The 57,671-nt window shown below is 34.8% G+C and carries 52 protein-coding genes and 4 pseudogenes (1 of these 56 running past the window's edge); 11 read left to right on the plus strand and 45 right to left on the minus strand.

Annotated elements, in window-relative coordinates; genetic code table 11:
- Window positions 1-274 precede the first annotated feature (274 nt).
- Window positions 275-1,081, minus strand: a complete 807-nt coding sequence (locus ACIQ7N_RS18060) for an aminoglycoside adenylyltransferase domain-containing protein (RefSeq protein ID WP_402934595.1) — start codon at window positions 1,079-1,081, stop codon at window positions 275-277.
- Between the two features lie 338 nt (window positions 1,082-1,419).
- Between ACIQ7N_RS18060 and ACIQ7N_RS18065 the strand changes: the two genes are divergently transcribed.
- From ACIQ7N_RS18065 to ACIQ7N_RS18075, 3 genes and pseudogenes are all read left to right on the plus strand, one after another.
- Window positions 1,420-2,106 (plus strand): YetF domain-containing protein, encoded by a 687-nt coding sequence (locus tag ACIQ7N_RS18065; protein WP_402934598.1) that lies wholly within the window; start codon window positions 1,420-1,422, stop codon window positions 2,104-2,106.
- Window positions 2,107-2,253: 147 nt separating this feature from the next.
- Window positions 2,254-3,168 (plus strand): class I SAM-dependent methyltransferase, encoded by a 915-nt coding sequence (locus ACIQ7N_RS18070; protein ID WP_402934601.1) that lies wholly within the window; start codon window positions 2,254-2,256, stop codon window positions 3,166-3,168.
- Window positions 3,169-3,189: 21 nt separating this feature from the next.
- A pseudogene (locus ACIQ7N_RS18075) lies at window positions 3,190-3,555 on the plus strand (cupin domain-containing protein).
- Between the two features lie 417 nt (window positions 3,556-3,972).
- Here ACIQ7N_RS18075 and ACIQ7N_RS18080 read toward each other — a convergent pair.
- The 5 genes from ACIQ7N_RS18080 to ACIQ7N_RS18100 form a co-directional block, all read right to left on the minus strand.
- Window positions 3,973-4,326, minus strand: coding sequence for a VOC family protein (locus ACIQ7N_RS18080; RefSeq protein WP_402934603.1), 354 nt, complete (start codon window positions 4,324-4,326; stop codon window positions 3,973-3,975).
- A gap of 144 nt (window positions 4,327-4,470) precedes the next feature.
- A complete protein-coding gene (locus ACIQ7N_RS18085; protein WP_402934606.1) occupies window positions 4,471-5,181 on the minus strand; it encodes an ABC transporter permease in 711 nt (236 codons plus the stop codon).
- An 11-nt stretch (window positions 5,182-5,192) separates the two neighbouring features.
- On the minus strand, window positions 5,193-5,888 hold the full coding sequence (locus ACIQ7N_RS18090; RefSeq protein WP_402934609.1) for an ABC transporter ATP-binding protein: 696 nt from the start codon (window positions 5,886-5,888) through the stop codon (window positions 5,193-5,195).
- A 54-nt stretch (window positions 5,889-5,942) separates the two neighbouring features.
- Window positions 5,943-6,500 (minus strand): PadR family transcriptional regulator, encoded by a 558-nt coding sequence (locus ACIQ7N_RS18095; protein ID WP_402934612.1) that lies wholly within the window; start codon window positions 6,498-6,500, stop codon window positions 5,943-5,945.
- A 429-nt stretch (window positions 6,501-6,929) separates the two neighbouring features.
- Window positions 6,930-7,775: an MBL fold metallo-hydrolase gene (locus ACIQ7N_RS18100; RefSeq protein ID WP_402934740.1), complete on the minus strand. Its 846-nt coding sequence runs from the start codon at window positions 7,773-7,775 to the stop codon at window positions 6,930-6,932.
- A 386-nt stretch (window positions 7,776-8,161) separates the two neighbouring features.
- On the opposite strand from ACIQ7N_RS18100, the gene ACIQ7N_RS18105 reads away from it, so the two are divergent.
- Window positions 8,162-8,935 (plus strand): DUF1266 domain-containing protein, encoded by a 774-nt coding sequence (locus ACIQ7N_RS18105; RefSeq protein ID WP_402934614.1) that lies wholly within the window; start codon window positions 8,162-8,164, stop codon window positions 8,933-8,935.
- Window positions 8,936-9,009: 74 nt separating this feature from the next.
- On the opposite strand, the gene ACIQ7N_RS18110 is transcribed toward ACIQ7N_RS18105, so the two are convergent.
- On the minus strand, window positions 9,010-9,768 hold the full coding sequence (locus ACIQ7N_RS18110) for a class I SAM-dependent methyltransferase (protein ID WP_402934617.1): 759 nt from the start codon (window positions 9,766-9,768) through the stop codon (window positions 9,010-9,012).
- A gap of 391 nt (window positions 9,769-10,159) precedes the next feature.
- Here ACIQ7N_RS18110 and ACIQ7N_RS18115 point away from each other — a divergent pair, with 391 nt between their 5' ends.
- Both ACIQ7N_RS18115 and ACIQ7N_RS18120 read left to right on the plus strand, forming a co-directional pair.
- Window positions 10,160-10,732 carry a GNAT family N-acetyltransferase gene (locus ACIQ7N_RS18115; RefSeq protein WP_402934620.1) on the plus strand — a complete coding sequence of 191 codons (573 nt, stop codon included), beginning with the start codon at window positions 10,160-10,162 and terminating at the stop codon, window positions 10,730-10,732.
- A 78-nt stretch (window positions 10,733-10,810) separates the two neighbouring features.
- Window positions 10,811-11,245 carry a ribosomal maturation YjgA family protein gene (locus ACIQ7N_RS18120; RefSeq protein WP_402934623.1) on the plus strand — a complete coding sequence of 145 codons (435 nt, stop codon included), beginning with the start codon at window positions 10,811-10,813 and terminating at the stop codon, window positions 11,243-11,245.
- Window positions 11,246-11,395: 150 nt separating this feature from the next.
- Here the strand turns inward: ACIQ7N_RS18120 and ACIQ7N_RS18125 are convergent, their stop codons facing one another.
- Complete coding sequence (locus tag ACIQ7N_RS18125) at window positions 11,396-12,241, minus strand: alpha/beta fold hydrolase (protein WP_402934626.1); 846 nt, start codon at window positions 12,239-12,241, stop codon at window positions 11,396-11,398.
- A gap of 322 nt (window positions 12,242-12,563) precedes the next feature.
- Here ACIQ7N_RS18125 and ACIQ7N_RS18130 point away from each other — a divergent pair, with 322 nt between their 5' ends.
- Complete coding sequence (locus ACIQ7N_RS18130) at window positions 12,564-13,049, plus strand: tetratricopeptide repeat protein (RefSeq protein ID WP_402934629.1); 486 nt, start codon at window positions 12,564-12,566, stop codon at window positions 13,047-13,049.
- 669 nt (window positions 13,050-13,718) lie between these two features.
- Here ACIQ7N_RS18130 and ACIQ7N_RS18135 read toward each other — a convergent pair.
- From ACIQ7N_RS18135 to ACIQ7N_RS18175, 9 genes and pseudogenes are all read right to left on the minus strand, one after another.
- Window positions 13,719-14,738, minus strand: coding sequence for a DUF418 domain-containing protein (locus ACIQ7N_RS18135; protein WP_402934631.1), 1,020 nt, complete (start codon window positions 14,736-14,738; stop codon window positions 13,719-13,721).
- A 1,163-nt stretch (window positions 14,739-15,901) separates the two neighbouring features.
- Window positions 15,902-16,765, minus strand: a complete 864-nt coding sequence (locus ACIQ7N_RS18140) for a hypothetical protein (RefSeq protein WP_402934634.1) — start codon at window positions 16,763-16,765, stop codon at window positions 15,902-15,904.
- A gap of 197 nt (window positions 16,766-16,962) precedes the next feature.
- Complete coding sequence (locus ACIQ7N_RS18145) at window positions 16,963-18,000, minus strand: hypothetical protein (protein WP_402934637.1); 1,038 nt, start codon at window positions 17,998-18,000, stop codon at window positions 16,963-16,965.
- 180 nt (window positions 18,001-18,180) lie between these two features.
- Window positions 18,181-18,786, minus strand: coding sequence for a GNAT family N-acetyltransferase (locus tag ACIQ7N_RS18150; protein ID WP_402934640.1), 606 nt, complete (start codon window positions 18,784-18,786; stop codon window positions 18,181-18,183).
- 33 nt (window positions 18,787-18,819) lie between these two features.
- Window positions 18,820-19,404 carry a TetR/AcrR family transcriptional regulator gene (locus ACIQ7N_RS18155; protein ID WP_402934643.1) on the minus strand — a complete coding sequence of 195 codons (585 nt, stop codon included), beginning with the start codon at window positions 19,402-19,404 and terminating at the stop codon, window positions 18,820-18,822.
- Window positions 19,405-19,721: 317 nt separating this feature from the next.
- Window positions 19,722-21,095 carry an alpha/beta hydrolase family protein gene (locus ACIQ7N_RS18160; protein WP_402934645.1) on the minus strand — a complete coding sequence of 458 codons (1,374 nt, stop codon included), beginning with the start codon at window positions 21,093-21,095 and terminating at the stop codon, window positions 19,722-19,724.
- A 148-nt stretch (window positions 21,096-21,243) separates the two neighbouring features.
- Complete coding sequence (locus ACIQ7N_RS18165; protein ID WP_402934743.1) at window positions 21,244-22,473, minus strand: aminopeptidase; 1,230 nt, start codon at window positions 22,471-22,473, stop codon at window positions 21,244-21,246.
- Between the two features lie 588 nt (window positions 22,474-23,061).
- Window positions 23,062-23,204: pseudogene (locus ACIQ7N_RS18170) on the minus strand (aminopeptidase); the annotation flags it as partial.
- Between the two features lie 311 nt (window positions 23,205-23,515).
- A pseudogene (locus ACIQ7N_RS18175) lies at window positions 23,516-23,927 on the minus strand (transposase); the annotation flags it as partial.
- A 105-nt stretch (window positions 23,928-24,032) separates the two neighbouring features.
- On the opposite strand from ACIQ7N_RS18175, the gene ACIQ7N_RS18180 reads away from it, so the two are divergent.
- Window positions 24,033-24,272 carry a hypothetical protein gene (locus ACIQ7N_RS18180; RefSeq protein ID WP_402934648.1) on the plus strand — a complete coding sequence of 80 codons (240 nt, stop codon included), beginning with the start codon at window positions 24,033-24,035 and terminating at the stop codon, window positions 24,270-24,272.
- A 275-nt stretch (window positions 24,273-24,547) separates the two neighbouring features.
- Here the strand turns inward: ACIQ7N_RS18180 and ACIQ7N_RS18185 are convergent.
- The 13 genes and pseudogenes from ACIQ7N_RS18185 to ACIQ7N_RS18245 form a co-directional block, all read right to left on the minus strand.
- Window positions 24,548-24,704 (minus strand): annotated as a pseudogene (locus ACIQ7N_RS18185) (SGNH/GDSL hydrolase family protein); the annotation flags it as partial.
- Window positions 24,705-24,735: 31 nt separating this feature from the next.
- Complete coding sequence (locus tag ACIQ7N_RS18190; protein ID WP_402934651.1) at window positions 24,736-25,965, minus strand: aminopeptidase; 1,230 nt, start codon at window positions 25,963-25,965, stop codon at window positions 24,736-24,738.
- Between the two features lie 144 nt (window positions 25,966-26,109).
- Complete coding sequence (locus ACIQ7N_RS18195; protein WP_402934654.1) at window positions 26,110-26,232, minus strand: hypothetical protein; 123 nt, start codon at window positions 26,230-26,232, stop codon at window positions 26,110-26,112.
- A gap of 693 nt (window positions 26,233-26,925) precedes the next feature.
- Window positions 26,926-27,219: a hypothetical protein gene (locus tag ACIQ7N_RS18200; RefSeq protein WP_402934657.1), complete on the minus strand. Its 294-nt coding sequence runs from the start codon at window positions 27,217-27,219 to the stop codon at window positions 26,926-26,928.
- 516 nt (window positions 27,220-27,735) lie between these two features.
- A complete protein-coding gene (locus ACIQ7N_RS18205) occupies window positions 27,736-28,896 on the minus strand; it encodes a cytochrome P450 (protein WP_402934660.1) in 1,161 nt (386 codons plus the stop codon).
- A 1,688-nt stretch (window positions 28,897-30,584) separates the two neighbouring features.
- Window positions 30,585-30,842: a hypothetical protein gene (locus tag ACIQ7N_RS18210; RefSeq protein ID WP_402934663.1), complete on the minus strand. Its 258-nt coding sequence runs from the start codon at window positions 30,840-30,842 to the stop codon at window positions 30,585-30,587.
- A 396-nt stretch (window positions 30,843-31,238) separates the two neighbouring features.
- Window positions 31,239-32,474: a sensor histidine kinase gene (locus ACIQ7N_RS18215; protein WP_402934746.1), complete on the minus strand. Its 1,236-nt coding sequence runs from the start codon at window positions 32,472-32,474 to the stop codon at window positions 31,239-31,241.
- A 3-nt stretch (window positions 32,475-32,477) separates the two neighbouring features.
- Entirely contained in the window at window positions 32,478-33,176 is a 699-nt protein-coding gene (locus ACIQ7N_RS18220) for a response regulator transcription factor (RefSeq protein WP_132360948.1), read from the minus strand.
- 88 nt (window positions 33,177-33,264) lie between these two features.
- On the minus strand, window positions 33,265-35,244 hold the full coding sequence (locus ACIQ7N_RS18225; protein WP_402934666.1) for an ABC transporter permease: 1,980 nt from the start codon (window positions 35,242-35,244) through the stop codon (window positions 33,265-33,267).
- Window positions 35,234-35,953 carry an ABC transporter ATP-binding protein gene (locus ACIQ7N_RS18230; protein WP_402934669.1) on the minus strand — a complete coding sequence of 240 codons (720 nt, stop codon included), beginning with the start codon at window positions 35,951-35,953 and terminating at the stop codon, window positions 35,234-35,236. Before ACIQ7N_RS18230 ends, ACIQ7N_RS18225 begins: the two co-directional genes overlap by 11 nt.
- A 26-nt stretch (window positions 35,954-35,979) precedes the next feature.
- Complete coding sequence (locus ACIQ7N_RS18235) at window positions 35,980-36,648, minus strand: lipoprotein BA_5634 family protein (protein ID WP_402934672.1); 669 nt, start codon at window positions 36,646-36,648, stop codon at window positions 35,980-35,982.
- A gap of 590 nt (window positions 36,649-37,238) precedes the next feature.
- Window positions 37,239-37,835 carry a protein kinase gene (locus ACIQ7N_RS18240; RefSeq protein WP_402934675.1) on the minus strand — a complete coding sequence of 199 codons (597 nt, stop codon included), beginning with the start codon at window positions 37,833-37,835 and terminating at the stop codon, window positions 37,239-37,241.
- Window positions 37,836-38,106: 271 nt separating this feature from the next.
- A complete protein-coding gene (locus ACIQ7N_RS18245; protein ID WP_402934678.1) occupies window positions 38,107-38,541 on the minus strand; it encodes a MarR family winged helix-turn-helix transcriptional regulator in 435 nt (144 codons plus the stop codon).
- Between the two features lie 129 nt (window positions 38,542-38,670).
- On the opposite strand from ACIQ7N_RS18245, the gene ACIQ7N_RS18250 reads away from it, so the two are divergent.
- On the plus strand, window positions 38,671-39,147 hold the full coding sequence (locus ACIQ7N_RS18250; RefSeq protein WP_402934681.1) for a GNAT family N-acetyltransferase: 477 nt from the start codon (window positions 38,671-38,673) through the stop codon (window positions 39,145-39,147).
- A gap of 231 nt (window positions 39,148-39,378) precedes the next feature.
- On the opposite strand, the gene ACIQ7N_RS18255 is transcribed toward ACIQ7N_RS18250, so the two are convergent.
- The 7 genes from ACIQ7N_RS18255 to ACIQ7N_RS18285 all read right to left on the minus strand — a co-directional run bounded on the left by ACIQ7N_RS18255 (window position 39,379) and on the right by ACIQ7N_RS18285 (window position 45,660).
- The gene (locus ACIQ7N_RS18255; protein WP_132360962.1) at window positions 39,379-39,816 is read right to left on the minus strand and encodes a GNAT family N-acetyltransferase; all 438 of its coding nucleotides are present in this window, start codon (window positions 39,814-39,816) and stop codon (window positions 39,379-39,381) included.
- 206 nt (window positions 39,817-40,022) lie between these two features.
- Window positions 40,023-40,487: a GNAT family N-acetyltransferase gene (locus ACIQ7N_RS18260; RefSeq protein ID WP_402934685.1), complete on the minus strand. Its 465-nt coding sequence runs from the start codon at window positions 40,485-40,487 to the stop codon at window positions 40,023-40,025.
- 382 nt (window positions 40,488-40,869) lie between these two features.
- Window positions 40,870-41,913, minus strand: a complete 1,044-nt coding sequence (locus ACIQ7N_RS18265; protein ID WP_402934688.1) for a phosphotransferase family protein — start codon at window positions 41,911-41,913, stop codon at window positions 40,870-40,872.
- A 12-nt stretch (window positions 41,914-41,925) separates the two neighbouring features.
- Window positions 41,926-42,702: an SDR family oxidoreductase gene (locus ACIQ7N_RS18270; protein ID WP_402934691.1), complete on the minus strand. Its 777-nt coding sequence runs from the start codon at window positions 42,700-42,702 to the stop codon at window positions 41,926-41,928.
- The gene (locus ACIQ7N_RS18275) at window positions 42,699-43,934 is read right to left on the minus strand and encodes an acyl-CoA dehydrogenase family protein (protein ID WP_402934694.1); all 1,236 of its coding nucleotides are present in this window, start codon (window positions 43,932-43,934) and stop codon (window positions 42,699-42,701) included. The genes ACIQ7N_RS18270 and ACIQ7N_RS18275 overlap by 4 nt, the downstream gene beginning before the upstream one ends.
- Before the next feature lie 323 nt (window positions 43,935-44,257).
- Window positions 44,258-44,635 carry a hypothetical protein gene (locus tag ACIQ7N_RS18280; protein WP_402934697.1) on the minus strand — a complete coding sequence of 126 codons (378 nt, stop codon included), beginning with the start codon at window positions 44,633-44,635 and terminating at the stop codon, window positions 44,258-44,260.
- Window positions 44,636-44,772: 137 nt separating this feature from the next.
- Window positions 44,773-45,660: a LysR family transcriptional regulator gene (locus ACIQ7N_RS18285; protein ID WP_402934699.1), complete on the minus strand. Its 888-nt coding sequence runs from the start codon at window positions 45,658-45,660 to the stop codon at window positions 44,773-44,775.
- 140 nt (window positions 45,661-45,800) lie between these two features.
- Here ACIQ7N_RS18285 and hutG point away from each other — a divergent pair, with 140 nt between their 5' ends.
- Both hutG and gltS read left to right on the plus strand, forming a co-directional pair.
- Window positions 45,801-46,757 (plus strand): formimidoylglutamase, encoded by a 957-nt coding sequence (gene hutG, locus ACIQ7N_RS18290; protein ID WP_402934702.1) that lies wholly within the window; start codon window positions 45,801-45,803, stop codon window positions 46,755-46,757.
- 5 nt (window positions 46,758-46,762) lie between these two features.
- A complete protein-coding gene (gltS, locus tag ACIQ7N_RS18295) occupies window positions 46,763-47,947 on the plus strand; it encodes a sodium/glutamate symporter (protein WP_248716151.1) in 1,185 nt (394 codons plus the stop codon).
- 70 nt (window positions 47,948-48,017) lie between these two features.
- Here the strand turns inward: gltS and ACIQ7N_RS18300 are convergent, their stop codons facing one another.
- The 8 genes from ACIQ7N_RS18300 to ACIQ7N_RS18335 form a co-directional block, all read right to left on the minus strand.
- Window positions 48,018-48,530 (minus strand): GNAT family N-acetyltransferase, encoded by a 513-nt coding sequence (locus ACIQ7N_RS18300; RefSeq protein WP_402934705.1) that lies wholly within the window; start codon window positions 48,528-48,530, stop codon window positions 48,018-48,020.
- Window positions 48,531-48,866: 336 nt separating this feature from the next.
- Window positions 48,867-50,132, minus strand: coding sequence for a polysaccharide deacetylase family protein (locus ACIQ7N_RS18305; RefSeq protein ID WP_402934707.1), 1,266 nt, complete (start codon window positions 50,130-50,132; stop codon window positions 48,867-48,869).
- A gap of 790 nt (window positions 50,133-50,922) precedes the next feature.
- Window positions 50,923-51,762 (minus strand): D-alanyl-D-alanine carboxypeptidase family protein, encoded by an 840-nt coding sequence (locus tag ACIQ7N_RS18310; RefSeq protein ID WP_402934710.1) that lies wholly within the window; start codon window positions 51,760-51,762, stop codon window positions 50,923-50,925.
- 238 nt (window positions 51,763-52,000) lie between these two features.
- Window positions 52,001-52,612, minus strand: coding sequence for a histidine phosphatase family protein (locus ACIQ7N_RS18315; RefSeq protein WP_402934713.1), 612 nt, complete (start codon window positions 52,610-52,612; stop codon window positions 52,001-52,003).
- 25 nt (window positions 52,613-52,637) lie between these two features.
- Window positions 52,638-54,905, minus strand: coding sequence for a poly(ethylene terephthalate) hydrolase family protein (locus tag ACIQ7N_RS18320; RefSeq protein WP_402934716.1), 2,268 nt, complete (start codon window positions 54,903-54,905; stop codon window positions 52,638-52,640).
- Window positions 54,906-55,018: 113 nt separating this feature from the next.
- Window positions 55,019-56,185 carry a sensor histidine kinase gene (locus ACIQ7N_RS18325; protein ID WP_402934719.1) on the minus strand — a complete coding sequence of 389 codons (1,167 nt, stop codon included), beginning with the start codon at window positions 56,183-56,185 and terminating at the stop codon, window positions 55,019-55,021.
- Window positions 56,182-56,895 (minus strand): response regulator transcription factor, encoded by a 714-nt coding sequence (locus ACIQ7N_RS18330; RefSeq protein WP_402934722.1) that lies wholly within the window; start codon window positions 56,893-56,895, stop codon window positions 56,182-56,184. Before ACIQ7N_RS18330 ends, ACIQ7N_RS18325 begins: the two co-directional genes overlap by 4 nt.
- 275 nt (window positions 56,896-57,170) lie before the next feature.
- Window positions 57,171-57,671, minus strand: partial view of a response regulator transcription factor gene (locus ACIQ7N_RS18335; RefSeq protein ID WP_402934725.1) — the 3' portion only. It continues 105 nt past the right edge of the window; 501 of the gene's 606 nt are visible here — the last part of the coding sequence; the start codon falls outside the window, past its right edge — the gene reads right to left on this strand; its stop codon occupies window positions 57,171-57,173.

The raw sequence follows: 57,671 nt of genomic DNA on the forward strand, positions 1-57,671 counted from the left end.
TTTTGAGTATGCTTAAAAACAGTTTTTAGATGCTTAGTAGCTTAAGAATTTTCCAATTCTGATGTTTTTTATGGTTGACATATCACCACTGGGCTAAAGCCTAATTGTCATTTAAGACTAATTAATTTTATCATATTTTCCCACAAAAGGTATCATATAGGTAAAATTAACATTTCAAGCTCATCGCAATCATGGCTGATTTTCGTTTTGACTTATTGACATGACATACGTTTTTAAAAATGTCATCGCCAACTTTTGATGCATCCACATTTCATTAATTTTTGACACTATTACATTGCTTCAGTATATAATCCATACATTGAATAGTGTCATCAATGCGTTGTTTTTTCGAATGACAGTAACGAATAGTGGAACCTTCTCGAATACTAATAGCTTCGTTAATAATATTATGAAATTCTTTTGGTAAATGATGTATTGCATATTTACATGCATCTACTTTTGAAACAATATCTTGTTCTTGCAGTGTGTAAAATTGCCGTAAAACCCCTGTTATTGACCACTCTACTTCTAAATCAACTAATTTATTTGGTATTAAAAATGCTTTATATTTTTTAATTTTTTTTAATCTATTCGACCAATAGCTGTTCATATTTCCTAGTACATACTCACCAAGCACGCTCTCATCTACATTAAAGCTGTATGTAGTTACATCCGGTCCTAAAATTGTTATACCTTTATTTTTTAAAATCCACCAAGTAATTGGGTTAATATGATCATTTCCCCAATTTGTCTTGCCTTCGTTGACGTTTAAACAGCCTTTTACTTCACTCTGTTTCTTGCCAATATCCTCAACAAGTAAATAACATCCATCCATCCCTGTATCCTTGTATTGTCGATTTAATTCTTTGTGAAGATCGGCTATTACTTTCGCATCTTCTTCGGTTAAGGATCTATTGACAACTGCAATAAAGTCGATATCACTACAACCGTTTATGTAAGCGTCCAGAGCAATTGAACCGTGTAAATAGAAACCTTCAAGGATATTCGGTAGTTTATTTTGAAATAGGGTTATATATTCATTTAAAATTTTTCGAACTTGCATAGGAACTCTAGAATCCATAAAAACTCTCCTTTTAATCAGATAATACTTATATTACCAAAACAAAAGTATTTTTCCCATTATTGATAATAATAAGTTTATTGCTAAAGATAAGAAATACAATTTGTAGAAATGTATACCTTAATACGTTGATTGGAGACGTGGCGACTCCTTAGGGATTATCTATAGAGGAACGAAGCAAAACGGAAATCAACCTTACTTATGATGAAGATCCAATAATTTATTGATTCTGTTAGATTTTTAATAACTAGAAATTTGAATCCACCTGTGTTGTTGTATTGAGGTATCTTTTAAAATTTCATTGGGTATTCTAGGAATTAGATAAGGAGTGGGAGAATTTGTACACAGGTTATATACAAGTAGTTGTTCAAACAGTTATTACTTTTTTCGTTCTTCTGACACTTACGAGGTTTCTAGGTAAAAAACAACTAAGTCACTTAACCTTCTTTAACTACGTAACTGGTATTACAATTGGTTCCATTGCAGCCAACATGGTAATTTTAAAAACAATTGTATTCACAAAATTTTTAGTAAGCTTAATTGTTTGGTGTGCGCTTACTACTTTAATTAGTTATATCGCACTAAAATCCGGAAAAGCAAGAACATTCCTTGATGGACAACCGACAATCGTTATCAAAAAAGGGAAAATAGATAGAAAAGCTTTAGCAAACACTAAAATAAATATTGATGATCTTACGATGATGATTAGACAATATCAAATTTTTTCAATTACAGAAATTGACTATGCAATATTAGAACCAAATGGCATGCTTAGTATTTTGAAAAAGCCTGAATTTCAAGGCACGCAAAAGTTAGATTTAAAAATCTCTCCTTCACCTCCGATTTTTATCCCCATTGAAGTTATCACAGATGGGAAACTATTGACACAAAATCTACTGGAAGTTGGAAAAAGTAGAGAATGGTTAGACAACGAATTAAAAAAGGAGAATATACAATCAATCGAAGAAGTTTTCTATGCAGAAATTCAACCGAATGGGAAAATATTTATCCAAAAATTTGATTAAGGAAATTTCTAAATCTAATGGCTTCTCGGTACTGAAAACTTGACAAAAAAAGTTATTTATGCAATAATTTACTTTTAAATAATTTTTATGTACAATAGGATTCTCCTGGCCAGGGGAATCCTATTTTTTTTGAAGGAGTGTATTTGCATGAACAAAGGTGAATCTAGTTTAACTTCATTAATATCAGCTTTTAGTAGAGCGTATCATAGTCAATTCGATACCCCTAAAATTTTTGATGACTACCTAGCTCAAGAATTAATCACACAACAAGAGTTCCATGACATTCAAACAAATATGGTTCAAGGTATCCAGTTTTTTAACAAAGAAATCGCAGAAAAACTAAATGGACAAACGGAAGAGCTATTAAAATGGATTGTGCAAACTCAGCTCTCCCCTACACCCTTGGCACGTGCAGCATATTGTGAAAAAGTTTTACTGAATGAAGTTTTGCTAGGTTTACAGCAATACGTCATACTCGGAGCAGGGTTAGATACATTTAGCTTAAGACACCCGAAACTTGAAAACATTTTGGAAATCTTTGAAATTGATCACCCTGCAACACAGGAATTTAAAAAGAAAAGATTAGCTGAAGTTAATTTAAAGCTTCCAAGTAATGTACATTTCGTTTCCATGGATTTCTCAAAAAAGTTTGCATATCAAAATCTATTGGATAGCGGCTTCGGCAATAAAAAAACTTTCTTTAGTCTACTAGGTGTTTCCTATTATTTAACGAAAGATGAAATTTCAAGTTTAATTGATCATTTGTTTGCCAATGTACCAAAAGGAAGTTCGATAGTGTTGGACTATGCAGATGAAAAACTATTTAAAGAACAAGGAATATCAAACCGAGTAGATAACATGGTAAAAATGGCTGCAGCAAGTGGTGAACCGATGAAATCATGTTTTACTTATAAAGAAATGGAAAAAATGTTAGAAAACTCAGGTCTGCTTATTTACGAACATTTATCGCCAGAAACAATTAATGAGCTTTATTTTGACAATCGAAAAGATTATTTAACCGCCTTTGAAACTATTCACTACGTACATGCTGTGAAAAAATAATTTAAAGCTTGGAGGAATCAAATGAAATTTTATCAATTGTCCAAAGAGAATGGCAAAAATATAACAAAATTTAAGTCAAGTTTTATTATGTCTAGAATTATTGAAACTGAAGCATCAGCTAGTATTGGGTGTATGTATTTAGAAGAAAACGGTGTTATTGGCTATCATCAAGCTGTAGTTCCCCAGCTGCTCTTAATTATTGAAGGTGAAGGATTTGTAAGAAATGAACAGGCGCAATACTATCAAGTACAGCCTGGTGATGCAGTTTTTTGAGAAAAGGATGAATGGCATGAAACTAAAACGGATAAAGGATTAACTGGTATTGTGATAGAATCAGAACAATTAAATCCTTCAGCATTTATGCCTATAAAAATGATATTCGCCTGAGGCTTTAACTTCTTTCAGCGGGTATTAGAAACCATCTAATAGAAGTTTTCACTATTTCTCAGGCAATTAACTATGCAAAAATAACATCGTATCATATGTTAGTAATGTAAGATTGGTTTAGTCTTACACCTCCGAAGCTTTGTTACTAAGGGTCACTTATAATAGTAAGTGGCCCTCTATAAATCTTCTGTTCAGGAAATAATGTTTCTATATAGTTTATTGACAAACTCCTAGCGTATTTCTATCTCGATCGGGCAAGATAAAATTTTGTCTCTCCTTCTCGAAATTTCCCCACCTTCAAATAATTGTCTGGGAAATTTAGTGGAAACGGAATAACCTTTTCATATTGGTTTACTCATCGCCCTTGTATTTTTCTTTATAAGTAGGACTCAGCTCACTCCACACATCAAATTTATTTCAATCTAAATCGTAAAAAACAAAATTCCTTCCCGAATGCCCCCTATTTTCAATTTCTCCAACTCTAATTTCTTTATCTTTAAAAATTTTATGAATCATCTCTAATGCACTTAATCCGTCTACCTCAAAGGTAATCGAAAAATGCTCTTTCCAATAGCAATCAATGAAATTTGAGCTTTGGTTGTTCATTGATCTAACAAGAAAAAAGCTTTGATTAGCAAAATTAAGAATAGCCTTATCACTATCTCGGTAACTACATTCAGCTCCCAATTTACCTACATACCACTCACATGACAATTCAACATTGCAGACTGGAATATAAGTAGTTCCTATTCTAATTAACGTTTCACTCATTCCATCGCCCTCTCTAGCGTTTTTACTAAAATATTCTCTTTTGCGCTTTTATATCCTCCTATTCTACCCACAAATGTGGTAAAGGGCGAGGATTTGCAAGTTTATCTACAATCTGAAATGACCATTTGATTTGTACTATAATAATTATTGGTCGCTATATTTGAATGTTTTTACGGAAATGATAAGTGTCACAGCAAGGCATCCAAATAAAAGAAGTAAAGATCCTCCCCATGTACTAAAATTATTTAGAAAAGAGGCTTTAATTCCACTTACAAACCATTCAAATGGATTTATCACACTAATATATTGTATTAGATTTGGCGCTTTTTCCATTGTAAAAAATGCATTACTACAAAGGAGCAGTGGTATCATCAGTACATTTGCAGTCATACTTAATTGTCCCTCATTTTTCACGAGACTTGAAATAAAAAAGCTTAAAAAAACAAAACTTAACGAAGCTATTAGAATAATCGGTGTCATGTATAAGAGGCTATTAAAAGAAAAGTTTAGTTGATTGATAACGATAGCGAATAAAAGCACGATATAGGATAAAATAATCGCTATTATAGCCCAAGCACTAGAAATACTGACAATATATTTCCATAAAGGCATTGGTGTAGCATGAAGTAAATTATAAACGCCTCTTTTTCTTTGCGATAATGCTATAAAAGCAGTGGTCATAAATGAATAGAAAAATACACTAATGGCAATGATTCCTTCTACATAATTTCCCGCATAGCTCGGTAAAAATATCCTTAACGCAATAATTGCCGCAAATGGTATTATTATTGACCAAAAAAGTAAATACATATCCTTTATATTAGATTTCAAATTTAATACGAAAATAGCTCCCATCCTCTCGCTCCTCACTTCGTTAATTCAAAAAATAATTCTTCCAAATTTTGCGTTTGATAGTGCTCCATTAAACCACTTGGTGAGCCATTCGCCATTATTTTCCCACGATGCATAATTAACACTCTGTCAGCTACATTCATTACTTCCAACATATCGTGGGAAGAAAATAACACGGCAACCCTGCTATCTTTTAAGCGTTTAATGATCTGTTGAATTTCTCTTTGACCTCTAGGATCCAATCCAGCAGAAGGTTCATCCAAAATGACTAGTTTGGGATTATGCAAAGTTGTCACGATAATTGCTAGCCGTTTTTGCTGTCCTAATGACAATTTAATAGCAGGCGTTTTTTTAACATGTAATAAATCGAAAGTGGCGAGTTTTTCATCAATTTCATTTTTTGTCAGTGAAATTCCGTAGAATGCCCCAAATAATTTCACATTATCCTCTACAGAATAGCCTTCGAAAAAAGGGGTTGATTGAAGCTGCGTACCTATTTTCTTTTTGTAGTCGGATGTCCAGTATTCAATCGTTCCACTGTCTTGAGGAATAATGCCAAGAAGCATACCAATCGTAGTAGTTTTCCCAGCACCATTTGTACCCACTAAAGCTACTATCTCACCTTCGTTAATGTCAACGGTTATATGATCAACGACACAGTTAGCTTTATAATTTTTCGTTAATTGGCTAGCATGAATGAGCTTCTTCATATTCTCTCTCCTTAGTTAATATTGTATATTCAACGTTGAATATATGGTTATTTTTTAACTCCCTCTTTCGAGAGAGTCACTTTTATTCATAATTTCAATAGCTTGATGTACAAATTTTGATTGTACTTGAACAATTTCAAGCATATTATCAAATGCTAGTTGTGTTAATGCTGGTAGTTTCCCTTGCATAGCAATTAATTTTGCCTCATAACCAGCATTGATCGCCTTTTCTTCTTGTTCCAAAATTATTTTCTGCTTTTCTAATGCATCCACCGCTTTAGCTTTTGGCAGTTTAAATGCAAAGGACACACCAGAATATAAAGTTGTAGGATAAACTACAGAGGATTTTTCAAGAGCCTCGATAATTAATTCTTGCTCATGTGCCCTGCCCTTTTCAGTAATTTGATAAATTGCTTTTTGTCGATGACCTGTGGATTCAATACTAGCCACCTCTATATAACCATCTTTTTCAAGCTTCTTTAAAGCATTATAGATCGAGCCGATTAGCACACCACCCCATCGTTCCGCGTCACTTAATTCAAGCATTACTTTAATATCATAGCCAGTCATTGGTTTTAGCCCTAACATAGCAAGAACTAATAGCCTTGTCATAATAATCACCTTTTTATATTCAACGTTGAATAAATTGAATATAACGATTTTGCATTTTTTTGTCAATAGGCTTTTTATTTATTATTGAAATGTTGTAAAAAACAAAATATATTACAATAAAGTATCTTATGATAAAATATATGATATTGCGCCATCAAGGGGCATGAACCAATTTAGGCTGTAGCAAGTTTATTTGCTACAGCCTTTTCTATTTTAAATAATGATAGATATATCAAGCATGACTGATAAAGACTTATTATTCCTGAAAATAACATTGAGGTGAACAAGAAAAATACGACAATTTAATCAGAAATTTAGTATCAGCTTCACTTCAATTGTTAAACACAATGATCAATTGGAAGTGCCGCTTTTTTCTTATCTAGAACGTTATCTTCATTTTATTTCTACGTCCTACATAGTTTTAATATGTTAATTCAAAAATTTGCTGTGATTAGGTAAAGCAATCTGCTCAAATTCAGTCGTTAACTTATGCAAATTGCTAGCAAGCTCTTCCCCCTTCATCGGTAATCCATGTCCTGTAATAGCAACTGAAGGTTTTAATGCTTCTAATTTTTTAACGGAATCCCAAGCTGCCTGCCAATCCGTCGTGAAATATCGTGGCGGTCCGCTAATTTCCTTTTTTTGTAGCAACACTTTGTAGAGCGATTCTTGTTTAACCGTAACAAATGCATCTCCAGCAATTAACGCTCGATCCTCTTGACGAAATAAAGATATATGCCCTGGCGTATGACCCGGCGTATGAATCCAACGAAAACCATCCATATATGGAATACTTCCATCTGACGGAAGCGCCTCAACATTGTTTCCTAAGTTTATGGCTTCATTCGGGAAAATTGATGATACTTTCGCTATTAAGCCACCATTGACAACAGGATCAGCTTCAGGATAATTTTTCATACCAGTTAAATAAGGTAATTCTAATGTGTGAGCATAAACCGGCATACCCCAATAGTCAATTAGATCAATTATCGCCCCAACATGATCAAAATGTCCGTGCGTTAAAATTATTGCTTTAGGTCGACTATTTGATCCAAATCTCTCCTCGGCTATTGAAATAATTTCCTTTGCACTTTTTGGCATGCCTGCATCAACTAATACGAACTCTTTCTTATGAGGTTCACCGTAGAGTACGATATTAACGATTTGAATCGTATGCTGGTATAAATCAGGCAATACTTCTACACCATCTCCACTCCAAATCGATGTTGCTGGAATATATTTAAAGTCGCTACCATAATTCATATCTTTATGCATGGATAACCCTTCTTTCTTCATCGAAATATAAACAATCATATTTTTCCTTTTTACAGTAAAAATAAAGCAAGAAAAAAATGGATTATACTTATCATTTCCATCTTCACTTGTTAGTGATGTCATTATTTTCACCTCTTCATGAATCAAAATTTCAAATGAACAAACTTCAACATTATGAAACGTTCAGAGCCAACTTCCGCTCCATGTCTCCTTTCTTTAATTCCTTTCTATCACTCATACAAAAACTTACAATCGATGAATAGTAATTAAATAGTCTTATTGTATATCATTTACTTAAGATGTATAATTTTACTATAATTTATTGGAAGTGAGAGATTCTCATTTAAACTGTACAAAATTAAAAAAATGGAGAGGAACGTGATGGTTTGAAGATTTTTCTAATTATTGTAGGAATTATAGTTTTAATTTTCGTGGGTATGTCTATAGCGGTCAATGTATTTAATAAAAAGAATAAAAAACAACGAACAGAAATGGAGATGGCTAACCGTTTACCAAAGGAGAAAGAGCATTTGCTTGCCTACGGCGCCATCCTTGCTCTTTATCGACTTGAGTCGCCACGGACATTGCAGGTGATGGAAAATCCTGAAATTTTGAAAGATGGCCTTTCTGCTGCCTGGGAGGTTAATAATACAGAGGAGGCTGTACAAACCCTGGAATGGCTGCTATCGGAAGGACACCGTACGAAGTTTAATGAGCTGCTTCTGGCATTGAAAACGGGTCAGTCTTTTACAGAGGAAGAAGTGGGGAAATCGCAGGAATGCTATGAATCCGCCCAAGAAGGGATGATGAAAAGGCTTTCCTTTACGAAATCCGATTTTGACCAGGTAAACACTATTGCTGCATGGGATTTTGAACGAGCTATAAATATAGCAAGATGGAGCTACATAGTTGGTTATTTAACAGAAGACCAGGCATGGAACTATATAGAAAGAGCTGCTAACGCCGCCAGCCCTATCTTCCAATCCTGGAATGAATATTTTATTTCATTTGCATTTGGTCGAGCCATTGCTTACGAAGGTAAAATTAACGATATCATTTGGAAAGGAAAAGAACTGCTGGATGATAAAGACTCGATTTGGAATGAATTTAACTTTAAGCGATCAACGGTACAGGAATCTGTAGCATTGGACAAGGTATGAGAAAAAAGAATTGATTAAATCTAAAAACCTGCTAGATATTAGCTACTTTCTGAGCTAAAATCTAGCAGGTAAATTTATTTACGAACAGCTTCAAATGTAATTAATGAATGCTCTTTTGAAGGCTTCTTATTATAAACATATTCAGCCGAGCAAGTAATATTAGAAAAACCTATATTTGTTAATATAAGCTTGAATTCTTCTATTCCGTACCATCTTAATGGGAATCTTTGTAACTCTGAATCAATTAATTTACCATTTCGCCATTTTTCATATTTTAAAACGGTTAGCGTATATTGCTCGATCCAGTTCATTTCAACGGCTTTTCTTTCTATTGCAATTCCGTCCTCTTGCGAAATTTCATAGTAGGATGAAATAATTTCCCCTGTTCGCCAGTCTGTAGGTAAAAGCATGTCAACAATTAGGCGTCCTCCGGGGATCAAATGATTATACATACATAATAATGCATCCATCGCATCTTTGGAATTCTCGATTAAACAGAACGAACCTGTCGGCATAACAATCGCTTCATATTTTGAGTTTAATGAAAAATTGCTTAAGTTACCTTCATATAAATTTGTCTTGAACCCTCTTTCAATACAGTGTTTTCGGCATAAATCTAACATTTCAGGTGAGTAGTCAATTCCTTCAACATCGTATCCATTTTCAAGTAAAGGAATTAAGAAGCGTCCAGAGCCAGCTCCCGCTTCAAGTACTTTTCCTTCTGTTCCTTTTAAGCGTTCAAGATAATATTCAATATCCCCACCAATAGAATATCCAACTGGTTTTGTCAAATCATAAAGTTCTGTACATAAAGGTCCGTAATTACTATACATTTTAATTCCTCCGGTTTCGTGCAGAAGAATCTATTATTCGTACTTCTTCCACACCTTATATTGGTTTGTTGGAAAAATAGAGCTGACTTTCATCATAAATCACTCACTTTCTGTATAATATAGTAAAATTATACAGAACTAAGGGATACCTTTCAATATGTTTTTATTTCAATAATCACCATAATTTGTTGCTGTCGCTTCCCCCATGCTCATCTGTGACGCGAATTCTCAAGGTGTCGCCCAGTCTCCAATCAACTTTACATAAGTCATACATCCCACCATTTAGATGCTTAGATTGATTTATTTAAAGCTCCTTCTAAAAAGAGATTGGTTTCCAATCATTTCTACAATATAATGTACGAAAAAACGTAAAAAATAAGGAGAGTACGCTATGAATATCGAAAAAGTGTTTGCAGAGTTCCCATTATTAAGCTCCGAAAATATTGTGCTAAAGAAAATTGAAGATGCTCATTTACCAGAATTATTTGCAATCTATGATAATGAAAAAGTCTTTGACTATTGTGGGATAATCCCGAAGCATAATATCCAAACAGTACGTAAAATGATTGGACACTTTGACAGGGATTATCAAAAGAAAACGAGAGTTAAATGGGGCATTTTTCAAAAGTCACATAGCGATCAATTAGTGGGCATTATAGAAGCAATGGATTTTAATCAAAAAGTGAATATGGTTACGATTGGTTACTTTTTAGCAGAGAACTATTGGGGTAAGGGCCTTGCGACAGATGCGGTTAAAATAATTGTCAATTTTTTATTTGAGGAAGTGAATATAAATCGCATACAGGCTGAGGTTATGCCATTAAATGAGGCATCTAAAAAGGTGCTCTTGAAAAATGGTTTTTCACAAGAAGGACTTATAAGACAAGCTACATTCTGGTCCGGTAAAGGAGTTGTAGATTTGGAAATATACGGTTTACTTAAAGAAGAATACACGGTGAACTAAATTATTTGTTAATAAAGTACACATCAATCTTTCGGACATTAAATATGCGATAATGAATGAATATCAACAACCGAAAGAGTGATTCTATTGACTAAAGAGCATAAATCTAACAACTTACACTTCCTTAAAATGCAAATAGGTTATTTGATAGCTATTGTGATCACCATCTTTTTAGGTTTAGCATCTAGAAAATGGAGTCTTCTACTTCCGTCATTAGTAGCGCAGAACGCAGGAGACATGCTTTGGGCTATGATGGTCTACTTCGGATTTCGATTGTTGCTAGTGCGTAAGAGTACCCTAACAGCCATTTGGCTCAGTTTTTTGTTTAGCTTCGGCATAGAGTTTAGCCAGTTGTATCGGGGACACTGGATTAATCAGATTCGTGGGAATACGCTCGGGGCTTTAATACTTGGCAAAGGCTTTCTTGTAGCGGATTTGGTTCGATATTCAGTCGGGATTATAATAGCTACTGTATTAGATAAGATGGCACTTACGTTCACTTCTCGTAATTAATAATTATCAAACCGTTTTTTGAAAGTTCCACTAGTCATATTTCATGTAACTAAATTACCCTATAAGAGGGACTTTTTTAGTGCCAATCTTATAGGGTACCTTTTATTTAGTATAGGCTATTCATCAAACTTTAGTTGAAATTATGGCCATTTATTCATTAAGCCAATCAATCAGTTCTCTATCAAAAATAGCCGGTTGTTCAAACATTGGGTTATGGCCACTTTTTTCAAAAATGACCTTCTTTACATTGTCATTTGAATCATCAATGACATCCCAGAGCGAAACAGGAGCGACTAAATAATCATATTTCCCTAACCCTACAAAAATAGGTTTATTTAAGTGAGCCATAGATTGGATTAGATTTTGTTCAGCAAAAGCTACACCCCAAAGGTAATCAATAACTTCCATATTTGTATAGACGCCATCCCACATATAAGCAGCATCCAACGTATAATCATAAAAGCTATGTGCCCCCATGCGAATACACATATGCACAAATCGTCTTTCAGGATCATTGTGAATATCCTTCTCTAAAAAAGCAATATCATGCTCGAATTGCTTTGTACGTTCAGCACTAGCAGTCTCATTAAAAAATGAAAAACTTTGCTGCTGTCTCTCTTGACTGTTTGTCGGTGCTGAATTTAGTAAAATGACCTTCTGAACATACTGAGGATATTTTACGGCATATGCCAAAGCCATAAATGCGTGCCCAGAATGTCCTAATATGATGAAATCATCAAGCTTTAGCCATTGTCTTGCTGTTTCGATATCCTCAACAATTTTATCTATAGTATAATCTTCTTGCTTTAAAGAACGTGGAGGCTTCACAAAACCTCTATGATCTAAGAAGATAAATTGAAAATGTCTATATAAATTTTCCGAGAACAAGCGCGGATAATATATACTGCTACCCACCACCAATATCGGCTTACCTTGTCCCTTCACACAATATTTTAAATCAAATCCTTCACTAAAGATGCTTTGATAATTATTCATTATAATCGTCCTCTTTTCTTTTTATATCGAAGAGCTTCACATTGTACTCTTCTTACTATCACTCCCTTTCTTTTTAACATTCCCGTGTTTTCTCCATAGAACGATCAAGCATTCTTATTCACCCCATTATTATTATTAATTAAAAAACAAACGTTGAGCCACTTCGTTGTTGTCGATTTCGTACAGATATATTTATCTATTTAATATGCCTGATAATATAGAAAAGTGAAATTTTTAATACTTGAACCAAGTATACATTATGAATTCAAAAGTTTAAAATTATTAAATATTAGAAAAAATAGAAAGATAGGGGATACAAAAAATGGATAAGCGAGTACAACAAGTCATTACATTAAGAGAGAATGGTCGATTGGAAGAAGCAAATCAATTAATGGTTGCTTTAGTTAAAGACGAGCCTGAAAATGGATATTACCAATTTCAATGTGCATGGACATATGATTCACTAGGAAAAGAACAAGAGGCCGTCCCTCACTATGAAAAAGCGATTCAATTAGGGCTTAAACCCGAATTTTTAGTAGATGCTTATTTAGGATTAGGTAGTACCTATCGTGCATTAGGGCAATATGAACAGTCAAAACGTATACTAGAACAGGCCTTAAGTGAGTTTCCAGAAGCCGAACATTTAAAGATTTTCTATGCGATGACACTTTATAATCTTAGCGAGCATTCAAAGGCTATGGAAACTTTATTAAACATAGTAATTCAAACTACTAATCATAAAGGTATAAAAAAATATAGCAAGGCCATTAAATTTTACAGCGATAAGCTAGATCAAACTTGGGAATAACACGATAAAAGATCAGGCTCCTAGTCGAACCTGATCTTTTCATATTACTAAAAATACCTATACCCCTGTTAAAGTAAATTACTTTGAGTACGCGATAAATTCAGGATTCTACTTGATAAGATAGTGAAAAATAAGGTTTGCATTGAAACCCCTTATAGCTATTTAACTTTGAACATTTCAATTTGATAAATTCTGTGGTAAAATAAGAACGTGCATTCCCTCTCTCTTAATTTTCTTAACGGGAATATTTTGTTATGATAATAAATTGGGTGCGAGAATATATGTTGTATTTATAATATATAATGTCGGATAATCTGTTGTTTTTTACAGAGATGAAAAACAAATTAATCCGCGATTGATTGAAGTGAAGACCTAGCTACTTCTTTTGCCTTAACGTCATAGATGATACTCTAGAGCGAGTTAAGACACGTGGTCTTATCGACCGCCCCCAGGACAGCGCTCAATAATAGAAATCAGCCCTAGTTCTTGTTTTAAAAATAACTATAGTAAAATTATTGATCAAAACATGTTCTTTTTTGAATATGATAGATAACTTCTTAAAGCTTGTTTATTCTTGAAATCCTTTTCGCACAAATCCCCCCCGTTAGCTGTAGCAGTTGGCCTGTCTCCTTAGAATGCATTTTACTTCTAAATAAAGTGATTAAACATTTAAACACTTTCTAAATTGTTTCTTACAGATCTCTTCCTATTGGGAATTTTACTCCAATATGTAAAATATCTTAATAACCATTCAACTGGTCCCATTTTAAAACACTTTAACCAAACAATACTAAAAGTAATTAAAATAGCGTGGATTATAAAGCACACAATTAATGAATTAATAGGTGTAAAACCAATTATGATACTAAACACAATTAGTAAAGCACTTTGTGCAAGATAATTTGTTAAAGACATTTGTCCATAGAACTTTAATGGAGTTAATATCATTTTTACCTTGTCCCATTGTAAAATAATAAGAAGACTGCTAGCAATTATAGAAGCAACCGTATAACTTTCGAGTATTTCAGCTCCTACATTAGGAATCTCAATTAACTTCCTTGCATAAAATAAAGATACATAAGTACAAATATTAGCGATTAAAAAAATCGAAATATACTTTAATTTTCCATAGACATTTTCAAAAAATTTAAATTGTCCCATCGTATAGCCTAGCATCACCAGTGCAAACCATTGACTTATGTAGGATAGAGTGTATAGCCATACTATAAACTCACCATAATATGGTTGACAAAGAGCTGTAACTATAGATAAGGCCATTAGTGTAACCGTTACTATTAAGTTGGTCCATTTATTTCTTTTGAAAAATATTACAATTAACAGGCCGAGTACAGCATAAACCATTAATACATCTTGAATTCCCGGCGGTGCATAAAATGTATGGATAAGTCCTAATACAAATAAAAAAAAGATTCTGCGTAAAAACAAAGGGTATCTATTGTTTACTTTTTGTTTAGATTGATTCATAAAAAGATAGCAACCAGATCCAAATAAAAAGAATAAAATAGGGTAAAATTTTCTATTAAATATTGAATATAGTGCACCGTGTAACTCGCTATCAGAAAAATAACCTAACATCTGGTAACTATTTACAATAAGTATTCCCAGCAAAGCAAATCCTCGTAAGTAATCCATAATATCTATTCGTGTATACGAATTTAGTTTATTCATTTTAATTCTCCTAATATAATTATATTTATAGTATTAAAAATCCCCAAAATTAATTGTGTGCATCACACCTTCGCAATTTTCATTTAACCGATTGTATTGAGGCTTCCATCTCCCCCATTAAATCAATAAGTACTAATTTAATTAACTCACACTTTTCCATTTTTTCTCCTTAGGAACTTAATAAAAGTTCAATATCCATTTGATTTTTTGGATTTTCTTAATTTTTGTAATCTACAAGTATCTCTATTAAATCTGTAGATAATAAACCATAATTAGATTTTTTATTTAAACCATAATTACAAAATATAGTAATCAACATTCCTCCCAACCAATAAGGTTTGCTAGTAGAAAACTCATTGGTTTTATTATTACCTTAAGGATATATTTTTTCTTTGTTCAAATGAATAACTGTCCTCTTACAATTGGAAATATAATCTTACTAAATTGTAACGATAGGAAAAGCTACATCTCGAATTAAACTATGGAAATTATTTGAATATCGAATAGAATCCACTAAATCTTTATATAATTTTTCTCATGCAATCCTTGGATCTCTTCTAAAACTAAAACGGAAACGCATTAGTATTACTACTTCAAGAAATTGTATTATATCCAATAGCTGTTACTTTCATGAAAAAGGCAGTAGTAACAAGGATCTGTACCTTGTTACTACTGCCTTTCTGTTATGTAGAATCAAAATATATAAACATGTAGAAAACTTGTATAGTTTTGCACGGGACTACTATAACCTTAAAAACGATGCTATTGCTTCCCAATTTATTTATTCCAAGCTAACATCTGCTACACGGTACTGCTCTTACATACACACTCGTACTACATAATAACTCTTCATGCTTTACATATGTTAGATTATCTTAACGCTTCCAGATGTTGCAAAATTCTAACTTACTCATACAATATCCATTACAGAAACCGCGCTAGGCATTTAAATCATTTTCCCTGCATGTAATGATCTTTTACAAATTGTTCTCTCTCATAGGCAATTCCTAACAACTTGAAAAGCGCCTGTGTCGATTCAACTCAGGCGCTTAACGTGACTAAAAAAGTTTTAATACAAAACATCCGTTTGGCGATTCTATCTAAACCAAATGTCTTTATTACCATACTCATAACTAAAACAGATATCCTATGAAGGAACCTCGCTAATGGTAAAAAGCTGCAGTCATTTCAAGTGCTTTAATTGGCTCTTTAATTGAATCAAGCGTATAAACAAGTTTTTCGTCTTGCCAAACAATCAAACTCCCTGATTTATATACATCTAAGCGTGCAAAACCGTTTTGTTTTGGAATTGGTAGCATATGTGTTTCTAGAAATTGGACTGCCTGTTTTGCAAGTTTCACACCTGCTTCTGGATTGTCTGTTCGTGTATGTGTTTCAATTGCCCATCTACCCTCATTCCAACCAGTCCATAAAGAACCAGCTCCTGCATCCTGATAACCTTTAATATTATAGCCAAGATCAACCTCTTGACCCCCATTTTGACTAAAGTTCACAAAAGCAATTTGCTCATTTGCTTCTTTAGCATTCTGATATTGCTTTACTACTAGTCTTGCAATTACAGTAGCTGTTTTTGAATTTTTAAGCTTCGGATCATTAATTGGCAAATACTTTTTACTTTCAAAAAATAGTATTTCAACTTGGTTAGCTTCGGCCTTCGTTGTTGCAGTTAAAAATGTACCATCTGATATCGGAAGCCCTTTTGGTAAAGTTATAGATAAATTAGTTTTAAGCTGGCTCTTAATATTTTTTAGTACACCAGCCTGTGTAAGAGATACTTCTATGTTTCCCTTATTTGTTTTGGACGGTTCCTGTTTTTCGTTTGATTGATGCTCTTCTTGTGACTTGTTTGGTTCGTTATATTCTTGCTCCTCTTGTGGCTTGCCCGGCACGTTAGATTGTTGTTCCTCTTGTGGCTTGCTCGGCACATGAGGTGTTTCTTCTTTATCAGAGCATGCACTTATTATACTGAAACTTAAAAGCATGGGGATAAAAAGTATTTTTTTCATGGCATTTGCCCCCTAATTTCTTGTCATTAATCAACTGAAACTTTTTATTATTTGACTTCATTGATTTCATTCGTCAAATCATTAAACTTTTGACTGGCGTAGCATATGCCTTTCTTTGCCGTATTAAGTGAACAACAAATTACTGCTGTTGTTACACCTCTAATGGAATTAGATTCCTCGTTTATTCTCAGGTTTTTCTATTCTTTCACTTCTTTTAGGGTCACTTTAATACGAGGATAATAAATACTCGTAACACCTTCAAAAGCGGAATCCGTGCCAATAAATAACCATAGTTCTCCATTCTTGTCCGTTTCAACGATAAATGGGCGTTGTTTATTATTAAAAGGTTTTACCTCATACTTCTCACTATCTATTGTCGTTTTTTGCAAGTCCCCAATAATAAATGCATCTTTACCTTCTACTCCTTGATTCCCTTTATCAATATTCATTAAATAAAATCCTGTTTCATCCATAACTGGGATCGGTTCCGTATTGGTTGCACCAATTTTCACAAACACACTTTTACCAGGAGATCCCCCTACACCTATTTCATCTCTTGCATTTGTGGCTATATCGAAATCAAATATCACACTATATTTTGTATTTGGTTTTAGCCGATCATTTGTATCCAATTTCTTTTTAACAAACATAAATAAATCGTCACTTCCATTATATCCACTTACGTATAGACCTTTCCGTTTATTGTTTAGCTCTTTAGGTAGTGACTTAAGGGAGAATTGGAGCTTATAACGAACTTTATCTTGATGTGGATAGTCAGAAAATTCACCGATCCATCCACTTCTATCCTTGCTAAAAGTTGATTCAACAATGATATCATCATAATTTGTTACTATCTGGTCTACATCAATAAGTGTGACAAACGATGTTTTATTTAACAATATAAGCTGTTCTTTGGTTAAATCTCCAGCAAAACCACTAATAACGGTATCATAAGTATATCTTCTTGAAAATTCGCCAATGTCCTTTTCAAGTTTCGCATAATCTTCTTTGTTGAGTATTTTATTAAAATTAACAATTACTGAGAATACATCCGATGGCGAAGCTTCCTCAATTTTTCGAGTTAGTTCTTCTGATATTTTATATGGGAGAATGTTTACATCTTGTACATTACTGTCTTCTGCTGCTAATGCCGGTTTAGTCATATTTAATCCTGAAACTGATCCGCAAAATACTAACGTTGTCGCCATTATTAATGGAATTTTTTTATTCATCATATATTGACCTCCTAAAATTAGATTCAGTGTAATAGAGAGAATATGATTGGATTTTTTTTAAAAATTTTAATCCGAGAGTATCAAACTCTGCCATAAAGTTACAGAACTCTTTATGATATTGCCCACTTATTTCTTCCCAGTTATTTGAACTGGTAGGATACACTTCTATTGAACCCTGCTTTATAAATTTTTAACCATTTTGTACAACGATAACTTTGGTTTATTGATTTCACCTGTAATTTGGTAGCCTATCCTCTGATACAATTTAATGGCAAGATGATTCTCTTTCTTTACCGTCAGAGAGCATTTGGCAAAGCCTTGCAGGCAGGCTTGTTCTTCGGCAAACTCAAGCAGCCTGGTACCTACTCCCAGTCCCCGGCTTTCGGGCAATAAGGCGATTGTTCCGATGTGAAACTCGTCATCTTCTCCCTCCTTCATGGTGATCATGGAATAAAACATTTTAATATTCAGAACGTTATAAATAACGAGGCCCAGCTTTCGGAATGAAAACAACTGTTTAAACGTTGGCCATGGAAGACGATTTAAAACAGGTATGGGATAGCAAGTAATCATCCCTAAAGTTTTCCCGTCCATTTGAGCTTCATAAGCGTATTGATGACTAAAACGATTGTTCTCCTGCCGCCATAGGGTACGAAATGTTCCTTCAACTTTGTTCTTGTCCTCTGTTCCTGCAAGTGGAAACGCCATGTATTCCAATGCCATTACATTTAGCTTGGCGCCGACCATAGATCGATGATCAGCCTTTACAATAGTGAATTGATTCATTTCCTAGTACTCCTTTTCTTATGTTTTATCAGTTCAATCCCCTCTCGACTCGTCCTTAGCTTTGAAACCATGATAAAACGTATTTAAAAAAAGCTCTGCAGCCGAATTTTTAGGCACATTACCTTCATGTACCTGTTCCCATGTATGGAAAAGCAGGGCATAAAGCGTATTCAAAATCCATTCGCTGCTAACCGTTTGCTGAAGGTAACCTCTTTGTTGTAACAGCTCAATAACGCGTCGTATGGGTTCCCTTACCTTCACTTCGGCTTCACCTAATTCTTTGTTGTTAAATACAGATGCATCATGACCTAAAAAATAGATTTTGTCACCTAAGGGGATTAATGCTTCAATGAGTTTCGGGATATAGTTTTCGCTACTTTCCTCATCCAGAGGAATCTGGTTTACGGTTTCACTTACCAGTTGTATAGCGCGATGGCCCAAGAACAGCATCAATTTCTCTCGGCTTTCGACGTAGCGATGAAGTGTAGCAATCCCAATTCCCGCATATTCCGCAATTTCATTCATCGAAGCAGTAGGATTTTCAACAAGCAATATAGTAGCCGAATCAAGAATTGCATTAAATCTCGCTTCCTTCAACGCTGATAATTCTTTCTTCATCATTAATCTCTCCCTTTTTCTGTATAAAGTCGCCATTTTTTGATAGATAAACATATCATTTGAAATTAGCATAAATCATTTAAAACAAAGTGTCCAGTTGTTGAATGTAGCTTTTCAAAAAGAATTACACTGAAACGGATAGTACTTTGAATGTTCTATATTTAGCATTTCATTATTTAAATGACAATGAAGAAATTAAATCAAGAGAGACAATGATGACATTACTTGCGTTTCTTTAAGCAATTTCTCACGATGAACTCCGTTTGTACTTCATTTAATTGCAGAATATTTTTTAATAAAGTTGGTTCTGCATAAGGTTATCGGTTTACTTTAAAATTCACTTCCGGATATTTGGTCATCAGCCTTTTAAGGGTTGAGCCGTCATCCTTCTGTTTTACATACTGTTCAAAAAATGCCAGGCTGAATTCGTTAATAATGCGATGAACTTCCTTTGGATTTTCACCTGGGCTCTGCAACAGAGGGGAGAACAAATGTAAATCAGTGAAGCTTGTATGATCCGTATGAGGAATGAGCATTGACATACCACCGCCAGCTAACCCACGTTCATATCGCTCCCTCACTTTATAGGGATCTGCTTCATCAGGCTCTTCTGCACTCATGAGCAGAAATGGTTTTCCAATCCCACTTTCAGGTAAAATTTCCCCATACAATGTGCCATCCATATCGATAGCTGCTTTGAGTCGAGAATCTTTTGCAAGTATTTGGGCTGCGGTAGCTCCACCGTAAGAGTGCCCAAACATTCCAATTCGTGAGGTATCGAGCCTTCCTGTAAAGAAGCCGCTCTCATCGTTTTGGTTAAGTTTCTCGATCTGATTAAGCACAAAGGTGACATCTTCTTCCCATAATTTTATGTGGCTATCCCCTTTGTCATCCGTTAAATTAACCGGCTGTACGTAAGCAGTTCGACCATCCGGAAAGACGGTAGCTGCAGCATCAAAGGTATGATCGATACTTAAAACGATATATCCTTGACTAGCCAACTCCTCAACTTGAAACGTGTTTTGATTACGAAAACCATTAAAACCATGAGAGAAAAGTAATATCGGATAATGATTCTCTGAGTCTGAGAGTTGTAAATCCATAAACGAATGAGATTTTACCAAACCCATGTGGCTGAATGCAAATGCAGGAATGGACAATGTTTTTTCCAACCCCTTGGAGAGCTCATTTATGTTACGAATATAAGGTTCTCGATCCCCCTTGCTTTCTTCAGCCGCAGGATACCAAATTTGTACCATCAGTTCGCGTCTATCGGTTGGATTTTTCGAATACGGTTCATTTCTCTGATGATCAACCCAATGAAATAGCTTCGTACCGACCCTATGTGGGCCAGTTGGTTCTTCAAATGAAAATACTGGCATAAGTAAGGGTAGTGCAACTGCTACAGACAAATAAATGCACAATAACAAAGTCTTAACTATGAATATACCCCAGCTTCTAAAGCGCTTTTTCTGCCCAGCTAATAAATAGCATAAAATCAAGATAACTGGGGATACATATGCCGGAATCATTTGCCATCTAAAACCTTCTGCCAATAGCTGAACTGTAACCATTACAACGGCAACCAAAGTAGCTAATTTAGACCACTTTTTCGTTTCTCTGCCTACTAACAGTATCCAACTCAATAGACTAAAATTTACAACTATCAAAACAACTTCCCAGAAATTCATTGGCCTATCTCCTTTGAATGCATTTTACTTCTAATTAAAGAGGTAGTTTTTCAGTCAGAGCAAAAGTAGATGAAACAACTATATAGTTGCACCAATTATGCTTAGTAATCGTTTCATCTGCTCTACTCCCTTTCTTCAAATCAAAAACTTAAAATGCCCAGCTACCTTTACGGAAAATTGGCTCTACAGTTCCATCTGGTAAAATACCGTCGATGTCCATCTCACTGTTGCCAATCATAAAGTCCTCATGTGTTACTGAAATATTGGCACCTAACGCTTCAAGCTGATCGTTTTCTAAATCTCTTCCACCCTCTAAGCAAGTTGGATAAGCTTTACCAATTGCTAAATGGTTCGATGCATTTTCATCAAACAATGTATTAAAATATAAAATCCCCGATGCTGAAATTGGTGATTCATGTGGTACAAGTGCTACCTCACCTAAATAGCAAGAGCCTTCATCCACGTTCATAAGCTCCTGTAATAAATCATGGCCTACCTGTGCTTCGGCTTTAACAATTTTTCCTTCTTCAAACGTTAATTTAAAGTCATCGATAATATTTCCTTGATAAACTAATGGCTTTGTATTGCTTACATAGCCATTTACACCATGTTTCATCGGTAACGTATAAACCTCTTCTGTCGGCATATTTGCCATAAAGATCGTATCATCTGGCGTTTTACCACCTCCAGTAATCCATTTATGCTGTGGTGCTAATGCAATTGTTAAATCAGTACCTGGCGCTGTATAGTGAAGCTTCGCATATTTTTTATTGTTCAGTAGGACCGCACGAGATTCTAAATTTGCTACATGTTCACGCCATTTTTCAACAGCATTACCTTCACCGATACGAACAGCTTTAAAAATAGCCTCCCATAATGCTGGTACTTGATCCTCAACCGTTAAGTTCGGAAACACCTTCGATGCCCACTTTTGTGAAGGAACTGCTATCATCGACCAAGCGATTAAATCCTTCATTACGGCGTCGCGATTGTTTCCCAGAGCAGCTCCTGATACCTTTTGATAGATAGCTAGACGATCGGCTGAAATACCTGTAAATTTATCAGGATCTTCAGCATCTATCATTAATAGTGCTCCTTTACGTTCGATCAGCTCATCATTCATTTTGACGATCCATTCTGGGAAATGATTAAATTCTTCATCTGAGGCATGCTCAAAGTAAGCACGATCCATTTCCGCATCCGAAAAATTAACATGAACACGTCCTGCACCGGCCTTATAAGCCTCTTTCACAACTAAACGGGCGAAATCCAAGGCATCCACAGATGTATTGACTAATAAGTATTGCCCTGGTTGAATATTGACACCGACTTTTACCAAAAGTTCTGCATATGCTTGTAATTTTTCTTTAAACGTCATATTATTTTCCTCGCTTCTGTCCAATTGTTTTTTATCATCCGCTCGCTTGTCTTCATACCATACTTTCTGTATAGGTTTCTCAGAAATTTCTCTTGACCACTTTTCATACGCTTTTTCTTCACGATATGATAAAAAAAAATGGGGTTTTTTATCACTCATATATTTACCTCCTAAACTTTGATTCCGTTAATTAGTTTTTCTTCATCGTTCACTCCTTTCTTTGTATAAAGTAGGAATTTTTGATAGATAAACGTATCATTTGATACAAGAATAAATCATTTTAAATAAATTATCAAGCTATTAAAACTCATTTTTTCAAAAGTTTGGTAAAAACTGTGTAAATCTAGGTTCTGGAGTCAATAATATAAATCCATTTTTACAAGAGATTAATCAAAACGGATTCTTTTCTTTTTGAATGAACATTCTTTTTTATAAAAGTTTGATCAAAATATCTTAACTTTACCTCAGGGACAAATTAGTAGTGCCTTCACCAATTACGAACAGCTTTTCCCATAATCAGCTGCTAAGTTCGAACAACTTCGATGCCCACCTTGGTGAAGAAACTACTACCATCGACCAAGCGATTAAAGCCTTATAAGCCTCTTTCACAACTAAACGTGCGAAATCCAATGCATCCACAGATGTCTTGATTAATAACTCCTTGGTTAAATATTTACACCAATTTTTACCAAAAGTTGTGCATAAGCTTGTAATTTTTCTTATAACGTCATATTATTTACCTCGCATCTGTCCAATTGTTTTTATTAATACCTTAAAGATATATATTTGCTTTGTTTAAATGAATAACTGTTCCCTTACAATTTGAAATATTATCTTACTAAGTTGTAACGATAATAGAATCCACTCAACCTAATTATTTCTCAGCAACTCTTAGATTTCTTCTAAAAACTAAAGCAGCTAATAGATTGTCAATAAAAATCTTTTAAATTAAAAAACACTTCATGCTATACTAAAAAGCGCAACTCAAAAAACCTTCCGAATTCAATTCGGAAGGTTTTTGTTGTATTAAAAAATACTGTAACTACATGGTTTCTTGGAATGGTGTTTTCGTTTTTAAAATCGCATAAATCCATTGTAAAAGCTTATTTGCACAAGCAGTAATAGCTACTTTATATGGCTTTTCTTCCTCACGTTTTAAATCGCAGGAGGCTCGTAATCGCTTATTTCGTGCGATAGTTTCAGGTGTTGTTTTCTTTTTCCGACTATCTCGAATAGAACAACGAACAGCTGTATAAAGCATATGGCAAAGCCCTAGCCGCGTTTGGTAATGTGATTTTTTGTGCCTTTAAAGCGACCTGATTCAAACACACTGGGATCTATTCCTGCAAAGGCTACTAACTTTTTCGGATGATTAAACCGATCAATTTCTCCGATTTCTGAAATAATTGTGGCAGCGATTTTTCACCAATACCGGGAATTGATTGGAGTAATTCATGTTCTTCAAGTCCACAGTATAGCGGTTATCAGTGGTATTTTACTGGCCATTCACTAGGTGGTTACTTAGCTGCTAAAACTTATTTAGATATTTGATCAGTTAATTGGTTAAACAGTACTACATGGAAAATGGTGTATATGATATCCATAGTGACAAAATGGTCTATTTTGGATTTAAAGGAGCTGTACCATCAAGCATTCCAACTTACAAAACAATAAACTATTCTCCAAATGGTAGTATATCAGGAGATTTAGTAGGCTATTACGTTTATTCGTTGACTCATAAAAAAGCAGTTACTGACAATCATGGAATTCCTGCTTTAACACCATATGTAAGTAATTAAAAGTTCATTTTATTCTATTTTAAAAGCAGGTGTACATTTAGTATACTTGCTTTTTATTTTTCAATAAAACAACACAAAGCAGAAAATGATCAAACTTTTTTATAAAAAATTTATACTAATTCATAGAGGAGAATCCATTTTGATCAATCTTTTTTCAAAATAGATTCTTTTTATACATCGTAAAATGCCGGTTTGTGAGGTGTTTTTGATCAAACTTTATTTTAAAGCTACAGTTTCAGATATTGCTTCCTTATTTAGCAAAAAAAGCTCTTCAAATATCTCAATTGACCGATCATCCCCAATCTCATGGCGATTAAATCACTGTAGCCTGTATCAATCTGTAGATATGGTGTTTGACCAGCCGCCAAGGAATCTCCAATTGACAGGTAATTTTCAGTTTTGAGTAAAAGCAGATGAAACACTAAATACCATCGTGAGTATTAATGTACTAATTAAGCTTAGCTTAAAATGCCCAGTTACCTTTACGGAAAATTGGCTCTACAGTTCCATCTGGTAAGATACCGTCAATGTTCATCTCACCGTTGCCAATCATAAAGTCCTCATGTGTTACTGAATTATTTGCACCTAACTCTTCAAGCTGATCGTTTTCTAAATCTCTTCCACCTTCTAAGCAAGTTGGATATGCTTTACCAATTGCTAAATGGTTCGATGCATTTTCATCAAACAATGTTTTAAAATATAAAATCCCCGCTGCTGAAATTGGTGAGTCATGCGGTACAAGTGCTACTTCACCTAAATAGCATGAGCCTTCATCCACACTAATAAGCTGCTGTAATAAATCATGTCCTACCTGTGCTTCAGCTTTTACAATTTTTCCTTCTTCAAATGTCAGTTTAAAGCCATCGATAATATTCCCTTGATAAACCAATGGTTTTGTATTGCTTACATAGCCATTTACACCTTGTTTCATCGGTAACGTATAAACCTCTTCTGTCGGCATATTAGCAATAAAGATTGTATCATCTGGCGTTTTACCACCAACAGTAATCCATTTATGTTGTGGCACTAAGGCAATTGTTAAATCAGTACCTGGCGCTGTATAGTGAAGCTTCGCATATTTTTTATTGTTCAGAAGGAGCGCACGAGATTCTAAATTTGTTACATGTTCACGCCAGTTTTCAACAGCATTGCCTTCACCGATATGAACTGTTTTAAATATAGCATCCCATAATGCCGGTACTTGTTCCTCAGCTGCTAAGCTCGGGAACACCTTCGATGCCCACTTTGGTGAAGGGACGGCTACAATCGACCAAGCGAATAAACTTTTCATGACGGCGTTGCGATAGTTTCTTAGAGCAGCTCCTGAAACCTTTTGATAGGTAGCTAGACGATCTGCTGAAATACCTGTTAATTTATCAGGGTCTGCAGCATCAATCCACAATAGTGCTCCTTTACGTTCGATTACCTCATCACGCATTTTGACTATCCATTCTGGGAAACGATTAAATTCTTCATCTGAGGCATGCTCAAAGTAAGCTAGATCCATTTCATCATCCGAAAAGTTAACATGAACACGTCCTGCCCCAGCCTTATAAGCCTCTTTCACAACTAAACGGGCGAAGTCCAATGCATCAACTGATGTATTGACTAATAAATATTGCCCAGGTTGAATATTTACACCAACCTTTACCGCAAGTTCTGCATATGCTTGTAATTTTTCTTCAAAAGTCATATTATTTACCTCGCTTCTGTCCAATAGTTTTTGAATTGTCCTCCACTGCTTACCTCCATGCCATACTTTTTGCACAGGTTTTCCAGAGATTTTATACGTATTTTCATTACGATATGATAATAACGTTGTGGCTAAAATGTCACCTTAAAAGGCATCTAGCCAATCTAAAAAATTTTTAGTTACCCCAAAATTAACTAATTTATTAAATTCATAGTCTTGTGTTTTTGAGTCATAGTATTCTCTTATCTCTCGGATATCAAAATCCATACTTTCATTCCTTTAATTTTTAAGTTCTTTAGCTGAATCAGCATTTCCCCAATCTCTTGAAGCTTTTTTCTCATACTCAACAATAGCTTACTTCAGCGTCAGGGGGTTCTTTTTTTAGTAGTGCCTTACAATCATGACAACCAAGAATGCGAGGTTCTCTTTTAGTGTACACTCGGTGAAATTTATAAGTCTGTCCATTTAGTTGAGCATTTTTTCCCTCTATGTCCTTTTCATCGAGAACGAGGTTGCTACCTTCATCATAAGTATAATAAATATCACCATAGCCACCTTTACTATAGAACCTTCTTCCTTTTTGATAACAACTATTTTCCGTAATGACAATGCCCGCTTTAAAACGCTAGAAGAAAAATACGTGGAATTTTTCCATCACTTATCCTACTAGTTTATCTGACTGTTGAACAACAGTAGTACTAACTCTGAGGAGTAATCTTTAACCCCTTCAGTTGCTGAATCAGCCGTGTATCTCATTTGAACCAACTATTTGTTAATACGGTCATGAAATATATCGTGATATTATTAAACCTTCCTTAGAAGAGAAAAGTTTAATAATTTCCCAAGACTAATATTTGCTACATAAAAAATCACTATGATCCTATTGAAACATGACGATTTTATTTGATATGATGTACTTTTTTATCTTTGTCTTTTTGCTCCAATGCCACGCTACAGGTATTAGTTGTATTCAATTTCTTTTTGTTTATACCATTTAGCTTGCATATTAAATAGTTCAGTATACTCGCCATTCAGGAGTATCAATTCATCGTGAGTGCCTTGTTCAACAAGCTCCCCTTCTTTCATTACTTGAATTACGTCCGCGTTTATACAACTTCCCAAACGATGTGTAACGAAAATTGAAGTTTTCCCTATTGAGATATCTAAAAATTCTTTAATAATCTTTGCTTCACTAACGGGGTCTAAAGCTGCAGTTGGTTCATCCAGTATAATAATCGGACTATCTTTAAACAACGCCCTACCTAGTGCGATTTTTTGCCATTCCGTTGTTCTAATTCCTTCTCTTCACTTTCGTCCGCTCCATACTTTTAGTATTTTTAAAGAAAGAATGTTTGGAGATACTTCAGTTTCTTTCAAGGGATAAATATTAGTTTACGGATATTTTAAATTATATAAGCGGAGCTAAAGTGAATCTCCATCATCACCTTATGATATTGCAATCAGCAACCCTTATACACGTACATCTGTCTAGTAATAATCAATTTATCTCAGTACACGTACAGAATTTACGATTGAATTAAAGGAGAAAATGGTAGATTTTATTCAAAATGCTAATGCCTAGTATTGTTTGTGAAACCAAGTCCTAAATATTTAAGAATAATAGAATAAACAAAAGCCGATAATCCCTTAACGTACAGAAAATCGGCTTTTTCTTGCGAAAAATTGCTTAGCGTACAAAATTTGCGTTTTGTTGTTGGTACCCCTTCTATCACTACTTTTAATAAATTAACCATTTAGTGTAAAAGAGAATTAATTAAATGAAACAGGTAATACATCTATACAACGTACAGTAGCCGTATTGCGTCGCCTAGGCTCCGATACCAGTTGTAAACGTCTAGGCGATTCGAGTAAACATACTATTAATTGTTGAATTGCTAGTTTACCAAACAAAGTCCCTACACAAGAATGTGGACCCCAACCGAAACCAAGATTTGGTTTTGCAGATCGATTTAGAATAATTCTATCTGGGTCGGGATATACTTCAGGATCTCTATTAGCAGCAGCAAGTAAAGTCAAAACAATTTCACCAGGCTTAATGATAGTATCCCCAATTTTAGTTTCCTTAACTGCAAAACGACTAGTTCCTGTTGCTGGTCCATCATATCTAATTAATTCATCAACCCCAGAGTCTAGTAACTCTTGATTTTTAAATTGATCAAGAATATCTGGTTGTTCTAACAATACAAGTAAAGCATTACCGAAAGATGCATATAATGTACCAAAGCTTGCAGTAAACATTGTGCCTGTAGTGTTACGCACATAATGTTCTGGTATATTAGCTTTCTGACTATTTTTTCTTATATAAGATAGAATTCCAGGCTGTTCTTCTGCTGCCAACCATTCTTCAACAAGTTCGTTGAGTTTTTTTCTTGCTGAAATACCGAGTTCTGCATTCTCTGGTACTAATCCGGAGTCCATCTGATAAGCAATAGCATCAGATATTTCTACAATAGATTCTAAGTCTGGTTCCTCTATGCCTAGCAAAATACACGTTAAACTTAATGAAAGCGGAGCTGAAACTTCTTTCATAAAATCAAATTCTTTATTAGAAGCTTGTTTTTTGTAAATGTCCTCAATTAAATCATGAACTCTACGTCTAATACTTTCAATATCCTGAGAATTAAAAGCTTTTATCATTAGATTACGTAACGGCATATTAGCAGGCGGATCTAAAGTTTGAAGATTATTTTTTATATCAGGAATATCAGCACCAATACGTCGCAAATCCCTAGCAAACAATTCATGATTACGAAGAACTTCTCTACAATCTTCATATCTGGTTAGAACCCAAGATTTCATACCTTCATGCCAAAAAACGGGAGAATTTTCACGAAGTTGATGGTAAATCGGGTATGGGTTATTTAATGTTTCCGAATCCAAAGGATTATACTGTAATTCTGTTTTTGTCATAACGATTCCTCCTACATCTTTTTATGGTAATATCAGTAAATTTTTATAATATAAGTGTAACTTATGCATACAAAAAATGGAAGTATATTTTCTGAATTGATATTATTTTAAGAATTATTTCGTATTTTATCTAAAAATTTGTAAAGATCATTTTCGAAATTATATACTTCTTCAAATTGGGTATTTTTTAATCTAGCACATAAAGGAATAACAGTTGAATTTTTAATTAAAAAATAAATCGTAATCTTTAAAGCTCTAAAAGCATTTATCATATTATCACCTGTTTTAACATTATAAAAAGACAGGGAATACGCCCTGTCTTTTTATAATCATAATTGTTAGCATGTACATCCGTAATAATTAATAAGTTGAATTACGTTTTTCTTTACTAAGTATTAATAATTCCATTGCATATAAATTACCTCCTTTCAATGTATTTTTTAAGCTGCTTAATAAGTTGAATTACATTCTTCCTTACTAAATATTAATAATTCCATTGCATATGAATTACCTCCTTTCAATGTATTTTTTAAGCTACCTTTTCGTTTAATAAGTTGAATTACATTTTTCCTTACTAAGTATTAATAATTCCATTGCATATAAATCACCTCCTTTCAGTGTATTTTTAGGCTGATTTTTTGTTTATTATTTATTAATCCTATATTAAAGATGTGATTTATCACTGTTACTTCATCTTTGGCTATAAATATCACTTAAATTGGAATATTTACACAAAAATTCTTTTTATCTATTGTTTGTTTAAAGGATTGGAAACTAATAAATTTCGAAAAGCTACTATCAAAAAGTTAAAAAGAAGAAATTTACAATCCAACACCCTATTAATTCTTTATTTTCTATAATATTACAATTACACATTTCTTTTGAAATCCCTTCTACTTTTTGGAAGTTTTTTTATTTAGTCTATTATTGTTATAGAGGTTTTAAGACAATTAGATTGTAGTATTGAATAGAAAGACTGAATAAATAAAAAAACTAATTAATCGTTTGCGAATTTAAACGCAGTAAGGGTGATTTCATTATTTGATAAATAATACCAAAACTAATACTGATAGGAATTGAAACAAACACTTGTTCAAATGGAAGAATTAATTATTCGTACAGTAGACAGAAAAGTATTAGGAGGATTGATTAACAAAGAAGAAGAAAAAAAGAATGCATGTGGAGACGGTCGTCAAATGATGTTATCCGACTCTTAGATGGAGACGACCTTTCATACAGCCAATAAATAATATAAAACGCTTAATAATTGAGTGATTTTCATAAATTCGTGATAAAGATGATAATGTTACAGTAAAGATTAAGTACAAATGACCTCTAACGTTGATTTGACGGTCTTTTTTTGGTTATTCAGCTGCTGCAACTATTCCAAAAAATTATTTATTTTCACCGCCACACTTATGTTCAAATTTTAATATAAACTATTTAAACATAACTGAAAAACTGTATTATCAGAAAAGAATTTTTAAAATGGGTTCATTGAAAAATTAATGTTAAATAAACATTTATAGCATAATGAAGTACTCTGTTACTTTAAATTAGATTTCTAAAATTATTAATTATCGATTGTATCAATCTGTAGAATCGTTGCCTATGTACATAAAAAAAAGAGCCTATAATTAGGCTCTTTCATCGTTTTCGGAATTTTCAGTACTACACTTATAAAACTCCTATTCGCTTGTTCCTGACGGTTTTAAAGGCATTTTTTTAACAGATGATACAATTGGAATCTGTACACATAGATCAATTGAATTTGGCAGTTTATATGAACATATCAATAGTTGTCTATCTCCTAACTGAATGGACTGAATTCTACGTCCCTTTTTCAGTTCTTTCACCATCATGTAGTAGTATTTAACCTCTAAGCTGTATGTGAAGCAGTAATGTAAGATATTATCATGTTCTTCATGATATTGGTCGTGGCTCATACTATTTCACTCCTTTAGATAATCGAAATTAGCGTTTGAAACAATCGTAATTCTTAATTACAATATAGACGTTCATTTAGATTTTTATACTTCTATTAATCAATTATTTTCGTTCTCGGTGAAAGTGAAATTCATCGACTACTATCTTCATTCTGTTAGTTGCTACACGAAATATCAACACTTCTATTGATTCCACCACTTCTAGGGATATCAAATTGAAGAGTTCTCGTTTTGTTTTGAACTAATCGCCATATCATATTAAACACACTTATTCGATTTTGATGTGTAATGACTTTCGTTTCTAAGTCTTCCATTCTGAAATTCGGAAGTTTCATAAGTACTACTATCTTTCTCATTCGGCTACAACCTTAAAAACTGATTCAGATATAAAACATTTTAAAATTTTATAAAGGTAATTGTAAACTTTGTATAAGCATTTTTCACACTTTCAACTTTAATCAAAGCTTGATGAGCTTCAATAATCGCTTTTGTTAAAGCCAAGCCAATCCCTGTAGAATCATGTTTTTTAGAATTGCTTGCTTTGTAGAATCGATTAAAGATATGTGGTAAGTCTTCAGCAGCAATCCCTTCTCCAAAATCTTGAATTACGAGCTCTGTATAAATCGGTGTATCCATGACTTGAAGTGTGATTTTCTCACCAGGTTTAGAATGCTCAATCGCATTTTTTAGCAAGTTCATCAAAGCTTCTTGCATCCATAATTTATCGTGGATAACCACTACTTCCTCCGTCCCATCCCAGTCAATTGACAAATCCCTTTCATTGATAATATTTTCCAAACGATTCAAAACTTCATTAATGGTATTCACCAAGTTTAAAGGTTCTTTATCAAATGAAACAGCTTTGGCATCAATTTTCGCTACTTTTAACAAGTTTTGAATTAAGACATTCATTCTGGAAATTTGCATTTCATTATTTTGTAATAATTGAACTTGTTGCTGACGGGGCAAATCTTCCATCAATAACATTTCATTATAGATGGATATAGTTGAAAGTGGCGTTTTTAATTGATGGGATATGTCTTGCAACATTTGTCCTAAAAATTCCTTCTCTACAAGTAAATCCTTCATATTTTTTCTAATTACGTCTTTCATAGAGCGGAATGAAACAGCTAATTTGGCGATTTCTCCTTCTTTATTTTCATTTATTGTAACGGAGTAATCTCCATCAATTATTTTCTTAGCCGTTGAAGTAAGTTGCTTAATTTTATTGAAAATAATCTTGTATTGAATATAGTTTGCCAGAAACAGTATTAACCCGAAACAAATCATTCCCCATAATATTGTTTGATTAAAGCTAGAAATATGGTTATTTAAAAGTGGAAAAAGTTGCGTCTCCAAATCCTCGTATAATCCATACTGCCTAAAGATTTCTCTCCCTTTCTCCTGATATTCACTTGAATTAGAAGAATTACTTGTTAAGACTTTCATAATTTCTGCTTCATTCTCAGGATTTTGTTCTATCAATTTGGCGGATATTTCTCCCCAGGCTGTAATAGAATCTGTTTTTAATTGATTGTAAAATATTTGATGTGAAATTAACTGATAAACGATAAATAGAGAAAATAAAACCACCAGTATGATCAAATAACCTTTCAATTCGGTATTTTTCATCATCTATTCTCGGTTCACATCCTTATCCCAATGATATCCTAATCCTCTTTTAGTAATGATAAACTGAGGATTTTTGGGGTCATCTTCAATTTTTTCTCTTAAACGCATTATGTATACAGATAACGTATTTTCACCAAAAAAAACATCATCTTCTTCTGTTATTTTCAGTAAGATTTCATCTCTTTCTAATAATTTGTGAGCGTTCTTCATAAAAGTTAACAAAAGCTTATATTCTAAGGTTGTTAGTGGAACAATACCCTGATTTTTATAGACCTTTACTTGGTTCATATCCACCTTTATATTTTCAGATATTAAAATCATTGAAACTTCTTCCAATCTAGCTTGTTTACGTAATTGTACTTTTACTCTCGACATAAGTTCTCTAACCCGAAAAGGTTTTGTTATATAATCATCTCCGCCAATATCTAGTCCCATTACCACATTTGCTTCTTCATCCAAAGCTGTTAAGAATATAATAGCTGTTGCATTATTTTGTTTTTTGAAGTGCAAACATAAGTCATAACCATTTCCATCCGGAAGGTTGATATCTAAGATAGCCAAGTCAAAAATATTATCATTAAATTGGCTTTTCGCTTCTTTTACACTAGTAGCTCTAATCACCTCATAATCTTCATTTCTTAATGAAAATTCAATGGCTAGACCTAGAGCCTCATCGTCTTCTACAAGTAATATTTTATTCAAGTATATCTTCTCCTTCCTCTCACTCTATATTAGCAGTTACCATCAAATCAGAATAGCCTGACTATAATAAATAGCCAGGCCTTTGGTATTATTCTTCTCTTATCGTATTTATAATATTATCCTGTCGGATTCTTCTCAGCGGTAGCAGCACAGATAAATAACTGATTACCAAAGCTGCAACAAATGTAATAAAACAAGCAATATAAGGAATCGACCATTCTGCTTTCAAGAAACCGGAAGTAGCATTATACGTAATAATATATGAAAGTATACAACCGAAAAATATACCTTGCAAGCTTCCAGAAAAACCGTAAATCAGTGCTTCATAAGTAATCATTTTTTTCAAATCCTTTTGGGACATACCTATGGATTTTAGTGCAGCCAGTTCTTTTCGCCTAACCATGATGCTAATAGTAATCGTATTGAGGATATTTAAACTACCGATTAAAGAAATAACCACAATAAAAGCATAGACAAGAACTTTGATAATGAGAACGGATTCTTTCTGGATTTTTTTTGCTTCAAAGTTATTGATCACTACAATGGAGTGATTTTTTCCAATAGTGTTCTGGATGTCTTCAACAGTAGCGAGAGATTGATTTGTATCTTTCAATTCAATTTCAAAACTTAAGTCTTGTTCGGAAACCTTAGATACATTTTTAATCAACTTTATTTGTTCTAAAACCTCCAGATTCTCAGAAGAAACATTATTTTCATCATGTAGATTGATTGTAAGATCCGATTCATACGGTTCGTTCACAAGTCTGGATGAAAATGCGATGTCCATTAAAGATGAAAAAGTAATAAACAATACACTGCTTATAATAATTGATAAAACGGTAACGGTATAACGATTTTTATTTCTTTTTACATTTTTCAAGGCCATGCTTAACGGGAATGAAAAAGGTTTTCTTAGCACCTTATTATTTTGATTTTTGATTTTCCCTTTATTTATTGATAATCTACTGCTAATTGCCAACAATGGTGATATTCTACCTGCAAAAAAAGCAGGGTAATAACTGGATACTAATACGGCTATCAGAGTAAGAATCGAACTAATCAATAATATCTGCCAATCAATATTGAACAATGGAACATTTGAACTATCTTCTAATAATATCAAGAAAATGGTTTGGAGAATACCAAGTGCCAATAAGCTACATATAATGCCGATTGGTATGGCTATGATAGCCAACACAGCAGCTTCTTTCATTACAATTTGTCGAATTTGTTTTCGTGTAGCACCGATGCTTCTCAACAAGCCGAACTGCTTCATTCGTTCTACGACACTGATTTGAAAAGCGTTGTAAATAACAATAATTGTCGCAACTACAACAATACTGACAACGATAACTAGGATAATCAGAAGCGATTCATTCGATTCTGGTTTCAAAACTTGAATCAATTCATTATTAATATTAATATTATCTTTTTCAGTAATTGATTTAAGTTCGTCTAAAACCTCGTTGAAGTCTGCCTTTTCGTTAATTTCAATTAATATCCTTCCCTCGCCAATAGCAAACTCACTTTTATATGTTAATAATCGCCCAAGATTTTCTTTTTGTGTAGACCGGCTATAATTTAGTAAACCAACCAGTTGATATTTTTTTCCATCCAGTTCAAAAGAGTCACCGATTTGAAGATCTTTTTTAATATAAGGAATTAACCAGGAATCGATAGCTACTTCATGAGCATTGGTTGGTAATTTTCCATCTAGTAGGCTATAGGTTAAAAAATTGAAGGCTTGATGATCTGCAAAATTCATTTGCACAGAAACCTCTCCAAGTGGAAAGATGTCCCCTTCAGACATTAAACCAAACGATTCAATTTGGGGATTAAATCTGATTTTATTTAATATCTCTTCATCGTAATCTGAAATACCAACATGAAAAGAAACCCCGCTTAACTTTTTGGTGTTCTCAATTTGAGAAAGTTGTGATCCTTTCGCATAGAGACCAATCGTTGAAATTAATGCTACAGAGAGCACGATTCCAACCAACGTCAAAATTGTTCGTTTCATATTCCCTTTTAAATACTTAGTACCTAGTTGCTTATAACTATTGATCAAAATCATTCCCTCCGGTCAGTGACTCTTTCGCAGTCAGTCGTTGGTCAGAAATGATTTTACCATCTTGTATTGTGATAATCCGATCCGAGGCTGATGCTATTGTTAGATCGTGAGTAATCATTACAATGGTTTGATTGTATTTTTTTGCCGTGAATCTTAATAAATCCATAACTTCTTTCGTATTTCGAGTATCCAGATTACCTGTAGGCTCATCAGCAAGTATCAAATGCGGACGATTAATAAGCGCCCTGCCAATTGAAACCCGTTGCTGTTGCCCTCCAGATAGTTCGGAAGGTAAGTGGTCCTTACGTTCTTGAAGCCCCAGGATATTCATAATTTCATTTAAATACTCCTTATCTATAGATTCACTATCCAATAACGTAGGTAAAGCAATATTTTCTTGGACATTTAATACTGGTATCAAATTAAAGAATTGAAAAATGAACCCAACTTTTCGTCTTCTGAATACTGAAAGTTCATTATCTGAATATTTATAAATATCATTATCCCCAATGAATACCTCCCCAGAACTAGGGCGATCCAACCCACCTAAAATATGTAGCAGTGTACTTTTCCCAGAACCTGAAGCACCGACGATTGAGACAAACTCGCCTTGCTGAATAGAAAGATCAATCCCTTTTAATGCATCTACCCTGCTATTGCCTTCTCCATAGCTTTTCACTATATTCTCCATACGTACAACTTCCATATGACTCATCCTTTCATCATTAAAGCTCAATCTTGTATGTCAACAAAATCTACTTTTCGTTTGCTATCTGGATAAACGTTCTCAATTGTTTTGTAAATTTGTTCTACTTCTTCTTTATCTTCTTTATAATCAAATTTATCCTTTAAGTGAATCACTGTCATAACGGAATCTGGGTCAGCTAACTCATCATAAGTTTTGTCATTTAGAATAACAAAATCCATAGCCATATATCCGACCCATATTTGATTCTTAATATAACTTACAGGTATCATTTGTCCATTCAAATCTATCTGGCTATCTACCAAATCATAATCAGATATAGAATAGAATAAATTTTGTGAACTAGGTAATTCTTTAATTTCATTAACAGGTTCTGAAATGAGAGATGCACTTCTTGGTTCTTTTCTTGCTCTAATAATTCCTTTCTTAACTAATTGTTCAGCAGTAGTTTTGTTAATAACCAAATACTCATGTTCTGATTCACCTTTTTTTGTTACGATGAACTTCGCTTTGTAATCATAAGTTTGTTCGGTTTTATTTTTATATTCCTGCTTAACTTTATTGACATCTTGTTCTGTGCCGATAACTACTATTCCATTGGCCGGTTGTGGTGGACCTTGAATAAAACGTTTTACTCCGTATCCTATACCTAAAAAAATAACGATAACTAAAACAAATCCTATAATTTTTTTCATTTTTTTCTCCTTCTTTCCTCGATGTCTAAATTATAGACTAGATATTCTTTATATTTGAATAACTGTTAACTAACTATTTATTCTCTATTCTTACTCATTTGTAAGATTAGCTCCTTTTTCATGTGTTAGGACATGGAAATTTACTTACTACAGGAGGAATTAGGATTGAAAGCGCTTTTGTAGATGTTAACAACTTTCGGAGCTAGAAAGTATTCCTATTATCCAAACATAAAAGGCATAAATATAGTTCACTACCAATCATAAAACATAGAAAAAAAGACTAGCTAGGCTAAATTAGCTTGGCTAGTCTTCTTCTATTATGCAGCTATTGGATTGGCAACACACGCATGTTTACTGTTAATCCTTTTATAATCTACGTCTATTAATTTACAGCTAGCTGTTGCCACTTAACTTAGCTCAATAAGAAAAGCTCCTTTGACTTCGGTAGCTTGATCTTAAACTCTTGCAGCCCCTAGCCATCCATGTCGTGTAAATTAATACACCAACACTACAGAAAATGAAGATGATTACGTTCTTTCATGGGTGTTTAAGTACTATACTTCACAAATTTTCCGACATACTAATTCTCCTTATTCCTTACCACAATCATAACAACGTTTGTCTTTGTCATCGTCTCCGTACATACGTAGTTCCTTTTCTAATCCACAAATAATGCAAAAGTCAAAATGTATTTGTGGAAGTATGCCCACTTCTGCTAATGGGACCCACTCTTTCTCATATAATTTCTTTGTCATACCATAATCGATAAAAACAAGTTTACCATCATTGTTTAAACCATAATTACTACTGTCTATTAAATCAAAGCAGTCGAAGTTTTTATCTAATATTTCTAAAACCTCATCAAACAAATTAGGGATCAAGCGTCGGTTTTCTTCAACTTTCACCTCATATGACTGATTATTCTTTAGTTCTAATGGTTTGTAATATTTTTGTACAGATATGAATTCATCCACATAGTATGTCTGGGCGAATAACCGGTCGAGACCTTTATCAGCCATTGAAGTATAAATTTCTAATTCATTTTTTGATTGTTTATAACCAATTGGATGCAAATGCACTTTTATTACATAATCCAAAACTCTATATACTTTTCTTGTAGAACCTAAGCCAACAAAATTTTCATCTATACAATACTGATTCCAATTTTGAATTATTTGTTTTTGCATTGTTTTCCCTCCCTGCACAACTAAAAACTTTACTGTATATAAATTTTTTTGCCCTTTTAAAGTAACCTACTTCGGTAGTTCAATAAGAAAAGAGCTGCCTATGCAACTCAATGATCTTCAAGTAAAGCCTCCAATAGCCATCTCCACACAATTTAGCTCTTCTCCACAGAAATAAAAGATGATTAAGTTCTTTCCTAGGAGTTTAAGTGGAACAGCGACGCTTATTAAATAATCGCGCCCTTTAACAGAAGACTCGATTTCAAGATAATCTTCAAAGTTTATTATTATCTAATTTTTCTTTTATTAGCATCATTGAATTACGAATTTCATGGATCTCACTATTAGTTAGTCCATTAAATAATTGATTTACTTGTTCATCTGACTGATTGTTAATTTTATCTAGTAGTTCTTCCCCTTTTCTCGTCAAAAATAGGAGATTTTTTCTACTGTCTATTGGTGAGCTTTTTTTCTCTATTAACCCTTCCCTCTCAAATTTACGTAAAATTCTGCTCAAATAGCTTCTATCAATATTAAGTTCTTGCACGAGATTATTTGCAATACACTCAGTTCTCTCACTTATTTCAAATAGTATTCGTGCTTCGGTTAATGAACAATCTGTATCTAGAATTTGGTTATTAAATAAACCAAGTACCTTTGTATAAAAACGATTGAATTGTCTGATATCATAAATAATTTCTTTATCCATACATTCTCCTTTAGTTGACTTAGTCCACATTTAATATTAATATAAATGTGGACTAAGTCAACATTTTAGGGATATATTTTCAAAAATCTGTGGCAATCCTTATTAAGACCTAATTGAAGGAGATCGTATATGATTATTCGAGAAATTAAAAAAGAAGACAATGCAAAAGTAAAAGAAATTATACAAGATTCATTAAAATCACTTGGATTAGCAGTTCCTGGATCAGCTTATTTTGATCCTCAACTTAACGACCTTTACCAATATTATAATAATTTAAAACATGCGAACTATTGGGTAGTAGAATTAGATGGGGAAGTTGTAGGTGGAATTGGTATAGCTCCGTTCAGCGAACAGGAAAAAGTTTGCGAATTACAAAAGCTATACTTAAGTCCAAAAGCACAAGGTTTAGGGCTTTCCAAGAAATTAATGGAAACAGCTTTGTCTTTTGCCCCTAAACATTATGAAAAGTGCTATTTAGAAACAATGCATGAATTAAAAACTGCATGTATTTTATATGAAAAATTTGGATTTACACTTTTACAAGAACCCCTACCAGATTCTGAACACTCTGCTATGGATGCGTGGTATTTAAAAAATTTGAATTAGCCATAAGAAGTCCATTAATTCGATTATAACTAAAAGCTAATATATAGAAAAAAAGTTGATTTCCAAAATGTGGAGTTCGGCTTTTTTGTAACTCTATAAAAGGTTGTACTACACCCCCTCTATAAACATTGATGTATCAACAGTTTCCACCACTTCGTGATGAAGAAAAAGATGGGATCCCTGTGGAATCCCATCTTGAAGTTAAGCACCCGTAGTGAAAAAGCTAGTTGCTTATAACTGCAAACTCATAGTAACTGTCCTAATGCTAAATCCCAATTTTTCATACAGTTTAATTGCTTGATTCCCTGCAAATGCACTTAAACGTATTTCTGAATATCCATCTTGTTTTAGATGGTCAATACCTGCTCTCATTAACATTTTAGAAATCCCATTTCCCCTAAATTCTTCTATAACAAATAGTTCGTAAATAAATCCATTCATCATATCAGTAAATTGGTCTTTGCTAGCGCCTATAAGAATCCAGCCCATTAATTTATCTTTTTTTGTTGCTATTAAATAATAGCTTCCCTTTTCCAAAAGTGGTTTAACAAGCTGGTCAATTTTTTCTTTTGTAGGTTCTACCTCACCTAATGTGCCATCAAAAACAGCTTGTGGAGAAAGAGATAATACCTTTTTTAGTTCAAAATCGTTAGGTTTTCTAATATCCATTATTGAATCAGTCCTTTAATCTCCTTTTAGTCAGTTTAGCATAATATCCCAATAAATCCCCTCTAAAAAGCTATTACCTACTTGAATTCTTCTTGTCCTAAACTCCCTCTATGAACATTGATGTATCAACGTTTTCTACTACTGCTCCGTTAGCGCAAGAAACGATTGCCCTAATTGAACCTTTAATTGAACAAAGAACCTTTAAATTAGCATTCATAAGCCATTCTTAAAAATTCATATGTGCTACCATTTGTATCTTGCATAAATGTATCAATATCTTTAAACCCAGCTTTCCTATATACTTTTATCGCTCTTTGATTAAAAGTTGCCACTGATAATGTAATTTTATCTGGTGTAAATCTTGATTGGACAAAATCAATACCTGCATTTAGAAATTCTAACCCTCTACCATCACCAGTCAAATCTGGTCTCATTCCTAAACCTATATCATAAATTCTAGTAGCTACTTTGTTAACACTGAAGAAACCAATGATTTCATCCTCTTTCAAAACTGCAAACATTGAGGTACCTCTTGTTTCTGGGTTTAAAAATTCAGCTAAATCTTCTTCATCGGCCTCTATATCATAAAAAGAATATCCTCCATCATAGTGCCAATTATGTGCAATATCCTCAGCTTGTTCCTGAGTCATAATCTCAAACTTATAAGTCATAAATATCCCCTCTCGCTTTCATCCCCTTGTTCCACTATTACGGTTTGCTTAATACCCATCATCTCAAATATTCCCATCTTTAATAATGTTGATCTTCAACAATCTGGCCGGTTTGCTTTACAGGTATGGGAAATTTTTTCTCCTTAACAATATATAGGTTCATTACCAAGTAGTCGAATGGGTAAGTATGTAAATAGTATTTTATGTATAACCACGTTGGAACAACCCAAATGAACCCCTTAACGAACGCCTCTAATAATGGAGAGATAATTTCACCGAACGAATATTATATAATTTGACACCTTAATTTCATTGAAAGAAAAAGGTTTTAACAATATGAAATGACGGCTGCTTTACAAACAACCGTCATTTTCACCATAGTTTAGAGTGCCTTGGAAGCCTGATGAATGAGGGCAGCTACCATTTTATCCATTTGTGTAAAACGGTCGTCTTTTGTTTGACCATTCACATATCGATAATAGATTTGCTGACAAATTACAGCTAATTTAAAGTAGGCAAATGTAATATAATAATCGATGGCTGAAACATCACGCCCGCTTTTCTCTGCATATCGATTAATAAATTCTTGACGTGTGTAGAACCCTGGTAAAGTCGTTATTGGCGGTTCTCCAAAAGCATATAGTAGCATTTTTGGGTCATCTGCATGCATCCAATAGCTCATGGCTACACCTAAATCTGCTAATGGATCCCCTACAGTTGTCATCTCCAAATCGAAAAGACCAATCATCTCAGAGTAATCGCTTGTAAACATGGCGTTATTCAGCTTGTAATCATAATGAATAATGGTTGCTTCATGATTAGAAGGTACATGATCCTTTAACCACTTTGTCAATGTCGCTACTTCAGCATGCTCTGCCGTTTTCGCTTTGTCATAGCGCTCAATCCATCCATGTACCTGCCGTTCCATAAACCCTTCTGGCTTTACCATATCCTTAAGCTTCGTTTCCTTATATGGTATTGCATGAAGAGCAACAAGTGAATCAACCATTTTTTCTGATATGAGCCGTCCTAAATCCTCCGTATTTTCTGTTCCAGGTGGAAAATGAGTATCGAGTACGATACCCTTTTTGCGTTCCATTAAAAAGAAATCACTACCGATAATCTCTCGATCTTCAACGTAAACATAAGGTTTTGGTACAGCAGATAAAAATGGATGTAATGCAGATATAATCGTAAACTCTCGTTTCATGTCATGCGCTTTTTTGGCGACTGGGCCATGTGGGGGACGACGAAGAACAACTTCAAATTCGCCTACTTTTAGGCAATAAGTCAAATTTGAATGTCCGGCACTAAACTGTGAAATTTCTAGCTTTCCTTCTGGTAACTCTGGAAATTGACTCTTTAAAAATGAATGTAATTTCACTTCATCAATACGTTCACTTGCCCTTACTTGTATCGTATCCATTGTACCCCTCCCTTAAATGATTGAACTCATACCGCCATCTACAACTATGACGTCCCCCGTAATATAATCTGAGGCAGCCGCGGCTAAAAATAATGCAACGCCTTTTAAATCATTTTCAGTTCCTAAACGTTTTAACGGCGTCACGCCCATTAAATAATCTTGTCCGCGCTCAATTAAGACCTTTGACATTTTTGTTGGGAAAAATCCTGGGGCAATCGCATTTACATTGACGCCATATGGCCCCCATTTTACGGCTAAATCTTTTGTTAGAGTAATGACCGCACCTTTACTTGCGTTATAACCAATTGTATCCATGAAATCAGGTAATGTACCACCAAGCCCTGCAATTGAGGCGATATTTATAATTTTTCCGCTCTTTTGTTCTAGCATTATTTTGCCAACAGCTTGGCTCATTAAAAATGTACCATTGACATTCACATCGAAAACTTTTTGCCAAGCCTCATACGGCATTTCAACAGCCGGAGTACCCCAGGACGCCCCACTGTTATTGACTAAAACATCAATTTGGCCGAATGATTCAAGCGTTTTTGATACTACGTTTGCTATATCCTCAGGCTTTGTCACATCACAGGCAAGAGCTAATGTTTGTACACCTAATTCAGCTAATTCTACAGCTACCTCTTCGCATGCCTCGACCTTTCTTGAGCACAGTACAATATTGGCACCAGCTTCCGCAAAGCCTTGTGCAATTTGGGCTCCAAGACCGCGTCCTCCCCCCGTTATGATGGCCGTTTTCCCCTTTAAGCTAAATAAATCTAGTACTGTCATTTAACCAGCTCCTCTTGCTTTTTAGCATGCTTTTTCAGCTCCAGCTTGGCAACCGTGTTACGATGCACTTCATCCGGTCCATCTGCTAGTCGTAATGTTCGAGAATTTGCCCACTGTGCGGCAAGCGTCGTATCAGGTCCTACTCCAGCAGCACCGAATGCTTGAATTGCTCGGTCAATAACTCGCAATGCCATATTTGGTGCTACTACTTTAATCATCGCAATTTCTGCCTTCGCTTCTTTATTTCCTACTGTGTCCATCATGTACGCTGCCTTAAGCGTTAAGAGTCTTGCCTGCTCAATATCGATACGGGACTCCGCAATACGCTCGCGCATCACACCCTGGTCTGCGAGTGGTCGATGGAAAGCATGTCGTTCCTGAACACGCACGCACATTTCCTCTAATGCACGTTCAGCGGCTCCAATAAGGCGCATACAATGATGGATACGACCTGGCCCTAAACGACCTTGCGCAATCGCGAAGCCTTTTCCTTCTCCCCACAAAATATTTTCAACTGGTACTCGAACATTCGTAAACGTCACCTCACCGTGTCCTTCTGGTGCGTGATCATAGCCAAATGCCGTAAGCATACGCTCTATTTTCACTCCTGGTGTATCCATCGGCACTAAAATCATCGACTGTTGTTCATGGATAGGTGCTGTAGAATCTTTATGTTTCCCCATAAAAATAGCGATTTTACAGCGAGGATCGCCAGCTCCTGTCGTCCACCACTTATGTCCATTTAAAATATAATAATCGCCATCACGTTCAATACTTGCCTCGATGTTTGTTGCATCACTAGACGCGACTGCAGGCTCAGTCATTGCAAAGCAGGAACGTATTTCTCCACGTAATAACGGTTCTAGCCACTGCTTCTTCTGCTGTTCTGAGCCGTAACGTACAAGCACCTCCATATTTCCCGTATCTGGCGCATTGCAATTAAACACTTCAGGAGCAAGTAAAGAGCGTCCCATAATTTCACATAAAGGTGCATATTCTAAGTTCGTCAAACCTGCACCATATTCGCTATCTGGCAAAAATAAATTCCATAGGCCCGCTTCTTGTGCTTTGTGCTTTAATTCCTCCATAATTGGTGGGATCGCTCCCCAACGATCTTCCATTGCTTCCACCTGCGCAGCAAACACCTTCTCATTTGGATAAATGTATTGTTCCATAAAATTTGTCAGCTTCTCTTGTAATTCGACTACTTTTTCACTATAAGAAAAATTCATAAAAAAGCCCCCTTTATTTGAACATCAAAATGACAAATGAATGAATATTCATTTTTATTCTTACATTAAATGTTACCGCTATATTTCTTGTAAATCAATGTCTATTAAACAAAAATTTGAATTATAGAGAAAATTCATACTTAAGGCAGTGTTTTTAAAGATAGAAATTCTCATTACGATAAAAAAATACAAGTTAAAACACTATTTTGCCATAATATGTATTTTCAAATCAGAATAGCGTCGATTGCGTTAATTTATCGCAATGTGCACTTCATCAAAAAAGAGTAACTTTTCATTCATTGAAGTTACTCATCTCACTTAATTTAATCTTTAACATTATTTTTGTGTCCATTAGCTAACTTCATAGCGAAAAACTGAGGAATTAAAATTAAAATACTCACAATTATTACTAGTTGGGAAGGTGAAAATGGTTTAAAATAACCACTATCCCATCCTATCCCTAGCGTGTCTTCCATCCTACCGATAAAGTAAAAGGACATAACTGCCGATACAATATTGCCGATAATAAAAGGAATTGAGTTGCATAGAAATTTCCCAAGATAAGCAAGAAGTGAAGTCACTACAATCATCAATAAGTAGCAGAGCATTGATCGGTTAGCAAAATCTTGGTACATTGAAAAATAAACAAAAGGAAAACAGTATAAACAGACTATTAGAATACCAATTACTATTTTTCTCATATTGTCACCCTTCATATTATTTAGAATTCACGAAACATCCCAAAACTATTTTAGGTTATCAACGTTCTACCATCATTTTCCTCTTAGTTTCATTTTTAACATAATCCATCAACCGTAGTATTTAAGCTTTCAATATTCTAAAGTGTTTTGCCTATCTCCTTAATATCAGTAAGCAATTCACGAATAGCCAAAGGTAAATGACGATTTTTTAAGTACACCACATAAACATTTCGTCGTAAATTGGGGCAATCTACTTCTTTTTGTACAATAGTTTTTGCTGTAGGACCTTTTAAATAATTTTCTGGTAGAATGGTAACGCCTAAATTTTCACGGACGAGCGATACAGCCGTTTCAAAGCGTTCAATTTCAAATTGGATATTCATGTTTTTGCCAGCCTTTTCAAATGCATCTAAAATGTCATGTCTCGTTTGAAAGCCCCCTGTACTAATAATAAAAGGCTCTTCACTTAAATCTGCAATCGTCAGCTTCTCTTTCTTCGCTAATGGGTGATTTAAAGGTAAAACAGCTACAAGTCGCTCTTCATATAAGCAGTTAACCTCGAGCTCTTCATCTTCCATTATCTGATTTGTAATAATTAAATGTGTTTTATAGCTTTTAAGTGATTTTTCAACACGCTTACTCCCTAAAATATCTACTAAATGAATCATCATTTCTGGATATTCTTTTTTATACTCTGTAATGACTTTTGGGAGCCAATGCTTAATCGATTCCATCACGCCTATCGTTATTTCACTTGTGCCACGTACAATTACCTCATCCATTTCTATTTTTAAAACTTCCATGTTTTTCAATATAACGTTTGCTCGTTCATATAAAAGCTCGCCTGCTTCTGTTAATTGAAGATTTCTTGTATTCCTTTCAAGTAAAGGTGAGCCAATTTCTTGCTCTAATTTTTTAATAGCATTACTGAGAGAAGGCTGAGAAATATGCAGTTTTTCAGCTGCCTTCGAGAAATTCATTTGCTCCACAACTGCTAAAAAATATTGTAATTGTTTAAAATCCACAGCAACATCCCTCCACATTTATAGTTTTAAGCTATAGATTAATATTAATTATATATTAGCATTTATAATTATGTGAATATATAATTTATTCATAACAATATTTTCACTAGAATAATATTGGAAATGGGGTTGATGAAGATATGTATACAATGACAGATCAAAAACAATGGAAAGGCCGTATAGATTCAACGACTAATACGAGTAGTTTCCGTTTACATCAAAAAGTGAAAAGAACTGCTATTAATGATGTAAGCGCTTCAGATAATCAGCATGCCGGAATTGTGGGCTTTATATGTGATGAAGGTGTACGTCGTAATCAGGGGCGTGTAGGGGCAGCAAGTGCACCTAATGCTCTGCGTGAATCACTATCTAGCTTACCTTGGACATTTAATGATGAACAGCAAATTATAGATGTTGGTAACGTTCTTTGTCTTAACCGCGCATTAGAAGAAGCGCAACACGAGCTCGGCGAAATTGTCAAAACATTGCTAAATAAAAAAATACAATGTGTCGTGCTTGGCGGTGGACATGAAACATTATACGGACATTATTTAGGCGTTCGTGCAGCGATCCCTAAAGATGCAAAAATCGGAATCGTCAACATCGATGCTCATTTCGATTTACGACCATACGATGAGCAACCATCCTCCGGTACAATGTTCCGGCAGATTTTAGAACAGGATGCGCTTGCCGATTACTTTGTTTTAGGCATACAACGTTTTGGCAATACAAAAGAACTATTTGATAAAGCCGATGAATTGCATGTGAATTATGTGTTAGAAGAAAATATGACGCCAGAAAATAAAGCGCAAATCATGCATGACCTTCAGCAGTATATGGATAATCATGATTATATTCTCTTAACACTTTGTATGGATGTACTAAATGCTGCATTTGCACCGGGTGTTAGTGCTCCATCACCATTTGGACTAGATCCAAAAACGGTACGCACGATACTTCAACAAGTCACTTCACATCCAAATACACATTCTTTTGATATTTGTGAGGTAAATCCTTCACTGGATGAGAATGGACGCACAGTTAAACTAGGTGCTTATTTTGTATATGAAGCACTAAATCACTTACTTAGGAGATAAGGTTCATGATCGAAATTAATCAAATTACAACAGTATTTCTAGCAGTTGCACTTTTCGCATTGGGCGGCTGGCTCATCAATAAAATCGGTTTTTTAAAGCGTTTTTGTATACCAGCACCTGTTGTTGGCGGCTTATTATTCGCCGCATTGGCCACTATTCTAAAGACAACTGGCGTATTAGAAATTTCGCTTGATACGTCATTACAAAGCTTATTTATGATTACGTTCTTCACAACAATTGGTTTAGGAGCAAGCTTTAAACTTGTAAAGCTTGGCGGAAAATTATTAATTATTTATTGGTTGGCTTGTGGTTTCCTAGCATTAATGCAAAATGTTATTGGTGTATCTCTTGCATCGCTCATGGGGATTCATCCATTAATCGGTATGATGGCTGGTGCTGTTTCTATGGAAGGTGGCCATGGTGCCGCTGCAGCATTTGGACAAACATTAGAAGACTTAGGTATTTCATCAGCCATGACAATCGGTGCGGCTGCGGCTACATGTGGTTTAGTGGCTGGTGGCTTAATCGGTGGTCCGATTGTAAAATACTTAGTTGGTAAATATAATTTAACGCCAAATGAGCAAGAAACAAAAGAAATTGATTTTGAAAATAAAAATGAACAAATTACATCCGATTCATTCTTTACACAAGTATTAATAATTACGTTCTGTATGGCTGTAGGGACATATGTTGGAACATTATTCTCAGAAGCTACTGGCTTCGTACTACCGGGCTATGTCGGTGCAATGTTTGTAGCTGTACTAGTGCGCAATATTATGGATAAAATAAAACCTGAAGCGATTAACATGAAAAGCATTTCTTTAATCGGCGATGTGACATTAGGTGTTTTCCTATCAATGGCGCTCATGAGTGTTAAATTATGGGAAATTGCTGATTTAGCACTGCCACTATTCATCATTGTTTTTGTACAAGTATTTTTCATTGTCTTATTTAGTATATTTGTCTTGTTTAAGCTTCTTGGAAAAAATTACGATGCTGCGGTGATGGTTGCCGGTTTTGCTGGTCACGGTTTAGGGGCAACGCCAAATGCGATGGCCAATATGTCAGCAGTTGTCCAACGTTTCGGCCCATCTCAAAAAGCATTTCTTGTTGTACCCATTGTAGGAGCGTTTTTAATCGACGTCTTCGGTATTCCAATTATTATTACAACGATCAATTTATTTAAATAAAGGCTCTGTTAAATTTTAATGTTTATTTCTGAAGAAAATATGGGGGAACCTTTAAATTGAGGTTTCCCTGTTATAACTTTAGTTCGTATTGTATTAGTTGGCTGTTCATGCCAAAATATTCTTCACTACCTACTCTACTTATTTCTTTAAATCCTATCTTTTCAAGCATTTTTCGTGAACGAACATTAGCCTCGTGTGTTTCTGCGTTAAAAGTTGTAATTCCTAATTTCTTTGTGGCAAACGCCATCATACATAGAGCAGAATTAAATCCAATCCCTTTCCCCCACAGCCTATTTTCACCAATTGCAATACCTAATTCAGCAGAATTCCCTTTAATACAGGCTAAATCTGCATATCCAACTAATCTATCGTTAAACTGAATACCCATTCGGATAAAATCTTCAGCTACATTGTTAACACATTTGAGCCACCATTTATATAGTTCTTCGGGACTTCTATTTAACTCCCATCCATTGGCTAAACAAAAAGTGTCATCCATACTCCAGTTTAAGGCAGATTCATAATCATCTAGGGTTAAAGGTCTTATCTTTATGCATTGTGAAAGATTCCTTTTAGTAGTCATTTCTATTCCTCCGAATCTTTATAAATTGAATGTAGACAAACGTATAAGTATCTGTTATTTCAAATAACATGCTGATAACTACTATATTTTGATATTGTGTTTAATGCTTTCATTACTACGACTATCAACAAACATAAACAAGACAGGTAATGATCGAAATATTTTGTAGCCTTACCTTTAAGCGGTCTAAGACGCAGACCTGTTCGTAGCTACTACCTCTGTGTTTTACATTTCCCTTTTTTAGAGTCATGAAATAGGTCTCGTCAACTGCATAAAATAAGCGGCCGTGCAATTGTCTTGATTGACAGTTGCACGGCCTTTCCATTTGCTTATTGATTATTGTAATATTTCACTAACAGTTACAAATTCGTAGCCTTGTTTTTGCAAGTATAGAATGACATTTTCTAAACCATTTGCTGTCGTTTGATGAATATCATGCATTAAAATAATGCTGCCATCTTTTACTGACGCTTTCACATACGTTAATATTTTCTCAGCATTGCGATGCTTCCAATCTAGCGTATCGATTGACCATAGAATAGAAGGCATCGTCATGACAGAACGAACTTTATCATTCGTTGCACCATATGGTGGACGGGAAACTGTTGGATATTGACCGATTGCAGCATAAATAGCATTGTTAGTTCGATCAACCTCTTGTTTAACATTTGCTGTCGATAAGGCTGTTAACTTTGCATGGTCCCATGTATGATTGCCTATTTCATGGCCAGCCTCATAAATTTGCTTTACGACTGCTGAATTTTTAGAGACATTTTGCCCAACCATAAAAAATGTAGCCTTTGCATCATATTTCTTTAAAATTGCTAAAACTTGTGGGGTAACTTTTGCATCTGGCCCATCATCAAACGTTAATGCCACACGCTTTTTTTCCCCTTTCGCTACAGGTACACCTTTATTGTATACTTTGTTACCCGTTATTTGGATATTTGCTAGCTCTGAAGCTTTCACATAGCCCTGTTGTTCATCCGCTTCTACATAGGCCCAGCCTGCTAGCGTTGTATATTGCTGAACGACTGTTTTATTGGCAAGTGTACCAAGAACCTCACCACTTGGGCTAGCAGTTAAACGAAGCACAGCGCCATTAGTAGCATTTACTCGTTTTTTTGTCGCAACAGGTTTCTTTAAAGAATTTGTTGCCACATAACCTGTTTGATGACCATATTGGATAAATGACCAACCTCCAGGTGCTGATCCATATACAAAGATAATACTATTTTCGTAAATTTGTCCGGCTTTTTGTGCACTTGGACTAGGGTATGTAAATAAAGTTGTTCCATCTTTTTGCGTCACTACATATTTTTCGGATTTAAGGCTTACTAATGCTGCCGTTTCTACAAATCCCTCTAGCTGTTGCGTTTTAATTCGAGTCCATTCCTCACTTACTGGTGTGGCTGTTACAAAACTACCCTTCGCTATTTGCCCGATTACGGCACTTTCTACGGAAGGTTCCACATAAACTGTTGTGTCTTTAGCTACGGATTGAATAACTGGTGTACCTTCCGCATTTGCAGGAGTATTACCTACAAATATAAAACTGATTAAAAAAGTCAAAATAATAGCATAGGGTAAAAGCTTTTTCATTGTTCTACACCGCCCTTTTCATCACAGATGTCTTTTCTCATATGTTTTTTCCATAAAAGTATAGGATTCGACTCTAATTATAGATTAATAAATTATTCCAGGAAATAGTAGAAATCAACTAGTTTTTGTGAATAAAAATGGTTCATCCCCAAAACGTGTGGTTGATTTCCGTTCCGACTGAGCGCTTTGTAGCTGCCGCTTCGCTTTCGCACAGTCAAAACATTTGCTGCCGCTACGTTAACACTACGCTTTCGCACAGAAAACATCCGCTGCGCTGCAGGGTCTCGGGCCAACACGATGTTGGTCACGAAGGCGTTATCACAGGATGTGATGCTTTTAGCCTTCGTTCCTCTATTGCTGATCCCCAAGGAGTCGCCCAGTCTCCACTCCAATCAACTATTTACATAATAGATGTTTTAACAAAAGTCATCCACAACTTTTGGTGATGAACCATAAAAATTTCTTAATTAACGTTTTTTGGTAGCTAGGATGAACGGCATATATCAAATTGTTTTCTGATGCTTTTCTAAAAAACTTTCACCTTTTCTTCATCAAAATTCCTCTGTGGTAGCGCCGGCAATAGATGATGAAAACAATTGGTAATTAATACCTCCCCACTTAAATGAAAATAATCGATTGTTCCCCAAGTATGAATACTGTGTTAGCAATTTTGCCAACTGTCATTTGTCAAAGGCCCCAAGACGCCTTTATCAGGTACTTGTACTGTGCACCCTATAAATAAGACGATTGAAACGATAAAAAAGTTATCTCTTTTTCATAATTTTTCCTCTTACAGCGCATCGTACGCAGTAAGAGCATCTTCAATATGGAATGGTGGTGTCCAAGCCTGCCCATTCGCATTCGTCGTCACGAAAATATATTGTTTTCCGTCTTTTTCGATAATAGAGGCTAAGCAAAGACCTGCTTCAGGGGTGTAGCCCGTTTTTCCTCCCAATATTGCACTTTCTCCAACTGGTATTCTCGCCAATAGTGAGCTTGTTATCGTTAATTCATTTGGAACGTGAGTCATATAACTTTTCGAAGTCAAAATTTGATAAAAGGTAGGATTTTTAATGGCATAACGAAATAGCTTACTTATATCACGGACACTGGAGACATGAGCAGGATCATGTAATCCGCTGGCATTAACAAAATGGGTATCGTTCAGCCCTAATTCCTGTGCTTTTTTATTCATTAATGTTACAAATGCTTCTTCACTACCTGCTATCGCATCCGCAAGTGTTCCTGTAGCATCCGCCCCAGAAGCAAGCAGTGTGCCATATAATAAATCCTCTATCGTTACAAAATCTCCTGCCTTAAAGCCCGCCATGGAAGCATTTTGAGCAGTAAATTTAGAAATCGTTTGTGGTTTAACAATGGTTTGCTTCTGCAAATCAGTAATCATTTCAATGGCAACAATCGCCGTCATAATTTTCGTTAATGATGCAGGATAAATAATGTCATCTGCATTTTTTTCAAATAATACGTCTCCTTTTTCATTCAGCAATAAAGCATTTTTACTATGCAACGAAGGTAGCTCTACTGGCGTTTGTTCCGTTGCTATGTGATTCGTATAATAAAAAAAGAATGCTACCGCACATATAAAACAAAATAAGACAAATTTTTTCATAAAAAAAACGCCCCCCACACATTATAATAGGAGGCATTTATGATTATTCCTGTACGAAATTTATGAAGAAATTCTTAAAGTTTGAATGATCAAATATGCCTTTCCATAATTGCGACCGGAGTCGGCTTTGTGCTTAGGCCTGCAGATGTTTTTTGCGCGAAAGCGAAGCGGCAGCGGCAGATGTTTTTTACCTGAGTTCCTCTATCTCAGCGGATGTTTATACACCGCTCCAAATATGTTAAAAATCATCAAAATCTGAACATATTTTTGTTATCGTTTTATTCGTTAATTTAAAAAATACATCCTGGGATACTTCTAGCTTAAGTGTATCTTCCTTCATTAAATCTGCATATATTCCTCGTAAAATACGGCCTGTTAGGCCATGTGAAATAACAATCACTTGCGGTATATGTTGAATAGTTTCTAACCAAGCACATAGTCTGTTCACTACTGAATCGTAAGCTTCCCCATTTGGCGCATTAAAATACCAATTATACACATCTGTGTTATGAAGAAGATTGGGCCAAGAACTTTCAATTTCTTTCGTTGTTAATCCAGCCCATTGTCCCACAGCCACCTCAGTTAAACGATCTTCTTTTACAACATTCTTCAAATCATATCCAATAGTTTCACAAATTATTTCAGTGCTCTGCATAGCTCTGCCTAATGGACTCGAAAAAATTTTCCATTCATTTGGATCTCCAATTAAACTTTTTAGCATTAGAGCATTTTGTTGTACTTGATGTACACCCATTTGAGTTAATGGGGAATCGAGCTCTCCTTGATATCGCCCTTGTGTATTAAATTCAGTTTCACCATGACGGAGTAAGTATATCGTTTGGTTCTTCAATATTGTTTCCCCCTATAATTTCTCCCTAGTTATTACTACTATTTTCATTTCTAATCCCAATATTATTCATTAGTATCGTTCCTTGTTTGGTTAAATTAAATTGGAAATGGATCTTATTTAGCTTCAGTGGATCAAACTGTGGATTTACTTCTTTAAAATCGTTCAATAAAAATCCATAATGTTGAAACACTGGTTCCGTCGTATTACCTATATTGGAAAAAGGTTTTTTCAGTAACTTTCCTTTTATGGCAGGTGTCAATTTGGCTATATAGCTAAGAGGCAGGCTCGCCTGGTTGCCATTGCTATCTTCTACTGTAACTGTAAAATCAATTAGTTCCTCCTGATTGTTCTCTTTTTCTTCCTTTCTACTATCTGCAAGTGAAAATACGATAGAACTGTTCTGCCCTATCTCTAATCCATTCTCGGGAAGAGTTAATGTATAACAAGCTGGAGAAAATTTGTCTTTTGAATTCCAACCTAGACGAACGGCACTATAATCTGCCTCATCATTTTTCATTTTGACTTTTTCCTCTTTCCATTCCTTCAAATTCTTCCCGAACAGTTTGCCGCCCGGAACAGTGGTCGTGTTTAGATCAATATCTTCATTAAACGTTGCAATAAAAGATGTTTGAGAATCGTAGTAATTATTAATATATAGCGTGTCAGGAAGCCATTCTTTAGCATAGCCTAAATCTTTAAAAATTTCCTTGTATTGTTTCTTTTCTTTCAACGTACTATCTAAAAAAGCAGATATCAATACTTTCGTGATGGTTTCTTGCTGATCACGAGGCATAATTTGTTTTAGGTTAAAGAGTTGGTTTGCCGTACCAGCTAGATCGCCTCGTCCCCATTTTTCATTAAATTGCCCGTGATTGGCTCCATAAATATAGACCGACGCATTCATATAATCATCTTTATTCGTATAGGAAATCCGATACTGCTGATTAGAGCTATCAAAGCTATTTACGTCCATATCATGCGCCCCTTGTAGTGCCAAATAGTTTACGTTTTTTAACGGAAGTGGTTTCCCAGCAGGCATATATTGACCGTCTATTCCAGCAATAGAAATAAGCGATCGGATTGAGAAATTATAATCAAATTGAATATTTCCGTTACTAGGTGGGTGTTGCATTTCGTTAAAAGCAGCTGCAATCGCGATAGCTTCTCCACCTCTAGAATGCCCTATTAGTGCAATGTGTTCCATATCCACTTTTTGATAAAATGGATTGTTTTTAGTCCTGTTCCATTCTTTCCACGTCTGTAAATGCTCCAGCAATAATAATCCTCTCGCTGGATTCTCATTCTTTAGCGGACTAACCAAAAACAAATCATCGTAGGGAGAAACATTAAGAAAGTTTTCATCTACGGATACAACTATATAGCCCCTACTCGCAAGAAGGTTACCTAAATATTCGTAACCTGGATCAGAATAATCATTCATTAAATGGTTTCCATGAACGATCATTACTAACGGAAAGTCTCCTTTCCCTTCTGGGTACCACACTTGACCATTTAACGGCATTGCCTCAGGTCCAAAACCAAGTGTTCTCGTGCGAACAGAAGACCACTTTTCTACAAAATCGCTAGCGTCTACTGTTTTAGTTGTCAAAGAATTTTTTTGGTTAAAGTCTTCTCGATAAGTATTCGGACTGCCATATGTGAGCTTTTTAATTGGATAATCGCCCGGTTTCGCCGGATTTCTAAGCAAAGTATTGTCATACCGTTTCGATGTTTTCAGCTGCTTTAATACAACTACTGGGGTGTTCGCTTCCCCGGGATGAATCAACCAATAACCCCATGCTCCAATCCCAATAGTCAATATAAATAAACATGTGAGGACGCTAACTTTTTGATATTTTTTTGCATTTTTATAGCTACCTTTTAACCATTTGTATAATAATGCTCCCCACAAAGAAACAACAACCGCAATTAATAGAATAAATAGGATAGTTACTTCCAAAGAAGAAGCGAAAAAGCAGAACAATAGAAATATTAGTGAACTAAAGAGTATCCATAAATATCGACTAGGAATTTTTTTCACACCATGCAATAGAAGAGTGATAAAACCACTTATTAACACAACGGAAAAAATAAATACGAACATTCCAATCGTGTAATCTACTAAACTACGCTGATCTAAAAAAAACCTCCCTTGATTCAACATCAATAGGAATGCCATCGTACTTAAAGCGATAGCTGCACCTTTCCAACCTAATGACAATGGCTCTATACGATTTCGTTTTGCATATAGCCTTCTAACAAAATAAATGAGTTTCCTTTTGAATACTCCCAATTTTTTAATCCCCCTACCTACAATCTATTTCAAAATATTCTATTGTAGGTTATAGGATGACTCTTTCAACCAGCTTTCTTCTTTCTTTCAATAATCTTACATTCATTTTTTGGCTATTTTTTGAAGAACAAATCAGAACTTTTTGGCAAGAAGAGGATAAAACTCGTCTCACCATTCGTTGTCAGCTTAATATTTCCACCATGTTTTTCGATAACTTGTTTGGCAATCGCTAGTCCTAACCCTGTACCACCATCGCTCTTGCGTGACTGATCTCCTCGCACAAAAGCATCAAATATATTTTCTTTAATTGCTAGTGGAATGCCGATCCCGTCATCTTGAATATGAATTTCAATCCCTTTTTCCGTTGTTAAAAGCTTCAATCGTACGGTTGTTCCTGGTGGATTATATTTTAATGCATTTGAGAGAATATTAGATACAGCTCGGTATAACCATGTATAGTTGAACGGAAAAATGACTTCACCTTTAGGAATCTCAAAATGAAACATAAAATTTTTTTCTGCAAATGCTTCGTAATACTCTGCAGCGATTTCTCTCGTGAATTCGGCTATATCAGCTATTTGAAAGTCAAAAGGATAATCAGGGCTATCCAGTCTAGATAATTCAAAAATGTCGTCAATGAGTTCTGATACAAGCTCAGCCTTATCAGAAATTATGCGTAAAATTCGCTGCCTTCGCTCTTCATCATTAATTAATCCTAATTCCATCGCCTCAATATACCCTCTAATTGTAGTAATCGGTGTCTTTAAATCATGAGATAAATCCACAAGCATACGTTGCTTGTTCTCTTCTAGATGTTGCTTTTCCTTTTCTGTTCGTTCCAGTTGTTCTGCCATGGCGTTAAAATCATCTTGGATTTGGGCAAGCTCATAACTTGCTTTAAATTTTAGTCGCTTATTATATTGACCTCGAGCAATATCTTGGATGCCATCTGCAATTGAACGCAGTGGAGTGGTAAGCCTGGAGGCCGTCCATTTCCCAAAAATATAAACAGCAATCATCAATAAAGAGAGAAAAAGCAAAAGCGTTTGCAAGAGCATTTTGTAAAAGATCTGTTCGTTGTTTTGATGATTTTTGCCATCCATGATCTTATCCGTTTCAGATGTTTGGACTGTACCGTTTTCATGGGCAATGTCCGCAAAATAATTAAGAATTTGTTCATTTAATACAAACAATGAAAACGCAGCAATAAGTGCAATTGTAATGAAGAAATAACTATATGTAATAACTAATAAGCGCCGAAGCCGATTCGGAGATTTCATGGAATCAGCTCATCTTTCTTGGCAAATCGATAACCGAGGCCGCGAATGGTTTTTATATATACTGGTTTCCTTGGGCATTCTTCAATTTTTTCACGAAGTCTGCTGATTTGAACCATAATTGCATTGTCATCAGCTATATAAAATTCATTCCATGCACGTTCAAAAATTTGTTTTTTTGTAAAGACGCGTCCCGGTTCACTCATCAAGAGTTTTAACAGTTCATATTCTCGGGCACTGAGCGGAATCGGTTTGTCTTTAATATATAGCACACATTCGTGGTGCGACAAAAGTAATTCACCCAACTTTAGCTGAGAGGGTTGTTGAGCTAATAATGGCTCATTAAATTCATAATACCTCCGTAATTGGGCTTGAATTCTAGCTGTCAATTCTAAAGGACTAAATGGTTTCGAAATATAATCATCTGCCCCTAATTTCAGTCCTGTTATTTTATCGTAGTCCTGACTTTTGGCAGAAAGTAAAATAACTGGAACTTTACACTGTTGCCGGATCATTTGGAGAAGTTGATAACCATCAATAATTGGCATCATAATATCTAGAATGGCAAGGTCAATCGCCTGATTTTTCAACAGATTGAAAGCTGTTTTGCCATCAAACGCTTCTAATGTAATATATCCTTCTGCATTTAAGTAAAGCTTTAACAAGTCTACAATATCGGGATCATCATCAACTATCAATATAGTTTTGGCCATAGTCTATCCTCCTTCACATATCCTTTAATGTATTCTATGTATCAATCTTAGATGTGTATTTCGTGAGGTAAATAAAAAGATTGATATAGGTATTGTGCCTGTTCGAAAAATGAAAATATTTCGGTCTTCGGTTATAAAAAAACGCCAGCATCACTTTTTGTGACAACTGGCTCTCGCTTGAACATACTTCAAAAAGTACGGATGTTGAATTATATAAATGGTTTCATTCAATCCCCAACAGTATAATATTAGGAGTATTTTCCATTGCGCTCAAACTAGTCATATAAGCGTTCTAGTAATCCCATCTCATAGCCCTTTGCTACTGCACCGACCCTCGTCTTGACATCAAGCTTTCGGTTTATCGCCGCCATATGATACTCTACAGTGCGCTTACTCATCGCTAACTCCCTAGCAATTTCTTTATTTGTCTTCTCCAACGCGATTTGCTTTAGTACTGCCTTCTCAGTCGGCGTCAATTGGTCAGCTCTCGGTAATGTAGTCATTTTCTCAGGTACGAGCCGCAACCCAAGCATACTCTGCCGAATGGCGTTTATAATTTGTGGATAGGTCGCCTGTTTAGATAAATAAGCGTGAATTCCTATCTCATAAGCTTTATGCACGTATTCATCGTAGACGTAACCTGACAGCACGATCAACTTGATTGCCATATCGTAAGTCCGCTTTATTTCTATCGCCAAGTCAAATCCCGTCATACTTGGCATCGAAATGTCAATAACGGCGACGTCTGGCTTTAATGTACCGATACGTTTTAGCAC

It is taken from the genome of Lysinibacillus sp. NPDC095746 (assembly GCF_044763535.1).
GTDB lineage: Bacteria > Bacillota > Bacilli > Bacillales_A > Planococcaceae > Lysinibacillus.

Excerpts from the sequence above, each read along its gene's own strand:
- ACIQ7N_RS18135 (WP_402934631.1), bottom strand. The coding sequence starts at position 14,738 with ATGAATAAACTAAATTCGTATACACGAATAGATATTATGGATTACTTA.
- ACIQ7N_RS18130 (WP_402934629.1), top strand. The coding sequence starts at position 12,564 with ATGGATAAGCGAGTACAACAAGTCATTACATTAAGAGAGAATGGTCGA.
- ACIQ7N_RS18255 (WP_132360962.1), bottom strand. The coding sequence starts at position 39,816 with ATGGATATTAGAAAACCTAACGATTTTGAACTAAAAAAGGTATTATCT.
- ACIQ7N_RS18325 (WP_402934719.1), bottom strand. The coding sequence starts at position 56,185 with ATGAAATCTCCGAATCGGCTTCGGCGCTTATTAGTTATTACATATAGT.
- ACIQ7N_RS18165 (WP_402934743.1), bottom strand. The coding sequence starts at position 22,473 with ATGACGTTTAAAGAAAAATTACAAGCATATGCAGAACTTTTGGTAAAA.
- ACIQ7N_RS18330 (WP_402934722.1), bottom strand. The coding sequence starts at position 56,895 with ATGGCCAAAACTATATTGATAGTTGATGATGATCCCGATATTGTAGAC.
- ACIQ7N_RS18260 (WP_402934685.1), bottom strand. The coding sequence starts at position 40,487 with ATGACTTATAAGTTTGAGATTATGACTCAGGAACAAGCTGAGGATATT.
- ACIQ7N_RS18250 (WP_402934681.1), top strand. The coding sequence starts at position 38,671 with ATGATTATTCGAGAAATTAAAAAAGAAGACAATGCAAAAGTAAAAGAA.
- ACIQ7N_RS18240 (WP_402934675.1), bottom strand. The coding sequence starts at position 37,835 with ATGCAAAAACAAATAATTCAAAATTGGAATCAGTATTGTATAGATGAA.
- ACIQ7N_RS18150 (WP_402934640.1), bottom strand. The coding sequence starts at position 18,786 with ATGAATCAATTCACTATTGTAAAGGCTGATCATCGATCTATGGTCGGC.
- ACIQ7N_RS18275 (WP_402934694.1), bottom strand. The coding sequence starts at position 43,934 with ATGAATTTTTCTTATAGTGAAAAAGTAGTCGAATTACAAGAGAAGCTG.
- ACIQ7N_RS18215 (WP_402934746.1), bottom strand. The coding sequence starts at position 32,474 with ATGAAAAATACCGAATTGAAAGGTTATTTGATCATACTGGTGGTTTTA.
- ACIQ7N_RS18280 (WP_402934697.1), bottom strand. The coding sequence starts at position 44,635 with ATGAGAAAAATAGTAATTGGTATTCTAATAGTCTGTTTATACTGTTTT.
- ACIQ7N_RS18160 (WP_402934645.1), bottom strand. The coding sequence starts at position 21,095 with ATGAATTTCTGGGAAGTTGTTTTGATAGTTGTAAATTTTAGTCTATTG.
- ACIQ7N_RS18270 (WP_402934691.1), bottom strand. The coding sequence starts at position 42,702 with ATGACAGTACTAGATTTATTTAGCTTAAAGGGGAAAACGGCCATCATA.
- hutG (WP_402934702.1), top strand. The coding sequence starts at position 45,801 with ATGTATACAATGACAGATCAAAAACAATGGAAAGGCCGTATAGATTCA.
- ACIQ7N_RS18300 (WP_402934705.1), bottom strand. The coding sequence starts at position 48,530 with ATGACTACTAAAAGGAATCTTTCACAATGCATAAAGATAAGACCTTTA.
- ACIQ7N_RS18095 (WP_402934612.1), bottom strand. The coding sequence starts at position 6,500 with ATGACAAGGCTATTAGTTCTTGCTATGTTAGGGCTAAAACCAATGACT.
- ACIQ7N_RS18100 (WP_402934740.1), bottom strand. The coding sequence starts at position 7,775 with ATGCATAAAGATATGAATTATGGTAGCGACTTTAAATATATTCCAGCA.
- ACIQ7N_RS18235 (WP_402934672.1), bottom strand. The coding sequence starts at position 36,648 with ATGAAAAAAATTATAGGATTTGTTTTAGTTATCGTTATTTTTTTAGGT.
- ACIQ7N_RS18195 (WP_402934654.1), bottom strand. The coding sequence starts at position 26,232 with ATGGATTTTGATATCCGAGAGATAAGAGAATACTATGACTCAAAAACA.
- ACIQ7N_RS18110 (WP_402934617.1), bottom strand. The coding sequence starts at position 9,768 with ATGTATAGTAATTACGGACCTTTATGTACAGAACTTTATGATTTGACA.
- ACIQ7N_RS18190 (WP_402934651.1), bottom strand. The coding sequence starts at position 25,965 with ATGACTTTTGAAGAAAAATTACAAGCATATGCAGAACTTGCGGTAAAG.
- ACIQ7N_RS18310 (WP_402934710.1), bottom strand. The coding sequence starts at position 51,762 with ATGAAAAAATTTGTCTTATTTTGTTTTATATGTGCGGTAGCATTCTTT.
- ACIQ7N_RS18265 (WP_402934688.1), bottom strand. The coding sequence starts at position 41,913 with ATGGATACGATACAAGTAAGGGCAAGTGAACGTATTGATGAAGTGAAA.
- ACIQ7N_RS18080 (WP_402934603.1), bottom strand. The coding sequence starts at position 4,326 with ATGAGTGAAACGTTAATTAGAATAGGAACTACTTATATTCCAGTCTGC.
- ACIQ7N_RS18140 (WP_402934634.1), bottom strand. The coding sequence starts at position 16,765 with ATGAAAAAAATACTTTTTATCCCCATGCTTTTAAGTTTCAGTATAATA.
- ACIQ7N_RS18125 (WP_402934626.1), bottom strand. The coding sequence starts at position 12,241 with ATGAATAATTATCAAAGCATCTTTAGTGAAGGATTTGATTTAAAATAT.
- ACIQ7N_RS18145 (WP_402934637.1), bottom strand. The coding sequence starts at position 18,000 with ATGATGAATAAAAAAATTCCATTAATAATGGCGACAACGTTAGTATTT.
- ACIQ7N_RS18305 (WP_402934707.1), bottom strand. The coding sequence starts at position 50,132 with ATGAAAAAGCTTTTACCCTATGCTATTATTTTGACTTTTTTAATCAGT.
- ACIQ7N_RS18205 (WP_402934660.1), bottom strand. The coding sequence starts at position 28,896 with ATGACAAAAACAGAATTACAGTATAATCCTTTGGATTCGGAAACATTA.
- ACIQ7N_RS18245 (WP_402934678.1), bottom strand. The coding sequence starts at position 38,541 with ATGGATAAAGAAATTATTTATGATATCAGACAATTCAATCGTTTTTAT.
- ACIQ7N_RS18115 (WP_402934620.1), top strand. The coding sequence starts at position 10,160 with ATGAATATCGAAAAAGTGTTTGCAGAGTTCCCATTATTAAGCTCCGAA.
- ACIQ7N_RS18090 (WP_402934609.1), bottom strand. The coding sequence starts at position 5,888 with ATGAAGAAGCTCATTCATGCTAGCCAATTAACGAAAAATTATAAAGCT.
- ACIQ7N_RS18230 (WP_402934669.1), bottom strand. The coding sequence starts at position 35,953 with ATGGAAGTTGTACGTATGGAGAATATAGTGAAAAGCTATGGAGAAGGC.
- ACIQ7N_RS18060 (WP_402934595.1), bottom strand. The coding sequence starts at position 1,081 with ATGGATTCTAGAGTTCCTATGCAAGTTCGAAAAATTTTAAATGAATAT.
- ACIQ7N_RS18155 (WP_402934643.1), bottom strand. The coding sequence starts at position 19,404 with ATGAAGAAAGAATTATCAGCGTTGAAGGAAGCGAGATTTAATGCAATT.
- ACIQ7N_RS18070 (WP_402934601.1), top strand. The coding sequence starts at position 2,254 with ATGAACAAAGGTGAATCTAGTTTAACTTCATTAATATCAGCTTTTAGT.
- ACIQ7N_RS18085 (WP_402934606.1), bottom strand. The coding sequence starts at position 5,181 with ATGGGAGCTATTTTCGTATTAAATTTGAAATCTAATATAAAGGATATG.
- gltS (WP_248716151.1), top strand. The coding sequence starts at position 46,763 with ATGATCGAAATTAATCAAATTACAACAGTATTTCTAGCAGTTGCACTT.
- ACIQ7N_RS18210 (WP_402934663.1), bottom strand. The coding sequence starts at position 30,842 with ATGAGCCACGACCAATATCATGAAGAACATGATAATATCTTACATTAC.